Here is a 55,609-nt window from a genome sequence, read left to right as displayed (position 1 = left end):
GCTCGGCGGCGAAGTCGGCCAGGCGGAGGTTGGAGCTGAAGCCGTACTCGGCCCACACCATGACGTGGGTGACCTCGGGCGCCGGCGGCGCGAGCTCCAGGAGGGTGCGTGCCGGGACACCGCCCCACTCGGCACCGAGCATGCTGAACTTGGTCACGCAGTGCAGGTCGGCGACGACGGTGACGTACGGCAGGGCGGTGAACTCCTCGTGGGTCCAGCCGCGCTTCCCCCCGTCGGCGGTGGCACCGAAGACCCGGAACTCCCAGCGCTCGGGGCGGAACTTCGGCACCGGCCCGTAGTGCGTGACCGGCCAGCCACGCTGCACTCGCTGCCCCGGCGGAAGGTCGGACGCTGCTGCTTCTCCTGACGTGCGCTCCACCGGATGACCCATGTCTCCATCCTGACAGACGGGCACCGGTGCACAGGACCATCCGGGACCCGAAACGGTCATCAGCGATCAAGCTCCGCCGATTCGCACATCCAGCTCAACACCTACTAAGTCAGCACTTACTGGACGATCTTCCGGGCCGGTGCAATCATGCGGCGGCAACCTCCCCCGTCCCCCATGTGGAAGGAGCCGCTGCGATGCAGGGCGATCCCGAGGTCATCGAGTTCCTCAACGAGCAGCTCACCGGCGAGCTCACCGCGATCAACCAGTACTTCCTGCACGCGAAGATGCAGGAGAACTTCGGCTGGACGAAGCTCGCGAAGTACACCCGGCACGAGTCGTTCGACGAGATGAAGCACGCCGAGGTGCTCACCGACCGGATCCTGCTGCTGGAGGGGCTGCCCAACTACCAGCGGCTGTTCCACGTGCGGGTGGGCCAGACCGTCACGGAGATGTTCCAGGCGGACCGGGAGGTCGAGGTGGAGGCGATCGACCGCCTCCGGCGGGGCATCAGGGTGATGCGCGAGAAGGGCGACATCACGTCCGCGAACATCTTCGAGGCGATCCTCGAGGACGAGGAGCACCACATCGACTACCTCGACACCCAGCTGGAGCTGGTGGAGAAGCTCGGTGAGGCGCTGTACATCGCCCAGCTCATCGAGCAGCCGGAGGGCTGACCGCCCTAGGCCGCCTTGTCCAGCCGCGCCGCGGTGGCCGCCGGCCGCGCGACGACCCCGTCGCGCGGGGCCGCGCCCCGGCCCAGGAGCGCCTGGATGCGCCGTACGCAGGAACCGCAGTCCGTGCCCGCCTTGCAGGCGGAGGCGATCTGGCGGGGCGTGCAGGCGCCGCTCTCCGCGTGCTGCTTGACCTGCTGTTCGGTGATGCCGAAGCAGCTGCACACGAACACGCGGTCCACCTCCCGCCGGGACTGGTCGGTCGTACCCTCCCGAGGTCTCGGTGAGGCAAACCTAACCTTACCCGGCCCGTCAGGGCCGCAACAGTGCCGAAGGGCGCGGATCGGGTGTGATCCGCGCCCCACGCACGTGCTCGGGTGCTACGCGCTCACTGGTCCCGGTACATCTCCGCGACCAGGAACGCCAGGTCCAGCGACTGGCTGCGGTTGAGCCGCGGGTCGCAGGCCGTCTCGTAGCGCTGGTGCAGGTCGTCGACGAAGATCTCGTCGCCGCCGCCCACGCACTCGGTGACGTCGTCACCGGTCAGCTCGACGTGGATGCCGCCCGGGTGGGTGCCGAGCGCCTTGTGGACCTCGAAGAAGCCCTTGACCTCGTCCAGCACGTCGTCGAAGCGGCGGGTCTTGTGGCCCGAGGCCGCCTCGAAGGTGTTGCCGTGCATCGGGTCGGTCACCCAGGCCACGGTGGCACCGGACGCGGTGACCTTCTCGACCAGCTCGGGCAGCTTGTCGCGGACCTTGTCGGCGCCCATCCGGACGATGAACGTCAGCCGGCCGGGCTCGCGCTCGGGGTCCAGGCGCTCGATGTACTGCAGCGCCTCCTCGGCCGTGGTCGTCGGGCCGAGCTTGATGCCGATCGGGTTGCTGATCCGCGACGCGAACTCGATGTGCGCGTGGTCCAGCTGCCGGGTGCGCTCACCGATCCACACCATGTGCGCGGAGACGTCGTACAGCCGCCCGGTGCGCGAGTCGACGCGGGTCAGCGCCGACTCGTAGTCGAGCAGCAGCGCCTCGTGCGAGGAGAAGAACTCGACCGTCTTGAACTCCTCCGGGTCCACCCCGCAGGCGTGCATGAAGTGCAGCGCGTTGTCGATCTCGCGCGCCAGCTGCTCGTAGCGCTGACCGGACGGCGAGGACCGCACGAAGTCCTGGTTCCAGGCGTGCACCTGGCGCAGGTCCGCGTAGCCGCCGGTGGTGAAGGCGCGCACCAGGTTCAGCGTGGACGCCGACGCGTGGTACATGCGCTTGAGCCGCTCGGGGTCCGGGATGCGGGACTCGGGCGTGAAGTCGAAGCCGTTGACCGAGTCGCCCCGGTAGACCGGCAGGGTGACGCCGTCGCGGGTCTCGTTCGGCTTGGAGCGCGGCTTGGAGTACTGGCCGGCGATGCGGCCGACCTTCACCACGGGGACGGACGCGGCGTACGTCAGCACGGCGCCCATCTGGAGCAGCGTCTTCAGCTTGTTGCGGATCTGGTCCGCGGACACCCCGTCGAACGCCTCGGCGCAGTCGCCGCCCTGGAGGAGGAACGCCTCTCCCTTGGCGACGGCCGCCATCCGGGCGCGCAGCTGGTCGCACTCGCCCGCGAAGACGAGCGGCGGATACGACTCGAGGTCCGCGATCACTGCGCGCAGAGCCTCGGTGTCGGGGTACTCGGGCTGCTGCGCCGCGGGCAGGTTTCGCCAGGTGTTGCCAGCGCTCGCGCTGGTCTTAGCGTTCACGGTCACGCTCCCCACACTACGGGGTGCCGTGGGGGCCTCCGGCCGGTGCCCAGCAAATGAGACACGTCGGACGCTCCCCGGACATGCGGTAGGGTGCGTCGCATGTTCGCGCACTCGACCCGGAACTGGTGGTGGACCGCTCATCCGGCGGCCCACTGACTGCGCGTACGCACGACTTCGCGAAGGCCGCCCGAGGGGCGGCCTTCGGCGTTTCCCGGGGTCCGTTCCTCTCCCGCCTCCCACCGCACCCACGGAGAAGGAGTACGGACCATGCACCTGCCCGGCTTGCTCGACGACCTGCTCGACGACACCCGCCCGTTCGCCCTGCTGCGCCGCCGCACCCCGGGCCACGACGAGGCGGCGGTCGAGCTGCTCGTCGGCCCGGTCACCACGGTGGAGCGCCTCGCCGACCTCCCCGACGAGGGCCTGGCCCTCGTGCCGTTCCGGCAGATCCGCGAGCGCGGCTTCGACGTCCGCGACGACGGCACCCCGCTCGCGGTGCTGACGCCCGAGGAGACGCACACACTGCCCCTCGACGCGGTGCTCGCCCGTCTCCCGCAGCACGACGTGACCGTCCGCGCGGGCGGCTTCGACGTCGGTGACGAGGAGTACGGCGAGATCGTCGCGCGCGTGCTGCGCGAGGAGATCGGCCGCGGGGAGGGCGCCAACTTCGTGATCCGGCGGACCTACGAGGGTGACGTCCCCGGGTTCGGCCGGGCCGACGCGCTGGCGCTGTTCCGGCGGCTGCTGGAGGGCGAGCGGGGGGCGTACTGGACGTTCGTCGTGCACACCGGGGAGCGCACGCTGGTGGGGGCCAGCCCGGAGGTGCACGTGCGGATGTCCGGCGGGACCGTCGTGATGAACCCGATCAGCGGCACCTACCGGTACCCGGACGCCGGCCCGACGCCCGAGCACCTGCTGCGCTTCCTCGCCGACGGCAAGGAGATCGAGGAGCTGTCGATGGTCGTCGACGAGGAACTGAAGATGATGTGCACCGTCGGCGACCGGGGCGGGGTGGTGGTCGGGCCGCGGCTGAAGGAGATGGCCCACCTCGCGCACACCGAGTACGAGCTGCGCGGCAGGTCGTCGCTGGACGTGCGCGAGGTGCTGAAGGAGACGATGTTCGCGGCGACCGTCACCGGCTCGCCCGTGCAGAACGCCTGCCGGGTGATCGAGCGCCACGAGAGCGGCGGGCGCGGCTACTACGCCGGGGCGCTGGCCCTGCTCGGCCGGGACGCGGGCGGCGCCCAGACCCTGGACTCGCCCATCCTGATCCGCACGGCCGACATCTGCGCCGACGGCCGGCTGCGCGTGCCGGTGGGCGCGACCCTGGTCCGCGGCTCGGACCCGGCGGGCGAGGTCGCCGAGACCCACGCGAAGGCGGCGGGGGTGCTCGCGGCCCTGGGCGTGCGGCCGTCCCGGCCGCGGCCGGAGCACGCGCGCGGGCGGCTCGCCGACGACCCGCGCGTGCGGGCCGCGCTGGACGGGCGCCGCGCCTCGCTGGCGCCGTTCTGGCTGCGGATGCAGGAGCGGTCGGACGCGCTGGAGGGCCACGCGCTGGTCGTCGACGGCGAGGACACGTTCACCGCGATGCTCGCCCACGTGCTCGGCTCGGCCGGTCTCGAGGTGAGCGTGCGGCGCTACGACGCACCCGGGCTGCGGGAGGCCGTGCTCGCGCACGAGGGGCCGGTGGTGCTCGGCCCCGGTCCCGGCGACCCCGCCGACCTGGCCGACCCCAAGATGCGGTTCCTGCGGGAGCTGACGGCCGCGGTGGTCCGCGGGCACCGGCACGGGGTGCTGGGCGTGTGCCTGGGCCACGAGCTGCTCGCGGCCGAGCTGGGCCTGGACATCGTGCGCAAGGAGGTGCCGTACCAGGGGGCGCAGACCACGATCGACCTGTTCGGGCGGGCGGAGACGGTCGGCTTCTACAACAGCTTCGTGGCCCGCTGCGACGACGAGGCGGCCGCCGAACTGGCCGCGCACGGCGTCGAGGTCAGCCGCAGCCCGGCCGGCGAGGTGCACGCGCTGCGCGGGCCGGGGTTCTCCGGGGTGCAGTTCCACCCGGAGTCGGTGCTCTCGCTGAACGGCGCGGGCGTCGTGCGGGAGCTGCTGGGTCAGCTGCGGGGCACGAGGACGTTCTCGGAGCGGCGGCCCGCGAGGTAGTCGAGGACGTTGCGCACGGTGGTCCCGACGATCTGGCCGACGGCGTCCTCGGTGTAGTACGCCTGGTGCGAGGTGACCAGGACGTTGGGGAAGGTGACCAGGCGGGCCAGGGTGTCGTCCGCGATGGCCTCCAGGGACTTGTCGAGGAAGAACAGGCCCGCCTCGGCCTCGTACACGTCGAGGCCGACGCCCGTGAAGCGGCCCTCGCGCAGCTCGGCGACGAGGGCCGCGGTGTCGACCAGGCCGCCGCGGCTGGAGTTGACCAGGATGGCGTCGTCCTTCATGGCCTTCAGCGCGGCCGCGTCGAGCAGGTGCTGGGTCTCGGGCATCAGCGGGACGTGCAGGCTGACCAGGTCGGCCTCGGCGAGCAGCTCCTCCTTGGCGACGTACGCCATGCCCAGGTCCCGGCAGGCGGGGTCCTCGGCGACGTCCCAGCCGAGCAGCCGCATGCCGAAGCCGTGCGCGATGCGGGTGAACGCCTCGCCGATCTTGCCGGTGCCGAGCACGCCGACGGTGCGGCCGTGCAGGTCGCGGCCCATCAGCCCGTCGAGGCGGAAGTCGAAGTCGCGGGTGCGGGTGGAGGCGCGCACGACCCGGCGGTTGACCGCCATCGCGAGGGTCCAGGCGAACTCGGCCACCGAGTACGGCGAGTAGGAGGACACCCGGGCGACCGTCATGCCGAGCCGCTCGGCCACCGGCAGGTCGACGTTGTTGAAGCCGGTCGAGCGCTGGGCGATCATCCGCGTGCCGCCCGCGGCCAGGGTCCGCAGCACCCCGTCGCCCAGGCCGCAGTTGACGCTGGTGGAGACGATCCCGTGGCCCCGGGCGATGGGTGCGGTGTCCTCGGTGAGGAACACGTCCAGGCAGTGCACGTCGTGGTGCCCGGCGAAGGCCCGCTCGATCAGGGGCCGCTCGTCGGCCTGCACACCGAAGGCAAGGATCTCCACGCGCGCGCTCCCTCGTGATCGCTCGGGCCGGCGGTGCCGGACGGGCCGACGGTGCCGAATATACGGCGGGGCGCCCGGGCCCGCCGGTCGCACGGGGTGCGCCGCTCGACGGTCCGGCCCCGTCGGGTCAGCCGAAGAACACCCCGATCTCCTCGTACAGCGCCGGGTCCACCGTCCGCGGCCGGCCCGTCGCCTCGCGCAGCGGGACCCGCACGACGTCGGTGCCGCGCAGGGCGACCATCGTGCCGAAGTCCCGCTCGTGCACGGCGTCGATGGCGTGCAGCCCGAAGCGGGTGGCGAGCCAGCGGTCGGCGGGGCTGGGCGAGCCGCCGCGCTGGAGGTGGCCGAGCACGGTCGTGCGGGCCTCCTTGCCGGTGCGGTGCTCGATCTCGCGGGCCAGCCACTCCCCCACCCCGGACAGCCGCACCTGGCCCGGTGTGCCGGCCGGCGTCCGGCCGAGCGCCGCCTCGCCCTCCTTGGGCACGGCCCCGTCGGCGACCACCACGATCGGCGAGTACGTCGCCTGGAAGCGGGAGGTCACCCAGCCGCACACCCGGTCGACGTCGAAGGGCTGCTCGGGGACGAGGATCACGTTCGCGCCGCCGGCCAGCCCCGAGTGCACGGCGATCCAGCCGGCCTCGCCGCCCATGACCTCCACGACGAGGACCCGCTTGTGGGACTCGGCGGTGGTGTGCAGCCGGTCGATCGCCTCGACGGCGACGCCGACGGCGGTGTCGAAGCCGACGGTGCGGTCGGTGCCGGGCAGGTCGTTGTCGATGGTCTTGGGCACGCCGACGACGGGCACCCCGTGCCCGTCCGCGAGGCGGGCCGCCGTGCCCAGGGTGTCCCGGCCGCCGATCGCGATCAGGCCCTCCACGCCGAGCTCGGCGAGGGTGTCGTGGATGCGGCGGGCGCCGTCCTCCCGGGCCAGCGGGTCGGTGCGCGAGGAGCCGAGGATGGTGCCGCCCCGGGGGAGGGTGCCGCGCACCGCGCGGATGTCGAGGGGGACCGTCTCCCCCTCCAGCGGGCCGCGCCAGCCGTCACGGAAGCCGACGAACTCGTGCCCGTGGACCTGGACGCCCTTGCGGACCACGGCCCGCACCACGGCGTTCAGGCCCGGGCAGTCGCGCCCTCCGGTCAGTACTCCGACGCGCATGGGGGTGCCTCCGCCCGGCCGACGACGCTTCATGGTCCACGCTAGCGGGGCGAGGGGGCCGCCGACGGCCCCTTCCGGCAGCCCGGCGCGGCCGCGGGGCTGCCGGGCGCCGCGCGTTCACTCGTCGTCCAGGCCCCGTTCGATCGCGTACCGCACCAGCTCGACGCGGTTGTGCAACTGGAGCTTGCCCAGGGTGTTCTGGACGTGGTTCTGCACCGTGCGGTGGGAGATGACGAGCCGCTCGGCGATCTGCTTGTAGCTCAGGCCCTTGGCGACCAGGCGCAGCACCTCGGTCTCGCGGTCCGTCAGCCGGGGCGCCCCGGGCCGGTCGGGGTCCGCGGCGGGCGCCGGCTCGGCGGCCAGGCGGCGGTACTCGCCGAGCACCAGACCGGCGAGACCGGGGGTGAACACCGGGTCGCCGACGGCCGTGCGGCGCACCGCGTCCACGAGTTCCTCGGTGGACGCCGACTTCAGCAGGTAGCCGGTGGCGCCGGACTTGACGGCCTCCAGGACGTCGGCGTGCTCCCCGCTCGCGGACAGCACCAGCACCCGCAGCGCCGGGTCGGCGGCGACGACCTCCTTGCAGACCTGGACGCCCGGCTTGGCGGGCAGGTTGAGGTCGAGCACGAGGACGTCGGGGGCGGCGGCCCGGGCGCGGCGCACCGCCTGGTCGCCGTCGCCGGCGGTGGCGACCACGTCGAAGCCCGCCTCGCCGAGGTCCCGGGCGACCGCGTCGCGCCACATGGGGTGGTCGTCGACCACCATGACGCGGATCGGCGCCCCGTCCCCGTTCACGGACCCGGTGTCCGTCCCCGTCCCGGTCTCGCTCATCGCTGTCCCGCCTTCCCCCGCGGTGTCGTCGGCGCCGCGTCCTTGGGCACCGTCAGTTCCACTTCCGTGCCCTGCCCCGGTGTGGAGACCAGCTCGGCGCTGCCGCCGAGGTCGCGCAGCCGGCCCCGGATGGACAGGGCCACCCCGAGCCGTCCCTCGCCCTCGGCCTGCGCGAGGCGGCCCTCGGGGATGCCGGGGCCGTCGTCCCGCACGGTGACGATCACCGCGCCGGGTTCGTCCTCGACCAGGATCCAGGCCCGGGCGTCGTCGCCGGCGTGCTGCCGTACGTTGTCCAGCGCGGCCCCGACGGCGGCGGCCAGCTCACGGGCGGCGGCCGGGGGCAGCAGCACCGGCGCCCCCGGGCCGGCGAGGCTGACCCGTTCGGCGGCGTACGGCGCGAGCAGCGCGCGCAGGTCGGCGGGGCCGTCGGCGCCGGGACCGTCGGGCACCTCGACCTCGCGCACCAGGGCTCCCTCGGCGGCGTCGTGCGAGACCCGGGAGACGGGCACGAGCCCGCCGGAGACCAGGGTGCGCAGCGCGACCTCCTGCTCGCCGGCCATCCGGCCCAGCTCGGCGGCCTCCCCGCCGAGGGCGGAGCCGCGGCGCTTCACCATCGCCAGCACCTGCAGGACGCTGTCGTGGATGTCCCGGGCGAGGCGCTCGCGCTCGCGGGTGGCGGCCTCGATCTCCAGGGCGCGGGCGAGGGTGCGCTCGGAGGCGCGGGCGACCTCGACGACGTAGCCGATGGCGATGGAGGCGACCCAGACCAGGAGCACGTTGTGCACGGTGTCGCGGGCCGGGTGGCCGCGTTCGACCAGGTTGGCGGCCGCGACGGGCGTGGAGGCGAGCACGGCCCAGCGCCAGCCGCCCCGCAGCGCGAAGGCGAGGACCGAGCCGGCGGTCCATATCGACGGCAGGGTGGGGCCGCCGTCCAGGATGTGCTGGTCGGTGACGACCAGCGGGGTCAGCACGATGCCGGTCAGCGCGACGGCCAGGTCGGCGGCGAGGAAGGGCTTGGTGCAGGCGGCCGCGTTGTGGACGCGGGGCAGGGTGGCGAGGGTCCAGACGGCGAGGACGGCGTAGTAGGCGATCGCGACGCCGGGCCGGTCGTAGTCGTCGTAGGCGGAGGCGAACAGGCCGACCGCGTAGAGCAGGGTCAGTACGCGGTACGCGGTGAGCGCGCGCCACAGCGGCAGCTCGACCGACATCCGCAGGACGCGCTCACGTCCGGCCATCTCCCCCGACCCCCTGGTCCCCGGCCTCTTCGGGCCCCGGCTACTGTTCCTCGGCCTTTTCCTTCTTGGCCTGGTCCTTCTCGGCCTGCGCGAGGGCCGCCCGCGCGGCCTTCTCCGCTTCCTTCTCGGCCTTGGCGGCGTCGGCGATCTGCCGCTTGGCGGCGGTCGCGTAGATGTCGACGTACTCCTGGCCGGAGAGCTTCATGATCTCGTACATGACCTCGTCGGTCACCGCCCGCAGCACGAACCGGTCGTGCTCCATGCCCTGGTAGCGGCTGAAGTCCAGCGGCTTGCCGATGCGGATGCCGGGGCGCATGACCTTCGGCATGACCTGGCCGGGCGGCTGGATCTTCTCGGTGTCGATCATGGCGACCGGGATCACCGGCGCGCCGGTGGCGAGCGCCACGCGCGCGAGGCCGCCGGGCTTGCCGCGGTAGAGGCGGCCGTCGGGCGAGCGGGTGCCCTCCGGGTAGATGCCGAAGAGCTCACCGCGCTCCAGCACCTCCATGCCGCTGCGCACCGCCGCCTCACCCGCGCCGCGCGCGCCGGAGCGGTCGACGGGGAGCTGGCCGACGCCCTTGAAGAAGGCGGCGGTGAGCCGGCCCTTCACGCCGGGCGTGGTGAAGTACTCGGCCTTGGCGATGAACGTCACCTTGCGGTCGAGGACCGCGGGCAGGAAGAACGAGTCCGAGAAGGACAGGTGATTGCTCGCCAGGATCGCGGCACCCTCGGCGGGGACGTTCTCCAGGCCCTCCACCCAGGGCCTGAAGATCATCTTCAGTGGCCCCCCGATGGAAACCTTCATCGCGCCGTACAACAACCGAGTGCCTCCTGTGTGTGTCGAACAGACCTTAACCCCAAGTGGCGTCCCGGAGCCCGACGGGCCTGGTCGGTGTCAGTGCGGTCGCGTACGGTGAACCACACGTCCCTTCATGAAGAACAGGAGACCGAAGGTGCCGGTCCTTCCTGGAGCCGAGCCGTACCGCCACGAGGGCGGGGAGACCGGGGTCCTCCTGTGTCACGGCTTCACGGGCTCCCCGCAGTCGCTGCGCCCCTGGGCCCGGTACCTGGCCGAGCGGGACCTGACCGTCTCCCTGCCGCTGCTGCCCGGGCACGGCACGCGCTGGGAGGACATGGCGGTCACCGCCTGGCCCGACTGGTACGCCGAGGTGGACCGCGAGCTGCGCCTGCTGCGCGAGCGCTGCTCCCGGGTGTTCGTGGCGGGCCTGTCGATGGGCGGCGCGCTGGCCCTGCGGCTGGCCGCGCGGCACGGGGACGCGGTCAGCGGCGTGGTCGTCGTCAATCCGGCGATCAAGGTGCACGGCCTGTCGGCGTACGCCCTGCCGGTGGCCCGGCACCTGGTGCGCACCACCCGGGGCATCGCGAGCGACATCGCCCTGGAGTCCTCGGCGGAACTGGGGTACGACCGGGTGCCGTTGCACGCCGCGCACTCCCTGCGGTCCTTCTTCCGGCTGGTGGACGGCGAGCTTCCCCAGGTGACCCAGCCGCTGCTGCTGTTGCGCAGCCTCCGGGACCACGTGGTGCCGGCCGTGGACTCGGCGCGGGTCCTCGGCCGGGTGTCGTCGACGGACGTGACCGAGATCCTGCTGGAACAGAGCTACCACGTGGCGACGTTGGACCACGACGCGGACCGGATCTTCGCGGAGAGCCTCGCGTTCATCGACCGGATCGCTGACCGTGTCGGTGAGGAAGGGACGACCGCAGGTGGCTGAGCACGACTCCGACCGTGAGGACGGCACCGAGCCCGAGGAGCAGAGCGTGCCCTTCGACGAGGCGGCCGCCTGGGCGGCGATCGTCGCGGGGTACGGCGACGAGCCCCCGGACCCGCCGGGTGCCAAGCCCTTCAAGTCGGTGGAGGACCTGGCGCTGCTGGAGCCGGAGACCAACGACGACGAGCCCGCGCCCGAGCAGCCCGCCCGGCCGGCGTCGCTGGGCGGCTCGGTGGCCTTCGCGCCCGGCGTCGGCCCGCGTGACTACTCGACGCCCGAGCCGGCCGAGGACGACCTCGGGGAGGACGACGAGGGCCACTTCGTGCCGCCGGAGCCGCCGCCGCTGCCCGCGGCCGACACCACGGCCAAGTTCGCCTGGCTCGCGGTGGTCGGCGGGCCGCTGCTGCTCCTGCTGGCGGTGCTGCTGCGCTGGGACATGACGTGGTGGCTGGCCACCACCGGCATCGGCGGCTTCCTCGGCGGCTTCGCGACGCTGGTGGTCCGCATGAAGACGGACGACGAGGACGACGGCGACCCGGGCCGGGGCGCGGTCGTCTGAGACACCGGCCACACGCACGACACCGGCCACCCGCGGAGCGCTAGGCGGCGGCAGGCACCCTGAGGGCGGCCAGGACCGGGAGGTGGTCCGTGGCCGCCCTCAGGTCCGCCCGGGACAGGCCGGGCAGCGCGTCCTCGGTGGGCACGCCGCAGCCGAGCACCTCGATGCCCGCGGTCGCGAAGACCGCGTCGATGCGCTTGCGCGGCTCGGCCGGGGTGAAGGTGTCCCCCGCGCCCCAGGGGGCGGCGGCCCGGCAGTCCCGGAGGGCGGCGGCCAGGCGGCTGAAGGTGCGTCCGCCCGGCTCCTCGTTGAGGTCGCCGCCGGCGATCGCGTGCTCCACGCCCAGCGCGGCGAGGTGGTCCAGGAGCAGCCCGCCGTGCTCGTACCGTTCGTTCGCGGTGAGGCCGAGGTGACAGCTGATCACGCCGAGGCGGGCGCCGCCGAGCCGGACGACCGCCGTCGCCAGGCCGCGGCGGACGTGACCGGGGGTCAGCGGGAGCAGGACGTCCTCGGTGCGCTCGACCGTGGCCCGCAGCGAGCACAGCAGCGCCGGTCCGGCCGCGGTGCCGCCGCCGGAGAGGACCACCAGGCCGGAGGCGCTCGCCAGCCGGGCCAGCTTCTTGCGCCAGCGGAAGAACCGGGGGGCCTCCTGCAGGAGGACCAGGTCGGGGGCGCAGGCGGAGACGACCCGGGCGAGGGCGTCGGTGTCGTCCTGCATCGAACGGATGTTGTAGCTCAGGACGCGGACGACGGCGGAACCGTCGGGTTCGGTACGGGAGTTGGGGAGCGGCTCCATGTGGATCAATGTACGCCCCGCGCCGCCGGACGCCGGTCCCGCGCGGCCGCGTACACCGCACGGACCCGGGCGCGGGTCCGCGCGGCCGCCGTCGGGTCGTGGCCGGCCGCGCGGTGTCCCGCGGAGCGAGGGTCCGTCACATGATCGGGTCGGGCTCCCGGGCCAGGTCGGCCGCGCCGACCAGACCGGCCTTGTTGCCGAGCCGGGCGGCGAGGACGTCGGCGACCGGGCGCCAGTTGCCGCCCACCAGCCAGCGCTTGTACGACTTGCGGATCGGGTCGAGGACGAGCTCGCCCTCGTCCGAGAGTCCGCCGCCGACGATGAACGCGGACGGGTCGAACAGCGAGGCCAGGTCGGCGAGGCCCGCGCCGACCCAGCGGGCCAGCTCGCGGTAGGAGTCGACGGCGACCGGGCAGCCCTGGCGGGCGGCCACGGAGATGTGCTTGCCCTCGATGCCGGTGGGGGTGCCGTCGCCCAGCCGCAGCAGGATCTCGGCCCGCTCGGGGGTGGCGTTGGCGCGCTGCTTGGCGTAGCGGACCAGGGCACGGCCGGAGGCGTACTGCTCCCAGCAGCCCTGGGAACCGCAGCCGCACAGCAGGCCGTCGGGCACCATGCGGATGTGGCCGAACTCGGCGGCGACGCCGAAGTGGCCGCGGCGCAGCTTGTTGCCGATGATGATGCCGCCGCCGAGGCCCGTGCCGAGGGTGATGCAGATGACGTTGCGGTGGCCCTTGCCCGCGCCGAACCGGTACTCGCCCCAGGCGGCCGCGTTGGCGTCGTTCTCCACGACGACCGGCAGGCCGGTGCGCTCCTGGACCTCGTCCTTCAGCGGCTCGTTGCGCCAGTCGATGTTCGGGGCGAAGTACACGGTGGAGCGCTGCCGGTTGACGTACCCGGCGGCACCGATGCCCACGCCGACGATCTCGTGCCCCGCACGCGCGCCCTCCACCGCCGAGGCGATGGCGTCCACGATGGCCTCGGGCGTGGTGGGGGTCGGCACCTTGAAGGTCGAGAGGATGTTGCCTTCCTCGTCGACCACGCCGGCCGCGATCTTCGTGCCGCCGATGTCGACGCCGATGGTGAGTCCCATGAATCCCTCAGTTCCGGTCGTGCCCCGCTACGGCCAACCGTACCCGAGGGGACTCAGTCCAAGTCGATGCGCTGGCCGGGGCCGGCGCCCGAGGGGCCGTCGTCGCCGGGGCCGCGCAGGTCGTCGAGGTCGCCGAGGTCCCGCTCACCCGCGGTCCAGCGCTTCTCCTGGGCCTGCACGGCGGAGCGGTAGGCGGCGAGGAGTTCGCCGCCCGCGGCCGCGAGGTGGTCGAAGACGTCCGGATTGCGTTCGATGACCGGTTCGACGGCGGACTTGGCCTGCTGGACGACCTGGCGCACCACCTGCTGGGCGGCGGGCCCGGCGACCGCGCCGAACAGCGGGGACTGCAGGCCGGCGAGCTTGTCGGCGACGGTGTCGACCAGCTTGCGCAGTTCCTCGGCGGCGGAGCCGGGGGGCGGGCCGTGCTGCGTGCGGCGGCGGGCCTTCTCGGCGGCCAGGTCCTCGGCGCAGGCGGTGGCCCAGGCGTCGGCGTCGGTGGCGCGCCCGGTCCGCTCCGCCTGCTCGGTCCGCTCGGCCTGCTCGGTCCGCTCGACGGGCTCGTCCGCGGCGCCGTCGGGGGCGGGTCGGTCTTCGCTGCTCATGACGGACTCCTGACTACGGCTCGTCCCTCCGACGTTACCCGAACGGCGGTAGCGCCTTCACGGGGTCCGCGGCCACAGGGCGGGATCGGGGGCGAACCGGATGCGCAGGACGCCCTCGCGCAGGGCGGCGCCGGCGACGGTGCAGCGGCGCAGCGCCGAGGGCAGGGGGACGATCCGGCGGAAGGGCCCGGCCGTCACGAGGAGTTCGTCACCGCGCCGGACCAGGTCGAGGGCGTCGCGTATGGCGCCGGGCAGGGGGATGTCCCAGACGAGCACGCCGTCGTCGGCGAGCCGGTCGTGCACCGGCCACTCGACCGGGTGACGGCCGGGGTTGACGGCCGGGGCGGCGAGCGCGGCGAGGTCGTCCGGGCCCCGCGGGTCGCGGCCGAGGTGGGCGACGGTGTGCACGGCGGTGCCGGCCGCCTGCCACTCGGCGAGGGTCTTGCGCTGCTGGGCGGCCAGCTCCGCGAAGGGACCGGACGCCCCGTCCTCGGGCAGGACCCGGTTGGCGACCAGGGACTCGGTGCGCAGGCCGCGCAGGGCGAGGCCGAGGCCCGCCTCACGGACGGCGTCGGCGCCGGCCGGCCCGGGTTCGGCGACGAGCCGGACGACGGTGCCGGGGTCGTTCACGACGGCCTCGACGGCGGCCAGTTCCAGGTCCCAGCGGGCGGCGGTGTCGTAGAGCCACTCGGCGGGCATGGGCACGCCGGCCAGGCGGCCGAGGACCGGGCGCAGGGCGCGGGCGGCCTGCCGTTCGGGGGGCAGCAGACGGCGCAGGTAGCGGCGCAGCTCCTCGGGCAGCGCGAGCAGGGCGAGGGCCTGGTGGGTGGGGGGCAGGTCGACGACGAGCAGGTCGTGGCGCTCGGCGAGGGCCGCGTCGCGCAGGGCGCGCAGCAGGGACAGCTCCTCGGCGCCGGGCAGCGGGGTGACCTCCTCGGGGTCGAGCCGCTGCGCGCCGAGCAGGTCGAGGACGGTGGTGGCCCGCTCCTGGAACGCGGTGAGGTCGGCGCGGAACGCGGCGGCCGGGTCGGGCCGCCAGGCGGTGATCCCCGGTCCGGCCGTCACGGGCACCGGTCCGGTCGGCACACCGAGCGCGGCACCGAGGGTGTCGCCGCGGTCGGCGCCGAGCACGAGGGTGCGGATGCCCTCTCGGGCGGCGGCGCGTGCGGTGGCGGCGGCGACCGTCGTACGGCCGCTGCCGCCGGGGCCGGTGATCAAGAGGGTGCGCATGGGGGTGAACGGTAGTGGACGGGCGCGGCCGCCCCGGGGAGCCGCTACGTGCCCGACTCGACCCGCTTCTTCAGCCCCGCGAGGGCACGGTCGATGATGACCTTCTCGGCCTTGCGCTTGATCATGCCGAGCATGGGGATCTTGACGTCGACGGTCAGCGAGTAGGTGACCTCGGTCGCCCCGGCGCCGGCCGGCCGCAGCACGTAGGAGCCGTCCAGGGAGCGCAGCATCTGCGACTTCACCAGCGTCCAGGAGACCGCGTCCTGCCCGGTCCAGGTGTAGGCCAGGGTCTGGTCGTCCTTGATGGCCCCGGCGTCCATGACGAGCCGCACCTGCTCGGCGCGGCCGGCCGCGTCGGTCGCGAGGACCTCCGCCTCCTTCACCTCGCCGGTCCAGTCGGGGTAGCGCGCGAAGTCGGAGATGACCGCCATCACGTCGGCCGGTGCCGCCTCGATCGTGATGCTCGAGCTGGTGTGTTCCGCCATCGCCGTGGCTCCTCCGGATGCGGGCCGCTGGAAAACCGCTGAAGAGTGTCCCGTGCGCCAAGCGTGCGCACGCGTGTGCAGCGTGAAGGCTACCGCGCGTTTGACCTGCCGCCTTCACCGCCTGCGCGGCGGCGTCTCACCACTCCAGCACCCACGGCTCGCCGGTCCCGGCGAAGTGGCCGACGTTCACGCACTCGGTCGCCCCGATCCGCATGCGCCGGGCCAGCGGCTGGTGGACGTGGCCGAACAGGGCGTAGCGCGGGCGGGTGCGCCGGATCGCCTCCAGCAGGGCGCGGCTGCCCCGTTCGAAGCGGCGCGCGACGGTGTCGTAGACCAGCTCGGGCACCTCCGGCGGGATGTGGGTGCACAGCACGTCCACCTCGCCGACCGCCTCGATCTTCGCGGCGTACTCCTCGTCGCTGATCTCGTAGGGGGTGCGCATCGGGGTGCGCAGGCCGCCGCCGACGAAGCCGAAGACGCGGCCGCCGATCTCGACCCGCTCGCCGTCCAGCACGGTGGTGCCGGGTCCGGCGTACTCCCGCCACAGCGGGGGCATGTCGACGTTGCCGTAGGTGGCGTAGGTCGGGGTGGGGAAGGCCGCGAACAGTTCGGCGTACTGCTTGCGCACCGCCTGCTCGATGACCGCGGCCCGGTCGTCGCCGACGCCCGCCCAGAGCCGGGCCCCGAAGGCGCGGGCCTCCTCGAAGCGCCGGGCGGTGCGCAGTTCGACGATCCGGTCGGCGTTCTCCACGCCGAAGAGGTCGGGGAAGATGCCGCGGGAGTGGTCGGCGTAGTCGAGGAAGAGGACGAGGTCCCCGAGGCAGACGAGTGCGTCCGCGCCGTCGCCCGCCCGGGCGAGGTCGCTGGCGTTGCCGTGCACGTCGCTGACCACGTGGACGCGCGTGCGGGTGCGGGCCGGTGTGGATGCCATGGCGATCAAGCGTAGGGCGTGTGCGGCGCGGGTGGACAGAGTCGGCCGGACCTGCGGTTACTGGTGAGTCAGTTGGTGGGTGGACTACCGTACGCGGAGCAACCCCCATCCGTGTGACGCAGCGAACATCTCGCCGGGACCCCCTGTCGAAGAAGCCATACCGGCGGGTAACGTCCGGGCAGTCCAGTCGTGCTCAGCAATTCAACATCTGAATGCGCGAGCACCGCCCGAGCCGTGGACCGCACCGTCGCATCACACAACGTCGTGGCGCCGGCGCCCTATGAGGAGCAGCAGTCTTGCGCGAGTTCAGCCTTCCGGCTTTGTACGAGGTCCCTGCGGACGGCAATCTGACCGACATCGTCCGCAGAAACGCCGCGCAGCACCCTGACGTCGCCGTGATCGCCCGCAAGGTCGGCGGGGCCTGGCAGGACGTGACGGCGTCCGCGTTCCTCGCCGAGGTGCAGGACGCCGCCAAGGGCCTCATCGCCTCCGGCGTGCAGCCGGGCGACCGGGTGGCCCTGATGTCCCGCACCCGCTACGAGTGGACGCTGCTCGACTTCGCCATCTGGAGCGCGGGCGCGGTCACCGTGCCGGTGTACGAGACCAGCTCCCCGGAGCAGGTGCAGTGGATCCTGTCCGACTCGGGCGCCACCGCGTGCGTCGTGGAGACCACCGGCCACGCGGCCGCCGTGGAGTCGGTGCGCGACACCCTGCCCACCCTCAAGCACGTCTGGCAGATCGAGGCCGGCGGGATCGAGGAGCTGGGCCGGGCCGGCAAGGACATCAGCGACGCCACGGTCGAGGAGCGCGGTTCGGTCGCGCGCGCCGACGACCCGGCGACCATCGTCTACACCTCGGGCACCACCGGCCGCCCGAAGGGCTGTGTGCTCACCCACCGCGCCTTCTTCGCCGAGTGCGGCAACGTCGTGGAGCGGCTGCGCCCGCTGTTCCGCACCGGCGAGTGCTCGGTGCTGCTCTTCCTGCCGCTCGCGCACGTCTTCGGGCGCCTGGTGCAGGTCGCGCCGATGATGGCGCCGATCAAGCTGGGGTGCGTCCCCGACATCAAGAACCTCACCGACGAGCTGGCGGCGTTCCGGCCGACGCTGATCCTGGGCGTGCCGCGGGTCTTCGAGAAGGTCTACAACTCGGCGCGCGCCAAGGCGCAGGCCGACGGCAAGGGCGCGATCTTCGACAAGGCCGCTGACGCCGCGATCGCGTACAGCAAGGCGCTGGACACCCCCTCGGGTCCGTCGATGGGCCTGCGGATCAAGCACAAGGTCTTCGACAAGCTGGTCTACGGCAAGCTGCGCGCGGTGCTCGGCGGGCGGGGCGAGTACGCCATCTCGGGCGGGGCCCCGCTGGGCGAGCGCCTCGGCCACTTCTTCCGCGGCATCGGCTTCACGGTGCTGGAGGGCTACGGCCTGACCGAGTCCTGCGCGGCCACCGCGTTCAACCCCTGGGACCGCCAGAAGATCGGCACGGTCGGCCAGCCGCTGCCCGGCTCGGTCGTGCGGATCGCCGACGACGGGGAGGTGCTGCTGCACGGCGAGCACCTGTTCAAGGAGTACTGGAACAACCCGGCCGCCACGGCGGACGCGCTGGCCGACGGCTGGTTCCACACCGGGGACATCGGCACCCTGGACGAGGACGGCTACCTGCGGATCACGGGCCGCAAGAAGGAGATCATCGTCACGGCGGGCGGCAAGAACGTCGCCCCGGCCGTCATCGAGGACCGCATCCGCGCGCACGCGCTGGTCGCGGAGTGCATGGTGGTGGGCGACGGGCGGCCGTTCGTGGGCGCGCTGGTCACCATCGACGAGGAGTTCCTGGGCCGTTGGGCCGCCGAGCACGGCAAGCCGGCGGGCGCCACCGCGGCGTCGCTGAAGGACGACCCGGACCTGCAGGCCGCGGTCCAGGCGGCGGTCGACGACGGCAACGCGGCGGTGTCCAAGGCGGAGTCGGTGCGCAAGTTCCGCATCCTGTCCGCCCAGTTCACCGAGGACTCGGGCCACCTCACCCCGTCGCTGAAGCTCAAGCGGAACGTCGTCGCCAAGGACTACGCGCACGAGATCGAGGCGATCTACGCCAAGTAGCGGCGCGGCGGGGCCCCCTGGCGGCCGGGTGCGCCCGGAGGGGCTCCCCCGGCCGCGGGGCCGGGTGGCTCAGAGGAGTTCCCTCAGCCTCTCGGCCAGGAGGTCCCAGCGCCACTTCTCCTCCACCCAGCGGCGGCCCCGCTCGCCCATCCGGCGGCGCAGCTCCGCGTCGCCCAGCAGGGTGACGACGCGCTCGGCGGTCTCCTCGGCCGAGCCGCCCCGCACCCCCCAGCCCGTCTCGCCGTCGAGCACCGCGTCCGGGGCGCCCCCCGAGTCGCCGGCGACGACCGGCAGACCCGTCGCGGACGCCTCCAGGTAGACGATGCCGAGGCCCTCCACGTCGAGGCCGCCGCGCCGGGTCCGGCAGGGCATGGCGAAGACGTCACCGGCGCCGTAGTGGGCGGGCAGCTCCGCCCAGGGGACCGCCCCGGTGAAGCGGACGGAGGCGGCCACGCCCGTGTCGGCCGCGAGGCGCCGCAGGTCCTTCTCGTACGGGCCGCCGCCGACGACCAGCAGCACGGCGTCGGGCTCGGCGGCCAGGATGCGGGGCATCGCCCGGATCAGCGTGTCCTGGCCCTTGCGCCGCACCAGCCGGGACACGCACACCACCACCGGACGGTCGGTCAGGCCCAGGCGGGCGCGCACCTCGTCGCCGCCGGAGCCGGGGTGGAAGGTCTTCTCGTCGACGCCGGGCGGCAGCTGCACCATCCGCGCGGCCGCCGCGGGCGTGAGCGCGGCGGCGATCCGGGAGCGGGTGTACTCGCCGAGGTAGGTGATCGTGTCCGTGCCCTCGCCGATCCGGCGCAGCAGCTGCCGGGCGGCGGGCAGCTGGGCCCAGCCGGCCTCGTGGCCGTGCGTGGTGGCCACCAGCCGCTCGGCGCCCGCCCGGCGCAGGGCCGGGGCCATCAGGCCGAGCGGTGCCGCGGCCCCGAACCACACGGACGTGCAGCCGTGCTCGCGCAGCAGCCGGACGGCCGTCCTGGTCGCGCCGGGCGTGGGCAGGAGCATCGTCGTACGATCGCGTACGACGGTGAAGGGCTGTTCCGCGTCGAAGGCGGCCGTCGCCTCCGCGCCCTCCCGGCCGCGCTTCCAGGTGGAGGCGTACACGACGAGGCGCTCGGGGTCCAGGCGCAGCGCCATGTTGTGCAGGAAGGCCTGGATGCCGCCCGGCCGGGGCGGGAAGTCGTTGGTCACGATCAGCGTCTTGTGCATCGCCGCCGACTGTATCCAACGCCGTCCGCACCGCAGCGGGTCCCCGGACGGCGGTGAGCGGCACGCGGTCCGCCACGGCCGCGCTTCACGGCTCCCGCACGGTCCGCCGGGAGACCATGGGACCCTCACCACGTAAGCGGACGAACAGGGGCACAGGTGAACATCACGGACGCGCGGCGGGCCGGGCACCCGCCCGCCGCACCGGCCGGACCGCACGCGCCGGCCGGGCTGCTCGCCGTCTGGGGCGTGACCCGGCTGGTCCTGCTGCTGTGGGTGTCCGGGGTGTGGACCTTCCCCGGCCCGGACGTCACGGGCGACGTGTCCGTGATCTACCAGGGCTGGTACGACGTCCTGCGCACCGGTACCTTCCCGGGGACCGACGTCACCTGGCAGTACCCGCCGGGTGCGGCCCTCGCGATCCTCGCCCCGGGCCTGCTGCCCTTCCTGGGCTACGCGCCGGCGTTCTTCGTGCTGGCGTTCCTCGCCGACCTCGTGGTGCTGGTCCTGCTGCTGCGCGCGGGCACCGGACCGGACCGGGGCCGGCGCGGTGCCTGGCTGTGGGTGGCGGGCCTGCCGCTGCTCGGCCCGACCGTGTACGCGCGCTACGACGTGATGGTGACCGCCGTGGCGGTGGCCGCGCTGGTGGCCGGGGTACGGCACCCGCGCGTGGCCGGCGTCCTCATCGGGTTCGGGGCGCTGCTGAAGGTGTGGCCGGCGCTGCTGCTGGCCGGGGCGGTGCGACGGCGGACCTGGGGTGCCGCGGCGGTGAGCGCGGCGGTCCTCGCGGGGGCGTTCGCCCTGGCGGCGCCCGGCGCGTTCGCCTTCCTGACGTCCCAGCGCGACCGGGGCACCGAGGTGGAGTCGCTGGGCGGACTGGTCCTGCACGTGGCCCGGCACACCGGCTGGGACGGGCGGGTGCTGCTGCACTACGGCTCGATGGAGTTCCTCGGGCCGTACGTGCACGAGGTGAGCACCGCGGCCCAGGTGCTGACGGCGCTGGCCTTCGGCTGGCTGCTGCTGTGGCGGCTGCGGGCCCGCCGGTACGGGCCCGCCACGCTCGCCGACGCGGCCTTCACCGCGGTGCTGCTGTTCACGGTCACCAGCCGGGTGATCAGCCCCCAGTACCTGGTGTGGCTGGTCGGGCTCGCGGCGGTGTGCCTGTGCTTGCGGGCGAGCCGGATGCTCCCGCCGGCGCTGCTGGTGGCGGCCGCCTCCGCGGTGACGGTGCTGGAGTTCCCGGTGTGGTTCGCGCACGTCGTCGCGAGCGACCCGCTCGGCATGGCCCTGCTGTTCGTCCGCAACGGCCTGCTGGTGGCGGCCGCGGTCGTCGCCGCCGTCCGGCTGTGGCGTTCGACCGTGCCGGAGGGGGCGCCGGCGCCCCTGCCCGGTCAGGCCGCCCGGACCAGGGAGACGTCCGCGTCCTCCTGACGCCGCTCGCGCCGCAGCAGCCAGGCCACCGCCGCGCACTGGGCGGCCATGGCGAGCGCCAGCGCCAGGCAGATCCCCGGCAGCCCCAGGCCCGACAGGAGCGGGGCCAGCGCCAGTTGCAGGGCGGTGCCGAGCAGGGTGACGCGCAGCAGGGCCGGCGCTCCCCCGCTGCCCTCGAAGACCCCGCCGAGCGCGATGCACCCGGCCATCAGCAGCAGGTACGGCCCGACGCAGCGCAGGAACAGCACGCCCGCGCGGGCCACGGCCGGCTCCACGCCGAACGCCGCCATGATCCAGGGGGCGCCCGCGGCGAGCAGGACGGCCGCCACGAGGCCGACGGCCGCGGCGAGGAGCACGGCCTCCCGCCCGATCGCCCGCCGCTCTCCCCCGCGCCCGGCGCCCCGGGTGTGCGCGGTGTGGATGGCGGCGGCCTGCCGCACCGCGTAGAAGGCCATGGTGGCGACGTGGAGGACCTTGTAGGCGACGGCGTACGCGGCCACCGCCGTCACCCCGAGCCGCGCCACGACCGCGACGAGCACCAGCGTGCCGCCCTGGCGGACGGTGAAGTCGGCGGACATGGGCAGCCCGGTCCGCAGCGTGCGCCGCAGCGCGCCGCGGTGACCGGCCGGGGTCCGGGAGGCGGTCCGCAGCAGGGCGTTGCGGCGCAGGGCGAGCAGCCCCGCCGCCAGGGCCACGCAGCGGCACAGCACGGTGGAGACGGCCGCGCCCCGGACGCCGTAGCGGTGGATGAGGAAGGGGTCGAGGGCGAGGACCAGGCCGTTGGCGAGGAGGGCGAGCCGCATCGGGGTCCGGGTGTCGCCGGCGCCCTTGAGGAGGCCGTCGACGAGGTTCTGGGCGAAGAAGACGGCCGTACCGGGCAGGGAAATCGCGAAGTAGCCGACGGCGAGCGGCAGGGCGGGCCCGGCGTGCCCGCCCAGCACCAGCCGGGCCAGCGGCTCGCGCAGCAGGAAGCCGCCGGCCGCGACGACCGGGGTGACCACCGCGCACAGCGCCACGCCGCCCCGGACGGCCGCCCGGACCGCCGCCGGGTCCCGAGCGCCCCGGGCGTGCGCGACCAGCACGGTGGTCCCGGAGGCGAAGACCAGCGCCACGCCGAGCAGGACGTTCTCGGTGGTGGTGGCGACCGCGACGGCGGCGACCGCGGGCCCGCCGAGCCGGGAGACCCACACCGTGTTGACGATGCCGGAGGCCACGGAGGCCAGGAGCGAGAAGTAGACGGGGTGGGCGAGGGAGACGAGCTGTCTGCGGTGGCTGTTCACGGGTCCTCCGGACGCGGCTGCTCGCGGAACGCCGCTCGGGGAACGCCGCTCTCGAACCGCTCTCGATACGAGGTACCTCGATTAGAGGTACCTCGAAGAGAGGTACCATGGCCGTCGGGACATCGGCAAGGGAGCCGAACGACACGGAGGAGGCGGCGTGCTGGAGCTGTCGATCCTGGGCTTCCTCGCCGAGGGACCCCTGCACGGCTACGAGCTCAAGGAGCGCATCAAGGCGCTGACCGGCCACGTCCGCCCGGTCAGCGACGGGGCGCTCTACCCGGCGATCAGCCGCCTGGTCGCGGCCGGCCGGCTCGACCAGCGCACCGAGGAGGGCACCGGCGCCGCCCCGCGCCGGGTGCTGTCCCTCACGGACGCCGGACGCGCGGACCTGCTTCAGCGGCTGCGCGCGCCCAAGCCGGTGGAGATCTCCGACCAGGTCCGCTTCAACACCGTCCTCGCCTTCCTGCGCCACCTGCCCGACCCCCGCGAGCAGGCGGCCGTCCTGCGCCGCCGCCTGGACTTCCTGCGGACGCCCACGAGCTTCTTCTACGACGACGGCTCACCCGTGCGCGCCGAGGACACCGGGGACCTGTTCCGGCGGGGCGTGCTGCGCGTCGCCCGGGCCACCACGGCGGCGGAGGTGGCGTGGCTGACGGAAGCGGTCGCCGAGCTGGAGCGCTGAGCGCGCGCGGGCCCGGTCAGCCGGCCGGGGCGGCCAGCTGGTCGTGCACGTACTGGCGCCAGTCGGCGGTGAAGTCCGCGAGGCTCGTCCCCAGCACGTCGCGCAGGGCCCCCTCGACCGCGCCGGCCCGCTTCCCGTGCGCCCCGACGGCCCGGTAGAAGGCGTCGAGCCGCTCCTCGCCCCAGCGCCCGGCGATCATCCGGCACGCCAGCCAGCCGCCCTCGTAGGCCTCGGCCAGCCGCACGGCGTCCCCGGAGAAGCCGAAGTCGGCGTCGGCGGGCAGCGCCGCCGGGGCGTTCCCGCCGGCCACGGCGCCCACCAGCTCGGGCGCGACCTCGGCCGGGGTGCGACCGGTGCCGCGGTAGCCGACGTAGTCCGCGTACCCCTCGGACAGCCACAGCGGGGTCGCCCCGTTGGTGTGGGCGCGGGTGGCGACGTGGGTGGTCTCGTGGGTGAGGACGACCTGCCGGCCGGCCGCGCCGAGCATCCCGTAGGCGTCGGGGTTGACCACGATCCGGTCCGCGGGCGCCCGGGACGGTCCGCCGGTCTCGCCGGTGGTGACCGCGGCGATGCCCCGGTAGCTGGAGGCGGGCGAGCCGAGCACCGCGGCCATGCCGTCCAGGGACTTGGGCACCAGCACCACCACGTGCAGCGCCCATCCGGTGCCCCAGGCCGCCGAGACGGCGGGCACGGCCCGGTCGGCCAGGTCCGCGAAGGTGCGCAGCCGCTCCCCGGACTGCCCGACGCCCATCACCAGGCTGCGCTCCCCGCGCACGACGTCCACCGTCCCCTGGTCCCACAGCTGGGCGCCCGCCCCGGGCGCGGGCGCCTCCGCCGTCACCGCCCAGCCGCCGTCGGCGCCCCGGGCCAGGCGCACCGTGCGCCCCGCGGTGACGGGCGCCCGGTCGTAGCCCCGGACGCGGTAGCTCAGCCGGACGTCGGCGGTGCGGGCGGCGCCGTCGCCGTGCACGGCGCGCACCCGGTACGAGAAGTCCTCCAGCGGCACGGCGCGCACCCGCGCGTAGCCGTCGGCCGCGCCGGTGCCGGCGTAGGCGGTGGCGTCGTGGGCGAGGACGGCGGCCGCCCGCCGGTCCAGCAGCCGCTGCACGTCGGCCCGCGCGGTGTCGGTCGCCGGCCGGCCGCCACAGCCCACGAGGGCGACGAGCAGCAGGCACAGCACCACCACGTGGGACCCGCGCACCCGCCGTCGACCAGCCATCCCCCCGATCGTACGGCGCGGTGCCCGCGGCGGACCCCGGACGGGAACCGGTCACTCACGGCGGGGGAAGCGCTCAGGGGCGGGTCACGGACGAGATCGGCATCATGCCGACCGGGTCGTAGCGCACCGGGGCGCCGGGGTAGGGCGCGTGGATGACGCGCCCGTTGCCGACGTACATGCCGACGTGGCTGGCGTCGGAGCGGTAGGTGACGAGGTCACCGGGCCGGGCCTGGGACAGCGGCACGCGGCGCCCGGCGTGCGCCTGGGCCTGCGAGGTGCGCGGCAGGGCCACACCGGCCTGCGCGTACGACCACTGCATCAGGCCCGAGCAGTCGAACCCGGAGGGGCCGTTGGCGCCCCAGACGTAGGGCCGGCCGAGGGCGGAGCGGGCGGCGGCCACCGCGGCGGCCGCGCGGCCGGAGACGGGCACCTCGCCGCCCAGGAGGGCCATCCCGTCGCGCCCCGAGCGGGAGGCCCGGTCGTAGGCGGCGCGCTCGGCCGACGGCAGGCTGTCCAGGAGCCGGCGGGCCCGGGCGAGCTTGCGCTCCACGGTCCGCTTGTGGGTGGCGACCGCCCGGCGGCTGCGCTCCAGCTCGCCGAGCCGCCGGGTGGCCTCGGCGCGCTCCTGGGCGAGGTCGCGCATCGCGTCCTGCAACTCCCGGAGTTCGCCCGCTTGGCGGGCGGTGATCCGGTCCAGGGCGGCCGCCTTGTCGAGGTAGTCGTCCGGGTCGTCGGAGAACAGCAGGGCGAGGGACGGGTCGAGGCCGCCGGCCCGGTACTGGGCGCCGGCGAGCGAACCGAGCCGGTCGCGCATCGCGTTGATGCGCAGCTGCTGGCGGGCGATGCGGTCCTGCGCGTCGGTCACCTGCCGGCGCAGGGTGTCGGCGCGTTCGTCGGCCTTGTTGTAGGCCTCGGTGGCCTTCTCGGCCTCCGTGTAGAGGCGGTCGACCTCGGCTCGGGTGTCGTGCGGCGCGGCCGTGGCCGGTACGACTCCGAGGGCCGCGGCGGCGGCCGACATGGCGCAGAGCGCGGTCGCGGCTCCGCGGTCGAACCCGGACGGTGCTGGGCGACGGTGGGACCCCACGGGAAGCCGCGCTCCTTCCACTGGCGGACGGGGAAACGCGGCAGACAGTAGCCCCGCGACCAGGGGTGGACCAACGACCCGGCTCGGCGCAGAACGTGACGCCCCGCCACTGACGCAGGTCAGTGGCGGGGCGGGGGGTCACTTGGGGCGGACGTGATTCGCCCGTTCGGGCGGTGCCGTGTCCTGATCTTGGACGCGGCCGGCACCCTGGCCGGCGCAGGGGTCAGATCCGCACGCCGAACTGGAACGGCATGTTGTTGATCGACTCGTAGCGCACCACGGTGCCGGTGCGCGGGGCGTGCAGCACCTGGCCGTTGCCCGCGTAGAAGCCGACGTGGTGCAGGTCGCCGTAGAAGATGACCAGGTCGCCGACCTGGAGGTCGCTCTGGCTGTAGATGCGCGTGCCGGCGTTGGCCTGGGCCTGCGAGGTACGCGGGATGCCGACACCGGCCTGGGCGTAGGCCCAGGAGGTCAGGCCCGAGCAGTCGAAGGAGGACGGGCCGGTGGCGCCGTAGACGTACGGCGAGCCGATCTTGCTCTGGGCGGCCTGGAAGGCGGCCATGGCGCGGCTGGAGCCGGCGGTGGCGCCGCTGAGGTCGACGCGGGTGGTGGAGGAGCGGCTGGCGCGGGCGTCGGCGGCGGCCAGTTCGGCCTTCTCCGCGGCGGTCAGGCTGTTGAGGAGCTTCTGCGCCTCGGCGAGCTTGGCCTGGACTTCCTTCTTCTTCTTGCCCAGTTCGGTGCGGGTGGAGGCGAGGTCCGTGAGCTTGCCGGACGCCTCGGAGCGCTCCTGCGCGAGTTCGCGCTGCTTCTCCTGGATCTTCTTCAGCGCCTCGACCTGCTGGGCGCTGAGCTGGTCGGCGGTGGACGCCTTGTCCAGGTAGTCGTCCGGGTCGGACGACAGGAACAGCTGGAGCGAGGAGTCGATGCTGCCGGTGCGGTACTGGGCGGCCGCCGCCATGCCTATGGAGTCGCGCAGCTCGTTGAGCTCCTCCTGGCCGCGGGCGACGTTGTCCTGGATGGTGGAGATCTCCTTCTGGAGCTTCTCCTGCTTCTCCTTGGCGCCGTTGTACTTCTCGGTGGCCTGCTCGGCCTCCTCGTACAGCTTGTCGACCTTGGTCTTGACCTCGTCCTTGGAGGGCTTCTCGCTCGGCGCGGCGTTGGCGGCCTGGGAGCTCAGGACGACGGCGGCGGCAGCAGCGGTGGTCAGCACGGTCACGCGTGCGCGACTGGTCTGCTTGGGTCGACGATGGGACGCCACGGGAGGCGAACTCCTTGCTGTGAGGGATCACCTGTTCGGAGGTTCGAGCCCAGACCCTAGTGACCTCATCGTGATCAGTTCAAATCCTGGAGAGAAAAAAACCTCTCACGCAACACAGTATTTGCGAGCAACTCACGACCAGTGAGAGTCGGTTGACGCTACGTTGCGCAGTGCGGCCGTCAATTCGGGCATTGAACGCGGAACTTGCTCTTCAGGACAACCGCTTCAGGAGTACCGCAGAAGCGACCGGTCGGGCACCGACCCGGGCGACGCCGTCGGCGACCTCCCGGTCGGTGGACGCGACGATGACCGGCCGGCCCGGCGGCTCGGCCCGCACCAGCTGCCGGATCAGCTCGTCGGCGGTGACCCCGGGCTTGGAGAACAGCACCCGCACGCCCCGTGGCGGGGCCAGCAGCACGGGCGCGGCGAGTTCCGCGCCGTCGAAGACGCACGTCACCTCGGCGCCGGTCTGCGCGGCGAGCTGCGAGAGCTGCCCGAGCAGCCGCAGCCGCTGCTTCTCCAGCGGCATCTGCGGATAGCCGGTCTTGGTGACGTTGTAGCCGTCGACCACCAGGTGCGCCTGGGGCAGCGCGAGCAGCTGGTCGAGAATGGCCGGATCGTGCTCGGACAGCGCCCGTGCGGCGATGTCCTTGGGGCTCATCCGGCCCGGCTCGACCGCGTCCACGGTCTCCGCCGGGCGCACCGACACCGGCGGCAGGGCCAGTTCGCGGCGCAGCCCCTGGGCGGCGTCCAGCACGGTGTCCAGCAGCAGCCGCACCCGCATGTCCTCGACGCTGCGCCCCTCGCGGGCGGCCTTGCGGCCGGCCTCCAGGGCGGCCTCGGTCTCGGCGAGCCGTGCCTTCAGGCGCCGGGTCTCGCTCTCGGCGGCGGACACCTGCGCCTGCCCCTCGGAGCGCACCGCCTCCATCTCGGCCTGTGCCTTGCGCAGCGCGGCCTCGCCCCGCTTGACGTCGCTGAGGGCGGCCCGCAGCTTGCGGTGGAGCGCCTCGGCCTCCTTGCGGGCCGTCTCCAGCTCGGTGCGCAGCCGCTCGGTCTCCGTACGGGTCTGCTCGCGGGACCGGTCCAGCTGCTCGCGCAGCCGCTCCAGCTCGGCGCGGCTCTCCTCGTCGGCGCGCTCGGCGTCCGCGCGCAGGGCCTCCTCGCCGGCCGCGGTCACCAGCTTCACCCAGCCGGCGGGGCGCAGCACGTAGGCCGCGGCCGCCACGTCGAGCGGGTCCGCGGCCGGGGGCGGCGAGCCGGAGTCGAGGGCGCCGGACAGCTCCGGCTGCGCCTCCCTGAGCTTTTCCCCGATCCGCTGGCGGAACAGCGGGTCGGTCTCCAGCGCGGCCGCCATCGCGTTGCCGGCGAACTTGGCCCGCCGGTTGGGCGCGAACCGCGCGTACTGGCGCAACTGCGCGGGCAGTTCGCCGAGCGTCAGGCCGCCGAAGCCGTCCGAGACGATCTGGACGACCCGGCGGCGCACGCCGTCGGGCAGCGGACGGTCGAGCACCTCAGCGGCGCCGTCGCCCGGCCCCCCGCCTGCGGTCTCCACCATCCGTCACACCCCACTGCCTGTCCTCGGGATCCCGCTGCCGGGATCGCCTGTGCGGGGCCGCTCCCGGTCAGGAGTCGGCGCCCGGCCTGTCCACGAGTTCCACCTGGTCCACGGCGTTGCACCAGCGGCAGCGCACCGACTCGATGGTCTCACTGAGCACCTCGCGTTCCTCGACGCTCGGCTCACCGGCCAGGTCGAGGTGGACGTACTCCACGACCTTCGACGAACGGGTCACGTCGAAGCGCGTGAGGTTGCCGCAGAGGGTGCAGCGCCACCGCGTCGTGGTGGTCGGCAGGGGAACCGTCATCGTGACCGTCCGCTCCTTCTCGTGTGGTGCTCGGGGCGTTCATGGTGTTCTTCCGGCGCGTCGCCCGGGGTGGTGCTCGCGCGCCCCGGCCGTGTGGCTCGTAACCCTACGGCCTGGCGGGTACTCGCCGCCCGTCCGTCCACGGCGGCGAGGCGGTCCGTCCCGATCGGTCCGGTTACGTCATGCTCTGTAGTCATGGTCGGCGACTTCAGGGCCCTGGTGGGCGCGGCGGGCCGGGCGGTGCTCCGGCCGTCGGCGCCGGTGACGTACGGACTGATCGCGCTGTGCTGCGTGCTGTTCGTGCTGGGACCGGCCGGGGGCCTGAACCCGGCGTACGGCACCGGCGGGGAGCTGCTCGCCGCGCAGCGGGCCTACTTCCTGCGCTGGGGCGTGGTCCCGGCCGAGCTGTTCGCGGGGGCCCCGCGGGCGCTGCTGACCCCCGCCACGGCCCTCTTCGTGCACGGCAGCTGGGTGCACCTGCTGGGCAACATGCTCTTCCTCTACGTCTTCGGAGCGCTGACCGAGGACCGCATGGGCCGGGTGCAGTTCACCCTCTTCTACCTGGGCTGCGGCTGCCTCGCGCTGCTGGGCTACGCGGCCGCCAACGCCTCCTCCGCACAGCCGCTCGTGGGAGCGTCCGGGGCGATCTCGGCGGTGCTGGGGGCCTTCCTGTTCCTCTTCCCCCGGGCACGGGTGACCAGTCTCCTGCCGTTCCTGTTCTTCCTGCCCCTGCGGTTCCCGGCCTGGGTGGTCCTGCCCTTCTGGGCGGCGCTGCAGTGGCTGGCCGCGAGCCGCTCCCCGCAGGGGCCGGGGGTCGCGTACCTGGCGCACGTGGTGGGCTTCGGCCTGGGCTTCGCCTACGCGTGGGCCCGGTACGGCCCTGCGACTAAAGTGAAGGCCGCCCCGCCTCCGGCCCCCGAGGGAGAGAACCAGCCGTGATCACCGCGATCGTTCTGATCAAGACCAGCGTGGACCGGATCCCGGAGATCGCCGAGCAGATCGCCGCGCTGGAGAGCGTGAGCGAGGTCTTCTCCGTCACCGGGACCTACGACCTGATCGCCATGGTGCGGGTGCGCCGGCACGAGGACCTGGCCGAGGTGATCCCGGGCCGCATCAGCAAGATCCCCGGGGTGGAGGGCACGGACACGCACGTGGCGTTCCGCACCTACTCCCAGCACGACCTGGAGGCGGCCTTCGCGATCGGGCTGGACTCGTGACCGGGCGGGACTCCTGACGCCTCCGGTCAGCCCACGGCCGGCACGCAGCGGCCGTCCTCGGTCCGGTAGCGCCACTTCGCGCCGTCGCTGACCAGCTCGCGCACCGCGCCGACGAAGCGCTCCACGTGCTCGTCGGGCGTGCCGGCGCCGAAGCTGACGCGGATCGCGTTCAGCGACTTCTCGCCCGGGGCCGCCTCGGGGGCGCCGCACTCGCCCTGGGTCTGGGGGTCGGTGCCCAGCAGGGTGCGCACCAGGGGGTGGGCGCAGAACAGGCCGTCGCGGACGCCGATGCCGTACTCGGCGGAGAGGGCGGCGGCGAAGTGCGAGCTGTTCCAGCCCTCGACCACGAACGAGATCACCCCGACCCGGGGGGCGTCGTCGCCGAACAGGGACAGCACGCGGACCTCGGGGATCCGGGCGAGCCCGGCGCGCACCGTCTCGACCAGGTGCTGCTCGCGGGCAACCAGGGTGTCCCAGCCGGCCTCGGTGAGCGCCTTGCAGGCCGAGGCGATGGCGTAGGCGCCGATCACGTTCGGCGAGCCGGCCTCGTGCCGGGCCGCGCTCTCGTGCCACTCCACGTCCACTCCCCCGTCCTCGCGCCGGGTGACCTTGCGGCTGGCGCCGCCGCCCGCGAGGTAGGGCTCGGCCGCGCGCAGCCAGTCGGCGCGGCCGGCCAGCACACCGGAGCCGAAGGGGGCGTACAGCTTGTGGCCGGAGAAGGCCACCCAGTCGACGTCGAGGTCACGCAGGCTCACCGGGTGGTGCGGGGCGAGCTGGGCGGCGTCCAGCACGATCCGGGCGCCGTGGGCGTGGGCGGCGGCGGCCAGCTCACGCACCGGCCACAGCTCGCCGGTGACGTTGGAGGCGCCGGTGACGCAGACCAGGGCCGGGCCGTGCGGGTCGCGGTCGGCGAGGGCGCGCTCCAGGGTCTCGACGGCCTGCCGGTGGGTGCGCGGGGCGTCCAGGTAGGTGACCCGGTGGTCCTGCCAGGGCAGCAGGGAGGCGTGGTGCTCGGTCTCGAAGACGAAGACCTGGCAGTCGGCGGGCAGGGCGCGGGCGAGCAGGTTGAGCGAGTCGGTGGTGGAGCGGGTGAAGACCAGCTGGTCCTCGGGGCGGCAGTCGAGGAACGCGGCGACCGTGCGGCGGGCGTTCTCGAACAGGTCCGTGGACAGCTGGGAGAGGTAGCCGGCGCCGCGGTGGACGCTGCCGTAGTACGGCGCGTAGGCGGCGACGTCGTCCCAGACCCGCTGGAGGGCGGGGGCGCTCGCCGCGTAGTCGAGGGCGGCGTAGGTGACCTCGCCGCCCGTGACGAGCGGGACGGCGACGTCCCGGCCCAGGACGGGCAGCGGGGCACAGACGGAGCGGTCGGCGGCAGCGGTGGTGGTGGTGACGGACATGGCGTACTCCCGGGACAGGCAGGCGTGACCCGTCACCGCACGAGCCGCCGGGACGCGCGTACGCGAACGGGGCTCCAGCGCGGGACGAGGAGAGGAAGAAGCAGAAGGGTGCCGATGGGAAGGCGTGCGGAGACGGGGCTCTGCGGCCCTAGCGCATTCGCTTGCTCACGGAAGACTCCTCGACGACCAGGACCCCTGGAATCGCGAGGGGTCCGCGCTTGCCGCAGACCTCGCTGCCTGCGACCTGGTCTTCACCCGGGGCACCCCGCCACGGACGGAGGGTTGCCGGACAGTCGGCCGGGGCCTCATGACTGTCACTCATGACCTGGTAAGGAAAGTACGCGACGTGATCGCGGTCCCGCAACTCCTGTCCGGATCGCGGGACCGCGCACGTGAACCGCCGTGCGCCGCCGGAAAGGGGCGTCAGGCGTTGCTGACCTGCACCCACCGCTCCAGCGTGCGTCGAGCCGCTCCCGAGTCGACGGACTCGGCCGCCCTCGCCATCGCGGCGCGGATCTGGTCGGTCAGCGGGGCGTCCGTGGGGTCCAGGGCGACCAGCGCGGCCGCCGAGTTCAGCAGCACGGCGTCGCGCACCGGGCCGTGCTCGCCGTCCAGGAGGCGGCGGGCGACCCCGGCGTTGTAGGCCGCGTCCGCGCCGCGCAGCGCCTCCACGGGGACCAGGTCGAGGCCGACGTCCCGCGGGTCGAAGGGCTCCTCGGTGACCTTGCCGTCGCGCACGGTCCACACCCGGGAGGTGGCGGTGGTGGTCAGCTCGTCGAGGCCGTCGTCGCCCCGGAAGACCAGCGAGGAGTTGCCGCGCTCGGCGAACACCCCCGCCATGATGGGGGCCATCCGCCGGTCCGCCACCCCGATGGCCTGGGCGCGCACCTTCGCCGGGTTGGCCAGCGGACCGAGGAAGTTGAACACGGTCCGCACGCCGAGCTGGCCGCGCGCGGCGGCCACGTGGCGCAGCGCGGGGTGGAACTTCACCGCGAAGCAGAAGGTGATCCCGGCCTCCTCGGCGACCTCCACCACCCGCTTCGGGCTGAGCTCCAGGTTGACGCCGAGCTTCTCCAGCACGTCGGAGGCGCCCGAGGCGGACGACGCCGCGCGGTTGCCGTGCTTGACGACCTTCGCGCCGGTGCCGGCCACGACGATCGAGGACATGGTGGAGATGTTCACCGTCTTGGCGCCGTCGCCGCCGGTGCCGACGATGTCGACGGTCGCCCCCGGCACCTCGATGACGTTGGCGTGCTCGTACAGGGCCCGCACGCAGCCGGAGATCTCCTCGACCGTCTCGCCCTTGGCGCGCAGCGCCACCGCGAACCCGGCGATCTGCGCGTCGGTCGCCTCGCCGCTCATGATCCGGTCCATCGCCCACGCGGTCTCGTCCGCGGACAGGTCCCGGCCGTCCAGCAGGCCGTTCAGCACGGCGGGCCAGGAGCGGCCCGCCGCGGTGTCGCCTCCAGCGGGGGTCACAGCGCTCATCAGCCGCTCCTGGGTGTCTGTGGGACGAGGTACAGGGTGTGGTGCCAGCCTATCCAGCCCCGGACGGCGCGAAGGGCCCCGTCCGAACACCGGACGGGGCCCTTCGACCGTGGCGTGGCGACGCCGCAGCGATCAGTGGTGGCCGTGGCCGCTCGTGATCTCCTTGTACTCCTCGACGGAGGGCTTCGTGATCTGCGACTCCTCGCCGAAGTAGGCCTCGCTCAGCTTGGCGCGCACCTTCTGCGTGGCCCTCACCTTGCGCTCGACACCGTTCTCGTCGACCGCGGGGCCGAGCTCGAGCGGCTTGTACTGGTCGTGCGCGGTGAGCGTGTGCAGCTGCTCCTGGCTGAGCGGCTCGTGCACCTCGATGAACTCACCGTGCGGCAGGCGCTTGATGGTGCCGGTCTCGCGACCGTGCAGCACCTTGTCCTTGTCCCGGCGCTGCAGGCCGAGGCAGATCCGCTTGGTGACGATGAACGCGATGACCGGGCCGACGAAGTACGAGATCCGGACGAACCAGGTGACCGCGTTGATCGACAGGTGGAAGTGCGTGGCGAAGATGTCGTTGCCGCCACCGATCAGCATCACGAAGTACACGGTCAGCCAGGCGACACCGAACGCCGTGCGGGTCGGGGCGTTGCGCGGGCGGTCCAGGATGTGGTGCTCGCGCTTGTCGCCGGTGACCCAGGCCTCGATGAACGGGTAGGCGGCGATCGCGACCAGGATCACGCCGAACAGCACCAGCGGGATGAACACGCCCAGGACGAGCGTGTGGCCCCACAGGTTGATCTCCCAGCCCGGCATCGCGCGGATCAGACCCTCGGCCATGCCCATGTACCAGTCGGGCTGGGCGCCGGTGGACACCTGGTCCGGCCGGTAGGGGCCGATGGCCCAGATCGGGTTGATCTGCGCGATCGCCGCGACGAACGCGATGACGCCGAAGACCAGGAAGAAGAAGCCGCCCGCCTTCGCCATGTACACCGGCAGCAGCGGCATGCCGACCACGTTGTTGTTGGTCTTGCCGGGGCCCGCGAACTGCGTGTGCTTGTGGTAGAAGACCAGGATCAGGTGGCCGACCACCAGACCGAGCATGATGCCCGGCAGCAGCAGGATGTGGATCGAGTAGAAGCGGGCCACGAAGTCGCCGCCCGGGAACTCGCCGCCGAAGAGGAAGAACGAGATGTACGTGCCGACGATCGGCACGGACAGGATCGCGCCCTCCATGAAGCGGACACCGGTGCCGGAGAGCAGGTCGTCCGGGAGCGAGTAGCCGGTGAAACCGGTGAACATGCCCAGGACGAACAGCAGGAAGCCGAACAGCCAGTTGACCTCACGCGGCTTGCGGAACGCGCCGGTGAAGAACACGCGCATCATGTGCACGAACATGCCGGCGATGAAGACGACGGCCGCCCAGTGGTGGATCTGCCGGATGAGCAGACCGCCGCGGACGTCGAAGGAGATGTGCAACGTGGAGTTGAACGCCTCCGACATCAGCTGCCCCTGGAGCGGGACGTAGCTGCCGTGGTACTCCACCTCGTTCATCGACGGGTGGAAGAACAGCGTCAGGTAGACACCCGTCAGGATGATGATGATGAAGCTGTAGAGGCAGACCTCACCCAGCATGAACGACCAGTGGTCGGGGAAGATCTTGCGCATGTTGGACTTGGCCAGGGTGTAGATCCCCAGGCGTCCGTCCGCCCAGTCGGCGACGCGCTCGCCGCCGGGTGCCTTCCCGCGCGAGCGGGAGGTGTTGCTCGCTGTAGTACTCATCCGCGCTCCCAGAAAGCAGGACCGACGGGCTCCTCGAAGTCGCCGAGCGCCTCGAGGTAGCCCTCGTCGTTCACGCCGATCCGCAGCTGCGGCAGGGCGTGGCCGGCGGGTCCGAAGATCACTCGGGCACCGTCGGAGAGGTCGAAGGTGGACTGGTGGCAGGGGCACAGCACGTGGTGCGTCTGCTGCTCGTACAGCGAGATGGGGCACCCCACGTGGGTGCAGATCTTGGAGTACGCCACGATGCCCTCGTGCGACCACTCGAGCTCGCGCTTGTCCTTGATGTTGTCCGGCTGGAGCCGGACGATCATCAGGGCCGCCTTGGCGATCTCCTTCTGGAAGTCCTCGTCGTGCTCCTCCAGGCCCTCGGGCTTGGCGAACGTCAGCGAGCCGACGGCCACGTCCTCGGGACGCAGCGGCTCGTTGGTGTTCATGTTGACGAGGAGCTTGCCCTTGGACCACAGGGTGTGGCGCAGCGAGGTCCCCGGCAGGGGGCCGAGGTCGCGCAGCAGCATGAGGCCGGAGAGCGGGACCAGGGTCAGCGCGCCCAGCATCGTGTTGCGGATCAGCTTGCGGCGGCCGATCGCGGACTCCTTGGCGCCCTGGCGGAAGTCCTCGTGGACCTTCGCGCGCAGCTCCGGGGACGCCTCGATCGGGTGGCGCTCGTCGGCGATCTCCACGTCGGACATCAGGGTGCGGGCCCAGTGGACCGCGCCCGCGCCGATGCAGAACAGCGCCAGGCCGAGGGTCACGCCCAGCGCGAAGTTCAGCGCGCTGACGTGGCCGATCGGGAAGACGTAGATCGACCGGTCGTGCGGGACCGTGACGTACGAGACGATGAAGCCGACGGTGGCCAGCATCGACACCGTGAACAGCAGGGCGACCGCACGCTCGGACCGCCGGGCGGCCTGCTCGTCGATGTCCTGGATCCGGTGCTCGTGGGGCGGCAGCCCGGGGTCGGCGAACGGGTTCTTCTCGTCCGCCACGTCCACCGCGCCGTGCGCGTGGCCCTGCTGTGCGGGCAGGTTCTCTTCTGGAATGTCTTGGCTACTCATGACTTCTTGGCCTTTGCGGTCCGAGCGGCGACCCAGACGGCGACCGCGATCAGCGTGCCGAGCCCGAAGATCCAGCCGAACAGGCCCTCGCTGACCGGCCCGAGGCCGCCCAGCTCCAGACCGCCCGGGTTCTCGGTCTCGTCGCCGTTGACCGCGTTCAGGTAAGCGATGATGTCCTTCTTGTTCTGCTCCGACAAGGTGGTGTCGGGGAACGAAGGCATGTTCTGCGGGCCCGTCTGCATGGCCTCGTAGATGTGCTTCGGCTCCACGTCCGTCAGCGACGGGGCGAACTTGCCCTTGGTGAGCGCACCGCCCTTGCCGGTGAAGTTGTGGCACTGCGCGCAGTTGGTCCGGAAGAGCTCACCGCCCTTGGCGATGTCGGCACCCTCCGGGCCGTACTGCTCCTTCGTCGGGACGGCCGGGCCGGCACCGAGGGAGGCGATGTACGCGGCGAGCTGGTCGATCTGCGCCTGCGTGTAGATGTTCTTCTTCTTCGGCACCTGGGCGCCCTGGGAGGTCGCCGCGGGCATCCGGCCCGTGCTGACCTGGAAGTCGACGGCCGCGGCGCCCACGCCCACCAGGCTGGGGCCGTCGGAGCCGCCCTGACCGCCGGTTCCGTGGCAGCTGGCGCAGCCCACGGTGTAGAGCTTCTTGCCCTCGTCGATGGCGAGGGACTGGGCGGTGTCGTCGGCCTGCGCCTTCTCAGCGGGCGCGAACGCGGCGTACAGCCCCCCAGTGCATGCCAGCGCGAGGAGTAGGACGACGAGCGCCGCCAGCGGATGGCGTCGTCGTGCGGAGAGCTTTTTCACGGATTACCCCGGTGTCAGGATCTTCTGCGTCGGTGCTTCTGGAATGGTGCGGGTGCGGGCCCGGCTACTTGATCATGTAGATCGTGGCGAAGAGGCCGATCCAGACGACGTCGACGAAGTGCCAGTAGTAGGACACGACGATCGCGGCGGTCGCCTGTTCGTGGGTGAACCTCCTGGCCGCGTAGGTGCGGCCCAGGACCAGCAGGAAGGCGATGAGACCGCCTGTCACGTGCAGGCCGTGGAAGCCGGTGGTCAGGTAGAACACCGAGCCGTACGGGTCGGAGGAGAGCGAGAGCCCGTCCTTCTTCACCAGCTCCGTGTACTCGAAGATCTGACCACCGATGAAGATCGCACCCATGATGAAGGTGAGGATGAACCAGCCCCGGAGCTTCTTCACGTCGCCCCGCTCGGCCGCGAACACGCCGAGCTGGCAGGTCAGTGAGGAGAGCACCAGGACCGTGGTGTTCGTCGCCGAGAACGGGAAGTTCAGGCTCGAGGCCATTTCCTTCCAGTGCTCCGGCCCCGTCACCGATCGCAGGGTGAAGTACATCGCGAAGAGGGCCGCGAAGAACATCAGCTCGGAACTCAGCCAGATGATGGTTCCGACGCTGGTGAGGTTCGGCCGGTTGACCGACGGGTGCGCGTGCCCGGTATCTACTGTCGTTGCTGTCGCCACGACCGACATTATGTCGGTCGCTTATCCCGCCCTCACTCCGGGGGGTGCCGTTCGGAGTGTCTTCGCCCGCCGGACCGGTGTTGACGTGGTGTTCAAGGGAGTAGCATCCGCGGCAACGAGCTCGCCCCAAGGACGCCGACGTCACGGAGGAAGCATGCAGCCGACCGCCACGGTGCTGGTCTACAGCGACGACTCCACCACTCGCGAACAGGTACGGCTGGCCACGGGACGGCGGCCGGCACCGGACGTGCCCGTCGTGGAGATCCTGGAGTGCGCGACGCCGGCCGCGGTCATCAAGGAGCTGGACCGGGGCGGGATCGACGTGTGCGTCCTGGACGGCGAGGCGGTCCCGATGGGCGGCATGGGCATGTGCCGCCAGATCAAGGACGAGATCTTCAACTGCCCGCCGGTGCTGCTGCTCATCGGGCGGCCGCAGGACGCCTGGCTGGCGACCTGGAGCCGGGCGGACGCGGCGGTGACGCACCCCGTGGACCCGGTGGAGTTCGCCTCGGCCCTGGCCTCCCTGCTGCGCCGGAAGAACCTCCAGAACGTCTGACGGACGGGCCCCCGCCGCGGCCGCACCCGACGGGGGCGCCGTCAGGGCGGCTGCGGGCCCCGTGGAGGCTCCCGGGGAGTGTCCCGCGGCCCGGGCGCCCCGGGGCGGTCCGCCGCCGCCTGGGGGCCTCCTCACACGCTCTGGGGCCGCAGGCGGGCCTCCTCGTCCGGGGCGGCCTGGGTGCCCTTCTTCGTCAACGCGCTGCCCTCCCGCCACTTCTCCCAGGTGAGGTTCCAGTCGCCGAAGCCGTTGCCGAACGGCTCCATCGTCTTGCCCGCGGAGTTGACGACCTGGACGACGTCGCCCTCGCGGACGTGGTCGAAGAACCACTCGGCGTTGGCCGTGCTCATCCCGGTGCAGCCGTGGCTGACGTTGGCGGAGCCCTGGGAGCCCACGGACCAGGGGGCGGCGTGCACGTACTCGCCGCTCCAGGTGACGCGGGTGGCGTAGTAGACCGGCAGGTCGTAGGAGTCGGAGGAGCCCTCGGCGATGCCGATGCTGGTGCCGCGCATGCGTACGAAGTACTCCTTGCCGAGCACCACCTTGACACCGTTGCGGGTGTCGAAGCCGGGCTTGCCGGTGGTGACGGGGATCTGGTTGATCTCCTCGTCGTTCTTGTAGATCTTCATCGAGTGCGCGGCGGCGTCCGTGAGGGCTATGACGCGGTCCCCGATGGTCAGCTTCAGCTCCTTGGACGCGCCGCCCCACAGCCGGTCGCCGACCTTGATGCCGTCCAGGTTGCTGTGCACGCGCACGGTGGCGTGGGCGGGCCAGTAGTCCTTGGGCCGGAAGTGGAGTTCCTTGTCGTCGACCCAGTGCCAGGCGCCGGCGGCGTAGGGCGTGGAGTCGACCTTCAGGGCCCGTTCGACGACGGCCCGCTGGGCGGGGTCCCTGACCGGCTGGCTCAGCTCGGCCGTGATGGGCTGCCCGACGCCGTAGGTGCCGGCCTTGGGGCCGAACGTGGCCGTCAGCCGCTTCTGGGCGGTGGGCTTGCCGGTGTCGAAGGTGAGGACCCGGCGGCCGGGCGCCCCGTCCTCGTCCTCGGTGCTCACCCGCAGCGTGTAGCGGGCGTTCGCGGCCAGCGGCTCGGTGCTGCGCCAGCGGCTGCCGTCGGCGGAGAGGCGGCCGGCCACGTAGCGGCCGGAGGCGTCGACGGCCGTGACGTCGGTGATCCGGTCGTCGTCGTCGGCGGTGACCTCCAGGGGCTTGTCGGGGTCGGCCTTCTTGCCGTCGCCCGTGGGGCCGTTGAAGGAGATCTGGTCGGTCGCGTCGTAGGGGCGTTCCGCGAGGGGGTTGTCGTCCGAGCCGCAGGCGCCGGCGCCCGCGCCCAGGGCGATCACCAGCAGGGTGCAGCCGACGACGGTGCGGGGACTGGGTGAGTGGCTCATGGCTTCAACGTAGGAACGAACGTCCACCGCGGCGCGGCGGGTCACTCCTGCGGGTGACGTCGATTGCTGCGAACGGACACGTCCGTTGCGGCAAAAGAGCGAGCCCGGACGCTCCCTGCGGAGTGTCCGGGCCCGATCGCGCTCGGCGCGTGCTACTGGGTGCGGTTCTCGCCGCGGTAGTACTCGAAGACCCAGCCCCAGATGCCGATGAGGATCAGCGGGGCGGAGAAGTAGAGCAGCCACCAGCCGATGGCGACGCCCGCGAAGGCGAGCGCGCCGCCGAAGCCCAGGGCGAGCGGCTGCCAGCTGTGCGGGCTGAAGAAGCCCAGCTCGCCGGCGTCGTCCGCGACGTCGGCCTCCTTGTTGTCCTGCGCACCGGTGTCGACCCGCCGGGCGGTGAAGCCCAGGTAGAAGCCGATCATGATGGACAGGCCGAAGGCCAGGAAGAGGGCGGTGGTGCCGGCCGGCTCCTTCGACCACACGCCATAGACGCACGCCATGACGAGGATGAAGACGCTCAGCCAGATGAACATCTTGCCCTGGATCTTCACTTGCCGGCCTCCTTGCTGCCCGCGATCGCCTCGGCGCCGTGGCCGACGTTCTCCAGCTGCTCCAGCGCGGCGATCTCCGGGTGGTGCAGGTCGAACGCCGGGGATTCACTGCGGATGCGCGGCAGGGTGAGGAAGTTGTGCCGCGGCGGCGGGCAGGAGGTCGCCCACTCCAGCGAGCGGCCGTAGCCCCAGGGGTCGTCGACGCCGACCGGCTTGCCGTACTTGGCCGTCTTCCACACGTTGTAGAGGAACGGGAGCATCGACAGGCCGAGGACGAACGAGCTGATCGTCGAGACCGTGTTCAGGGCGGTGAAGCCGTCGGCCGCCAGGTAGTCGGCGTACCGGCGGGGCATGCCCTCGGCGCCCAGCCAGTGCTGGACCAGGAAGGTGCCGTGGAAGCCGACGAACAGCGTCCAGAAGGTGATCTTGCCGAGGCGCTCGTCGAGCATCTTGCCGGTGAACTTCGGCCACCAGAAGTGGAAGCCGGAGAACATCGCGAAGACGACCGTGCCGAAGACGACGTAGTGGAAGTGCGCCACCACGAAGTAGGAGTCGGACACGTGGAAGTCCATCGGCGGCGAGGCCAGGATGACACCGGTCAGACCACCGAAGGTGAAGGTGATCAGGAAGCCGGTCGCCCAGAGCATCGGCGTCTCGAAGGACAGCGAGCCCTTCCACATCGTGCCGATCCAGTTGAAGAACTTCACACCGGTCGGGACCGCGATGAGGAACGTCATGAAGGAGAAGAACGGCAGCAGCACACCGCCGGTGACGTACATGTGGTGCGCCCACACCGTCACGGACAGGCCGGCGATCGAGATCGTCGCGGCGATCAGGCCCATGTAGCCGAACATCGGCTTGCGGGAGAAGACCGGGATGACCTCGGAGATGATGCCGAAGAAGGGCAAGGCGATGATGTACACCTCTGGATGGCCGAAGAACCAGAAGAGGTGTTGCCAGAGCAACGCGCCGCCGTTGGCCGCGTCGAAGACGTGGGCCCCGAACTTGCGGTCCGCCTCCAGGGCGAACAGCGCGGCCGCCAGGACCGGGAAGGCCAGCAGGACCAGGACACCGGTCAGCAGGACGTTCCAGGTGAAGATCGGCATGCGGAACATCGTCATGCCGGGCGCGCGCATGCAGATGATCGTGGTGATGAAGTTGACCGAGCCGAGGATCGTGCCGAAGCCGGAGAAGGCCAGACCCATGATCCACATGTCGGCGCCGATGCCCGGCGAGCGGACGGCGTCCGACAGCGGGGCGTAGGCGAACCAGCCGAAGTCGGCCGCACCCTGCGGGGTGAGGAAGCCGGCCACCGCGATCAGCGAGCCGAACAGGTAGAGCCAGTAGGCGAACATGTTCAGCCGCGGGAACGCCACGTCGGGCGCGCCGATCTGCAGCGGCATGATCCAGTTGGTGAAGCCGGCGAACAGCGGCGTCGCGAACATCAGCAGCATGATCGTGCCGTGCATCGTGAACGCCTGGTTGAACTGCTCGTTCGACATGATCTGCAGGCCCGGGCGGGCCAGCTCGGCGCGCATGAAGAGCGCCATCACGCCACCGATGAGGAAGAACGCGAACGACGTGACGAGGTACAGCGTACCGATCGTCTTGTGGTCGGTCGTGGTCAGCCACTTGACGACGACTTCGCCGCGGCGCTGGCGCCTGACCGGCAGCTCGTCCTCGTAGTGGGACCCTGCTGCGGCGGCACCCTGGGGTTCGTTGAGGATGCTCACAGGATGTTCGACTCCCGTTCCTTCTCGTGGCTCGTCTGCTCGATGCCCGCGGGAACGTATCCGGTCTGGCCCTTCTTGGCGAGGTCCTTCAGGTGCTGCTCGTAGCGCTCCGGGGAGACGACCTTCACGTTGAACAGCATCCGCGAGTGGTCGACACCGCACAGCTCGGCGCACTTGCCCAGGAAGGTGCCCTGCTTGTTCGGGGTCACCTGGAAGGCGTTGGTGTGGCCGGGGATGACGTCCTGCTTCATCAGGAACGGCACGACCCAGAAGGAGTGGATGACGTCACGCGAGGTGAGGACGAAGCGGACCGTCTTGCCCTCGGGGAGCCAGAGGGTCGGACCGGGGTTGTTCGTCTGGGGGTTCCGCTCACCGGGGGTGCCGCAGGTGTAGACGCCGCCCGCGTTGTCCGGGAAGTCCTTCTTGTACCGGTCCGGAATGGCGGACAGGTTGTCGTCGGTCTTCGCGTCACCGGTCGAACCGTCGACGTTCTCGATGTAGTTGAAGCACCAGCTCCACTGGAAGCCGACCACGTTGACCGTGACGTCCGGCTTCTTGTCGAGGCTGAGGAGCTTCGACTCGTCACGGGCCGTGAAGTAGAACAGCACCGAGACGATGATGATCGGGACCACCGTGTACAGGGCCTCGATGGGCATGTTGTACCGGGTCTGCGGAGGGACCTCGACCTTGGTCCGGCTGCGCCGGTGGAAGATCGCACTCCAGATGATCAAGCCCCACACCAGCACGCCGACGGCGAGCGCGGCAGCCCAGGAGCCCTGCCACAGGGAGAGGATCCGCGGAGCCTCTTCCGTGGTCGGGGTGGGCATGCCAAGGCGGGGGAAGTCCTTGTATGTGCAACCGGTCGCGGTCGCCAGGACCAGGCCCGCGGTCAGTGCCTGCAGCAGCTTCCGCCGCATCGGGCGCCGCGGCGAGCGGTCGGAGCCGTTGGGACTCACGTAGCGCCTTCCCGAGAGTCTCGCCCGCGCTTAACGGCTGCGGCCTTCTCGCTGGTCGGTCGCCGCCCTGCGTCGGGCAGGGGTTTGGATGTTTATGCGGACCAAACCCTAGCCGACGCCTTCCGGGGGTTCGCGGGGAGGGGTGCCTAGTCGCTCCGCCGGTTAGCTGGATTGGCGGCGGCGGGTCCCGGCGGGGCGTGTTGCGCGGTTCCCCGAGCCCCCGGACGCCGGTTCCCGGGCCGTCCGTCTAGCGTGGCCGCATGGCCTACTTCGACGCCGCTTCGGCCGCTCCCCTCCACCCCGTCGCCCGTCAGGCGCTGTTGGCCTCCTTGGACGAGGGATGGGCCGATCCGGCGCGGCTGTACCGGGAGGGGCGCAGGGCCCGGATGCTGCTGGACGCCGCGCGGGAGGCGGCCGCCGAGGCCGTCGGCTGCCGGGCCGACGAGGTGGTGTTCACCCCGTCCGGAACGCACGCCGTGCACACCGGGATCGCGGGCGCGGCGGCCGGACGGCGGCGCACCGGACGCCACCTGATCGTGTCGTCCGTCGAACACTCCTGCGTCCTCCATTCGGCGGAGGCGTACGAGGCGGACGGCGGGACGGTGACCCGGGTGCCGGTGAACCGGGCCGGGTCCGTGGACCCTTCGGAGTACGCGGGGGCGCTGCGGCCGGACACCGCGCTGGCGTGCCTGCAGTCGGCCAACCACGAGGTGGGCACCGAACAGCCCGTGGCGGCCGTGGCCGAGGCCTGCCGGGCGGCCGGGGTGCCGCTGCTGGTGGACGCGGCGCAGTCGCTGGGGTGGGGGCCGGTGGCGGGCGACTGGTCGCTGCTGGCGGCGAGCGCGCACAAGTGGGGCGGCCCGCCCGGGGTCGGGCTGCTCGTGGTGCGCAAGGGCGTGCGGTTCGCCCCGCAAGGGCCCGCGGACGAGCGCGAGTCGGGCCGGGCGCCCGGCTTCGGGAACCTGCCGGCGATCGTGGCGGCCGTGGCGTCCCTGCGCGCCGTGCGGGACGAGGCGGCGGCCGAGGCGGTACGGCTGCGGGACCTGACGGAGCGGATCCGGGCGCGGGTGGCGCGGACCGTGCCGGACGTCGAGGTGGTCGGCGACCCCGAGCGGCGGCTGCCCGGGATCGTGACCTTCTCCTGCCTCTACGTCGACGGGGAGGCGCTGCTGCACGCCCTGGACCGGGAGGGCTTCTCCGTGTCGTCGGGCTCCTCCTGCACCAGCAGCACGCTGACGCCCAGCCATGTGCTGCGCGCCATGGGGGTGCTGAGCGAGGGCAACGTGCGGGTGTCCCTGCCGCCGGGGACGCCCGAGGAGGACGTGGAGCGCTTCCTGGACGTCCTGCCGGGCCTGGTGGCCGGTGCCCGGGACGCGCTGGGCGCCCCGGCAGCGGCGCCGGCGGCCGTCCCGGCGCGGGAGGAACTGGTCGTCGACGCGCTCGGCAAGCGGTGCCCGATCCCGGTCATCGAACTGGCCAAGGTGTTCGGGGAGGTCCCGGTGGGCGGCACGGTCCGGGTCCTCTCCGACGACGAGGCGGCCCGCCTGGACATCCCGGCGTGGTGCGCCATGCGGGGCCAGGAGTACGTCGGGGAGGAACCGGCCGAGCGGGGCGCGGCGTACGTGGTGCGCCGGGTGAGCTGACCGGCCGGCTCAGCGGCGGGGTGGGGGGCTAGCGCAGGTGGGTCTCCACCTCGGCGGCCGCCTCGTCGCCGTAGGCCTTGGTGAAGCGCTCCATGAAGTGGCCGCGCAGCAGGCGGTACTCCTGGGTGCCCACGGTCTCGATGACGAGCGTGGCGAGCATGCAGCCCACCTGGGCCGCGCGCTCGTGGGAGACGCCCCAGGACAGCCCGGACAGGAAGCCGGCGCGGAACGCGTCGCCCACGCCTGTGGGGTCGGCCTTGCGCTCCTCCTCGGGGCAGCCGACCTCGACCGGGTCCTCGCCGGCGCGCTCGATGCGCACGCCGCGCGAGCCCAGCGTGGTGACCCGGTGGCCGACGCGGGAGAGGATCTCGGCGTCGCTCCAGCCGGTCTTGGACTCGATGAGGCCCTTCTCGTACTCGTTGGAGAACAGGTACGTCGCGCCGTCCAGCAGTATCCGGATCTCCTCGCCCTCCATCCGGGCGATCTGCTGGGAGAAGTCGGCGGCGAAGGGGATGCCCCGGGTGCGGCACTCCTCCGTGTGGCGGAGCATCGCCTCGGGGTCGTCGGCGCCGATCAGCACCAGGTCGAGCCCGCCGACGCGGTCCGCGACGGTCTTCAGCTCGATGAGGCGGGCCTCGCTCATGGCGCCCGTGTAGAAGGAGCCGATCTGGTTGTGGTCGGCGTCGGTCGTGCACACGAAGCGGGCCGTGTGCAGCGTGTCGGAGATGCGGACCGACTCGGTGTCCACGCCGTGCCGGTCGAGCCAGGCGCGGTAGTCGTCGAAGTCGAAGCCCGCCGCGCCGACCAGGACCGGCCCGGTGCCGAGCTGTCCCATGCCGAACGCGATGTTCGCGCCGACGCCGCCGCGCCGTACGTCCAGGTTGTCGACCAGGAAGGAGAGCGAGACCGTGTGCAGCTGGTCCGCGACGAGCTGGTCGGCGAAGCGGCCGGGGAACGTCATGAGGTGGTCGGTGGCGATGGAGCCGGTGACTGCGATGCGCACGGCGTGGACTCTCCTGGGGGGAGGTGGGTTGACAGTTCACGCTACCCGGTCGGCGGGGGCCGTAGAAGCGCACGAAACTACCCGATAGTAGATCTTTCTTCACCGGCTGCGGCGTGCCTACGGTGCCGTTATGACGAACCTCAAGGTGTCCGCGCCCGCTCCGGCCGACCTCGAAGGCGACCTGGCGTCGCTGCGGGGGGACTGCGCCCGCATGGCCCCGCACTGGGCGGCGCCGGACCGGTCCGCGCCCCGTCCCGTGCCGCCGTCGCACCTCCACGGGGTGACCGTCCCGGCGACCTCGGCCCGGCTGCTGGAGGGCATGTCCGACTACGGCGACTGAGGGGAGGGCGCTCGGCGGGGAACCGTGCGCTCCCCCGCTGCGTCCCATCGCTGTCCCCGCTCACGGGGGACGGCAGGACTGCAGCGCAGCCGAAGGAGCGATGGCGTGAACACCGAGCGACCCGACCACGACGACGCCGAGCCCACCGGGACCGCCGGGACCACGGAGAGCAAGGGGACCGCCGGGGGCGGCCCCGGGGCCCGCGGGTCCCACCCCTTCCTCCGCCGCACCCCGGTGGTGGTCGCCTCCGTCGCCGCCGCCGTGCTGCTGGCCGGCGGGGGCGGCGCGTACCTGGTGGCCGACACCACCAAGGGGGACGGCGGCGGGGCCGGGTCGCCGTCCGGCGGGGGCACCCCGCCTCCCCTGGCGCTCGACGGGTACGTCGCCGCCTCGCCCGCGCCCTCCGGGTCCGACGGCTCCTCGACCGGCAACGGCATCGCGCCCGGTGAGCCGAACCCGTACGGCGTGGTCTACCGCGCCGACGGCCCGCTGCCCGACGGCCCCTCCACCGCGGCCGTGTACTGGCCCAAGGGCGCGGTCGGCCAGGACGAGGCCGCCCGGCTCGCGAAGGCCCTCGGGGTGGACGGCACGCCCGTGGCGGACGGTGACGTCTGGCGGGTCGGCGCCGCCCAGGACGGCTCGGGGCCGGTGCTCCGGGTGAACCGGCAGGCGCCGGGCCTGTGGACGTTCAACCGGTACGCGCCGGGCACCGACGACTGCACGCGGGCCCAGGCGGTCTGCGGCAAGGCCCCGATCGCCCCGTCCGGGACCCCGGTGAGCGAGGCCGTGGCGAAGAAGGCGGCGGCGCCGGTACTCAAGGCCGTCGGCCAGGACACCGCCAAGGTGGACGCCGGGCAGGTCCTGGGCGCGCAGCGGGTGGTGAACGCCGATCCGGTGGTGGGCGGTCTGCCGACCCACGGCTGGACGACCGGGATCGTCGTCGGCGCGCAGGGCGAGGTCGTGCAGGGCAACGGGCAGGTGTCGGCGCCGGTGAAGGGCGCGACGTACCCGGTACTGAGCGCCGAGGACACGCTGGAGCTGATGAACACGGCCCCGGGGGCGGACGCGGCCCCGGGGGCGACGGGCCACCACCGGATGGGCATCGGCGGCTGCGCGAGCCCGGTGCCGCTGAAGGACCGGCTGGAGAGCCCGTGCGGGGCGTCGACGGCGGCTCCGCAGAAGGAGACGCTGACCGTCGAGGAGGCGGTGTTCGGGCTGGCCCCGCAGAGCTCGGGCGGTCGGCAGGTGCTGGTGCCGTCATGGCTGTTCGAGGTGCGGCCGAAGGCGGCCGGGGATCCGTACACGGTGACGCACCCGGCCGTGGACCCGCGGTACCTGACGGCGCCGACCCCGTCGGCGTCGGTCACGCCGCCGCCCGGTGAGCCGACCGAGCCGCCGAGCCCGCGGCCGTCCGCGCCCGGCGGCGCCGCGAGCCCGACGGGGGCACCGCACGAGGTGCACGTCGACGGGTACACGGCGGAGGGCGATGAGCTGACCGTGGCGTTCACGGGCGGGGTGTGCTCTGACTACACGGTGTCGGCGGCCGAGGGCGCCGGGAAGGTGACGGTGACCGTGACCGAGCAGCGGCACCCGGAGAAGGTCTGCATCATGCTCGCCAAGCTGTACCACCGGACGGTGCACCTGGAGCAGCCGCTGGGCGCCCGGGCGGTCGTCGGCGCGGACGGCCGGGCGGTGCCGCTGGAGAAGACCGGCGCGCGGCTGCCCCACTGAGCGGCGCGGGCCTGCCCCACTGAGCGGCGCGGGCGGGACACACACGAAGGCGGCGGCCCCGGGAAGGGGCCGCCGCCTTCGTGTGCGGTGCGGGTGCCGTGCTCGGTCGCACGGCGTTCCGCCTAGCTGAACGAGTCGCCGCAGGCGCAGGAGCCGGTCGCGTTCGGGTTGTCGATCGTGAAGCCCTGCTTCTCGATCGTGTCCACGAAGTCGATCGTGGCGCCGCCCAGGTAGGGGGCGCTCATGCGGTCGGTGACGACCTTCACGCCGCCGAAGTCCTTCTCCACGTCGCCGTCGAGCGAGCGCTCGTCGAAGAAGAGCTGGTAGCGCAGGCCGGAGCAGCCGCCGGGCTGGACGGCGACGCGCAGCGCGAGGTCGTCGCGGCCTTCCTGGTCGAGCAGCGCCTTGACCTTGGCCGCGGCGGCGTCGGTCAGGATGATGCCGTCGGTGACGGTGGTGGTCTCGTCCGATACGGACATCTACATCTCTCCCGGGTTGTACGGAGACTGCTTGCCGACGAGTTCAACCGGCAAGGCCGCGGATTCATTCCGGGCCGGGCGCGCGAGGACTTTCGGCTCCTCCTTCATGCTCGCACACGGCGCAGCGGGCGGAAAACGCCTCATCGGGATTCACGTCACACCGACGCTATGACCATCGTCAAAGTGACGTGAAGCGGGTTATGATAGATAGCGTCAGAACGACGAAAAGTAGAAAGGGTGCGTGTCGTGACCACCGCCCAGACCACGGAGCTCGACGTACAGCCGACTCCGCTCGCCCTGCTGCTCCTCGGCCGCGAGGCCGACCCGAAGAGCGAGCGCGGCGTCGAGTGTCCCGGTGACCTGCCCTCGCCGTCCGACCCCGACCTGGTGGAGCGGGCCCGCGCCGCCAAGGCGAAGCTCGGCGACAAGGTCTTCGTGCTCGGCCACCACTACCAGCGCGACGAGGTCATCCAGTTCGCCGACGTCACGGGCGACTCCTTCAAACTGGCCCGCGACGCGGCCGCGCGCCCGGAGGCCGAGTACATCGTCTTCTGCGGTGTGCACTTCATGGCCGAGTCCGCGGACATCCTGACCGGCGACGACCAGAAGGTCGTGCTCCCGGACCTCGCCGCCGGCTGTTCCATGGCCGACATGGCGACGGCCGAGCAGGTCGCGGAGTGCTGGGACGTGCTGACCGAGGCGGGCGTCGCCGAGCAGGTCGTCCCGGTGTCGTACATGAACTCCTCCGCGGACATCAAGGCGTTCACCGGCAAGCACGGCGGCACCATCTGCACCTCCTCCAACGCGCAGCGGGCGCTGGAGTGGGCGTTCCAGCAGGGCGAGAAGGTGCTGTTCCTGCCGGACCAGCACCTCGGCCGCAACACCGCCGTCCGGGACATGGGGATGTCGCTGGAGGACTGCGTCGTCTACAACCCGCACAAGCCGAACGGCGGTCTGAGCGCGGAGGAGCTGCGCGCGGCGAAGATGATCCTGTGGCGCGGCCACTGCTCGGTGCACGGCCGCTTCTCGCTGGACTCGGTGAACGACGTGCGCGAGCGCATCCCGGGCGTCAACGTCCTGGTGCACCCCGAGTGCCGGCACGAGGTCGTCGCCGCCGCCGACCACGTCGGCTCGACCGAGTACATCATCAAGGCCCTGGAGGCCGCCCCGGCCGGCTCCAAGTGGGCCATCGGAACGGAGCTGAACCTGGTCCGGCGCCTGGCGAACCGTTTCGCTCCGGAGGGCAAGGAGATCGTCTTCCTCGACCGCACGGTGTGCTTCTGCTCGACCATGAACCGCATCGACCTGCCCCACCTGGTGTGGACCCTGGAGTCCCTGGCCGAGGGCAAGCTGGTCAACCGCATCCAGGTCGACCGGGAGACGGAGGCGTTCGCCAAGCTCGCCCTGGAGCGGATGCTGGCCCTGCCGTAGCCCGGCCCCCGCGGTGCGCCACCGCGGGACCGGACCCACCCGTACGGCCCGTCCGAGCACCTAGGTCGTGTCCGCAAAGTCCCGTCGTCCGCCCAGAGGGCGGGCCTGCGGCGTCCGGTGCGTGCTCTCGGTGTGCCGGGCGGACACCCGCGTACTGGCCGTACTCGGGTGTTCGCCCGGTGCGGCGAGAGTGCGTGCCGGGCGTCGCGGGGCAGGGGGTCCCCCCTCTGGGGGAGGGACTTCGCGGACACGGCCTAGTGCCCGGGCGGGCCGTCGGCGTGTCCGGAGCGGGTCAGGTCGGGGTGCGGTCCGGGTGGGCCGGGTCGAGCGCGAAGACCGTGCCGTCCGCGGTGGTGACCGTGAGGGCTCCGCCAGCACGGTGGATCTGTGACCCGAAGCCGTTGTCGGTGCCCCCGGCGCGCGGGTACGACTCCCACAGCACGGTGCCGCTGCGGCTGTCCAGGGCGGCCACCCGGCCGCTGACGCTGGCCACGAACAGGGTCCGGCCCGTGCCGTCGGCCACCGGGGTGCCCCCCTGTTCCAGCGTGGTCCGGCTCTGCCACAGGCGCTTGCCCGTGGTCGGCGCGTGCGCGGTGACCAGGCCGTTGGAGAGGGTGAAGCAGAGCAGGCCCCCGGCCAGGGTCACCGGGCCGCGCGGGGTGCCGGCGAGCGGGACCGTCCGGCGCCCACCGGTGCTGCCGTCGACCAGGACGGCGCGCCCGTACGCCGTCCCGTCCAGGTCGGACGCCCCCGACCCGCTCTCCTCGGCGAAGACGTGCCGGCCGTCCAGGACGCCCAGGTAGGTGCTGCGCGGTTCCAGCGTGGCCAGGGTGCGGACCGTGCCGTCGGCCGGGTCGACGCGGAGCAGCCGGGTGTCCGCGCCGGCGCCGTAGGAGGTGCACACCGCGTACAGGCCCCCGGCGGAGGCCGGGAACTCGCAGGAGTGCCCGGCGGGCAGGCCGGCCGACCACAGCCGGGCGCCGTCCCGCGGGGACCGCGCGGTGACCGTGCGGCCGCCGGTGTCCGGCACCAGCGCCAGCCCCGCCGCGAGGGCCGGGGCCGTCTGCGAGCCCCGGACGAGGTCCTTGGACCACCGCCGCGCGCCGGTGCGCGTGTCGAGGGCCACCACGGACGACGTCCGGTCGCCCTCGAGCTCAGCCAGCACGCTCTGCCGGACCAGCAGCACCTGCCCGGCCACGCCGAGGACCCGGTACTCGTACCGCGCCCCCGCCCCGCCGGACGCCCCGGCGGCGGACCGCCAGAGCAGCTTGCCGGTCAGGGTGTCGAACCGGACCGGCTGCACGCCGTCACCGGCGCAGTACAGCGCCCCGGTGGCCGGCGCGCAGAAGAGCCCGCCGGTGCTGCCCCGGCTGGACGTCCGCACCCCGCTCGCGGCGTCGGCGAACACCGTGGTCCGCCACGGCCGCCAGCCCGCGGGCAGGGCCTCCCAGCGGGAGCCGGCCGTCGGACTGCGGCCGGCGTCCGGCCCGGCCGTGCCGCCGTGGCCCGGCCCGGACAGCAGGTACGCCGTCAGGGCGACGGCCAGGACGGCGGCCCCGGCGGACAGCGCCACCAGCCGGGCGCGGCGGCGGGTGCGCCGGGGCCGGGGCGGCTCGGGCGACGGCGGCTCGGCGTGCGCGTCCCCCGCCGCTGGGCCGTCGGCCCGGGGGCCACCGGTCGCCGGGCCCGCCGGGTGCGGGCCGCCGGTCCGGGAGCCGGTCGGCTCCGGCGCGGTGGGCTCGGGGTCCGGGCGGCGCAGCGCGACCGTGGGGTCGTCGTCGGGCGCGGACCTCGGCAGGGCCTCGGCGAGCCGCCCCGCGAGGTCGTCCAGGGCGGGCCGGTCGCCCGCGTCCTTGGCCAGGCAGTCGGCCAGGACGGCGCGCAGCGGCTCGGGCAGCCCGGTCAGGTCGGGCTCCGCGGTGAGCACCTGGTACGCCGTCAGGTACGGGCTGTCGGCGTCGAACGGGCCCCGGCCGGTGGCGGCGTACACCAGCAGCGAGCCCAGGGAGAACACGTCGGAGGCCGGACCGGCCGAGCGGGCGTCGGTGAGCTGCTCCGGCGACATGAACGGCGGGGTGCCGATCATGTGGCCCGTCTCGGTGAGGGTCTGGTTGCCCGCGGCCCGGGAGATGCCGAAGTCGATGACCCGGGGGCCGTCCTCGGCGATGAGCACGTTGGCGGGCTTGAGGTCGCGGTGGACGACCCCGGCGCGGTGGATGTCCCGCAGGGCCTCCAGCAGCCCCAGGGCGAGCCGGCGCAGCGCGGTGCCGCGCAGCGGGCCGTGGGCGCGGATGTGGTCGGCGAGCGAGGGGCCGGGCACGTACTGGGTGGCCATCCAGGGCCGGGCGGCCTCCGGGTCGGCGTCCACGACGGGGGCGGTGAAGGCGCCGCTGACCTTGCGGACGGCCTCGATCTCCTGCCGGAACCGGGTGCGGAACACCCCGTCCTCGGCGTACTGGGAGTGCACCACCTTGACGGCGACCTCGCGGCCCGACCGGGCCCGGCCGCGGTAGACGACCCCCATGCCGCCGGAGCCGAGCCGTCCGACGATCCGGTACCCGCCGACCGACTTCGGGTCGTCCTTGTGTGCTGGCACCGCTCCGTTCCCCCTTGTCCGCAGAGCAGTTCGAGTCCACAGGATAGGGACAGGTGCCGGACGGGGAGGGGGCAGGTGACGCGGCGGGCCGGGCGGGCGCCCGTCGCGGCGGGCGCGGGCGGCAGCTCGGCCGTGGCCCCGGGCGGCTCAGTCCGTGTGCGGGCGGACCAGTCCCGACTCGTAGGCGATGACCACCAGTTGCGCCCGGTCGCGGGCGCCGAGCTTGGCCATGGCGCGGTTGACGTGGGTCTTGACGGTCAGCGGGCTGACCTCCAGGCGTTCGGCGATCTCGTCGTTGGAGTGGCCGCCTGCCACCTGGACCAGGACCTCGCGCTCACGCACGGTCAGCGCCCCGAGGCGGGCCGAGCGCAGCGGGTCGTGGCCGTCGGCGCCGTCGCCCTGGGCCAGGAAGCGGGCGATGAGGCCCTTGGTGGCGGCCGGGGAGAGCAGCGCGTCGCCGCCGGCGGCGACCCGGATCGCGGTCAGCAGCTCCTCCGGTTCGCTGCCCTTGCCGAGGAAGCCGGAGGCGCCGGCGCGCAGCGACTGCACCACGTAGTCGTCGACCTCGAAGGTGGTCAGGATGACCACCTTGACGGCGGCCAGCGACGGGTCGGCGCTGATCAGACGGGTCGCGGCCAGGCCGTCCGTGCCGGGCATGCGGATGTCCATCAGCACGACGTCCGCCCGCTCCTCCCGGGCCAGCCGGACCGCCTCCGCGCCGTCGGAGGCCTCGCCGACGACCTCCATGTCCGGCTCGGAGTCGACCAGCACCCGGAAGGCGCTGCGCAGCAGGGCCTGGTCGTCGGCCAGCAGGACGCGGATCGTCATACGGTCTCCCCCGGTTGTCCCGTGGCGGCGCTGCGGGTCTTGACCGGCAGGATCGCATGGACGCGGAAGCCGCCGCCGTACCGGGGACCGGTGGTGAGGGTGCCGCGCAGGGCGGTGACGCGCTCCCGCATGCCGAGCAGGCCGTGGCCGCCGCCCGCCACGGGGTCCGGCGGGTCGTCGGCGCGGCCGTCGTCCAGGACCGTGATCTCCACGTTGGGGCCCACCCGGACCACGCTGACCTCGGCCCTGGCCTCCGGTCCCGCGTGCTTCTGCACGTTGGTGAGGGCCTCCTGGATGATCCGGTACGCCGCGAGGCCGACGGCCGCGGGCAGCGTGGTGCCCTGGTCGGCGCGGGCCACCTCCACCCGCAGGCCGGCGCTGCGGAAGGTGCCGGCCAGTTCGTCGAGGCGGTCCAGGCCGGGCGCGGGTTCGGTGGGTGCCTCGGGGTCGCCGGACTGGCGGAGCAGGCCGACGGTGGCGCGCAGTTCGTTCAGTGCGGAGCGGCTGGCCTCGCGGACGTGGGCGAGGGCCTCCTTGGCCTGGTCGGGGCGCTTGTCCATGACGTGCGCGGCCACGCCCGCCTGCACGTTGACCAGGGCGATGTGGTGGGCGACGACGTCGTGCAGGTCGCGGGCGATGCGCAGCCGCTCCTCGGCGACCCGGCGGCGGGCCTCCTCCTCGCGGGTGCGTTCGGCGCGCTCGGCGCGTTCCCGCATGGCCTGGACGACGGCCCGGCGGCTGCGGACCGCGTCCCCGGCGGTCGCGCCGATCCCGGTCCAGGCGAGGATCGCGATGTTCTCCTGCGCGTACCAGGGCAGCGGCCCGGAGAGCATCGCGGCGCCGGTCAGCACGGTCATGGTGAGCAGACCCGCCCGCCAGGTGGTGGCGCGGTCGGTGGTGGAGGCGACGGTGTAGAGGGCGACCACCGCGGACATCGCGACCGGGGCGCGGGGGTCGCCGGTGACGCACTCGACGACGGAGACGGTGCCGGTGACGGCGAGGACCGTCAGGGGGGCGCTGCGGCGGAAGACGAGGGCCACCGCGCCGACGGTGATCAGCAGCAGGCTGAGCGGGGCGGGGCTGCGCACGCCCCACACGGCGCCGTTGTCGCCGCGCGGGTCGACGAAGGAGCCGGCCACCATGCACACCAGGACGCCCGCCGCGACGGACGCGTCCAGGGCGAGGGGGTGGGCCCTGACGGTGCACCGGGCGCGGTCCAGAGTGCTCACGGAGGAACAGTACGTCCCGGCGCCCGCTCCCCGGGGCCCCCTCAGCCCGGGATCAGCCCGTCGTCGCTGAGCATCTCCCGGACCTCCTCCAGGCCGGCGTCCGGGGACGGCAGGATCAGCCCGGAGGGTTCCAGGGAGTCGTCCGGCAGGGGTGTGCCGAGCCGGCGGACCGCGTCCAGCAGCGCGGTGAGGGTGCGGCGGAAGCCGGCCTCGTCACCGCGCTCCAGCTCGGCCAGGAGCTCGTCGTCCAGCTCGTTCAGCTCGGTGAGGCGGGAGTCGTCCAGCTCCACCTGCCCCTCCCCCATGATCCGTACGATCATGTCGCCCTCCTCGGCGTGGGCCTGCTGCCCGGCCCTGTCCTCGGCCAGTGCCGGGCTGCTGGGTGGCTGCTACTGCTTGTCGAAGCGCGGGGTGTCCTGGGGCTGCTGCTGGGGCTGCTGCTGCCCCTGGCCGCCCTCGATGGCCTGGCGGTCGGCGGAGGTGCCCCCGGCCAGCTCGGCCTTCATGCGCTGGAGCTCCAGCTCCACGTCCGTACCGCCGGAGAGGCGGTCCAGCTCGGCCTGGATGTCGTCCTTGTGCATGCCGGACGGGTCGTCCAGGGCGCCGGAGGCCAGCAGCTCGTCGATCGCGCCGGCGCGGGCCTGGAGCTGGGCCGTCTTGTCCTCGGCCCGCTGGATCGCCAGCCCCACGTCGCCCATCTCCTCGGAGATGCCGGAGAACGCCTCGCCGATGCGGGTCTGCGCCTGGGCCGCGGTGTAGGTGGCCTTGATGGTCTCCTTCTTGGTGCGGAAGGCGTCCACCTTGGCCTGCAGCCGCTGGGCCGCCAGGGTGAGCTTCTCCTCCTCGCCCTGGAGCGTGGCGTGCTGCGTCTCGAGGTCGGTGACCTGCTGCTGGAGCGCCGCCTTGCGGGACAGGGCCTCCCGGGCCAGGTCCTCGCGGCCGAGCGCCAGCGCCTTGCGGCCCTGGTCCTCCAGCTTGGACGACTGCTGCTGGAGCTGGTTCAGCTGGAGTTCCAGGCGCTTGCGGCTGGTGGCCACGTCGGCGACGCCGCGGCGGACCTTCTGGAGCAGTTCCAGCTGCTTCTGGTACGAGTAATCGAGGGTCTCGCGCGGGTCCTCGGCCCGGTCAAGGGCCTTGTTCGCCTTCGCGCGGAAGATCATCCCCATACGCTTCATGACACCGCTCATGGGCTTCGCGCGCCCCCTTCTGACGGACTCCGGCTCCAGCTCTGCGACAGAACCCACAGTACGGGCCCTGCTTCCATTGACGCACTGTTCGGGGACGATGCGCTCATCCCCGAGGACGACTGCGGTGGGCTCCTGCTCCGGCGTGAGGAGTAGGTGATCCCCGAGTGGTCCCCGCGTGACGGGTCCCCTTCATCCGCTCCATCCGCTCTGTCCCTTTACGACGACCGGCGTTGCCGGATCGTTCCCCGCGGGGCTGGGGTCCATGCCCGGGAGCCCTTACCCTTGGGTTTTGTGTTCCGTAGCCGTGCCAAGGAAGAGAAGGCCCCGCTCGCCGCGAAGGCGACGGTGACCGACTCCAAGCAGACCCGTGACCCGCAGGCCCCCAAGGGCCGGCCCACACCCAAGCGCAACGAGGCCCAGTCCCAGCGCCGCAGCGTCGCCAACACGTCGCTGACGCGCAAGGACGCCGCCAAGCGTCAGCGCGAGGAGCGCCGCGCCCAGTTGGAGCGGCAGCGTCAGGCACTGGCGGGCGGTGACGAGCGGTACCTGCCGGCCCGCGACAAGGGCCCGGTCCGCAAGTTCGCGCGCGACTGGATCGACTCGCGGTTCAACATGGCCGAGTTCTTCCTGCCGATGGCCGTGGTCATCCTGGTCCTCAGCATCGTCCCCGTGGGCTCGCTGCAGAACATCGCGCTGCTGCTGTGGCTCGTGGTGATCGTCCTCATCGTGCTGGACTCGATCCTCAGCGGTTTCCGGCTGCGCAAGGCACTCAGGGAGCGCTTCCCGACCGACAACCGCAAGGGCGTCATCGCCTACGCGCTGATGCGCTCGCTCCAGATGCGCCGGCTCCGGCTGCCCAAGCCGCAGGTCAAGCGC

The 55,609-nt window shown here is 72.9% G+C and carries 54 protein-coding genes and 1 riboswitch (2 of these 55 cut by a window edge); of the genes, 16 read left to right on the top strand and 38 right to left on the bottom strand.

The features are described 5' to 3' along the window. On the bottom strand, window positions 1-391 hold the 5' portion of the coding sequence (locus tag AQJ30_RS10695) for a sulfite oxidase-like oxidoreductase (RefSeq protein WP_067231769.1). It extends 242 nt beyond the left edge of the window; 391 of the gene's 633 nt are visible here — the first part of the coding sequence; it begins with the start codon at window positions 389-391; its stop codon lies beyond the left edge, outside the window. A 194-nt stretch (window positions 392-585) separates the two neighbouring features. Between AQJ30_RS10695 and bfr the strand changes: the two genes are divergently transcribed. After that, complete coding sequence (gene bfr / locus AQJ30_RS10690) at window positions 586-1,065, top strand: bacterioferritin (RefSeq protein ID WP_067231765.1); 480 nt, start codon at window positions 586-588, stop codon at window positions 1,063-1,065. Window positions 1,066-1,070: 5 nt separating this feature from the next. Here bfr and AQJ30_RS10685 read toward each other — a convergent pair whose 3' ends face one another. Then, window positions 1,071-1,304, bottom strand: coding sequence for a (2Fe-2S)-binding protein (locus tag AQJ30_RS10685; RefSeq protein WP_067231762.1), 234 nt, complete (start codon window positions 1,302-1,304; stop codon window positions 1,071-1,073). Window positions 1,305-1,450: 146 nt separating this feature from the next. Then, a complete protein-coding gene (locus tag AQJ30_RS10680) occupies window positions 1,451-2,803 on the bottom strand; it encodes a class II 3-deoxy-7-phosphoheptulonate synthase (protein WP_067231760.1) in 1,353 nt (450 codons plus the stop codon). A 96-nt stretch (window positions 2,804-2,899) separates the two neighbouring features. Between AQJ30_RS10680 and AQJ30_RS40095 the strand changes: the two genes are divergently transcribed. Both AQJ30_RS40095 and AQJ30_RS10675 read left to right on the top strand, forming a co-directional pair. Next, entirely contained in the window at window positions 2,900-2,956 is a 57-nt protein-coding gene (locus tag AQJ30_RS40095; RefSeq protein ID WP_073735655.1) for a trp operon leader peptide, read from the top strand. A gap of 111 nt (window positions 2,957-3,067) precedes the next feature. Next, window positions 3,068-4,960, top strand: coding sequence for an anthranilate synthase family protein (locus AQJ30_RS10675; RefSeq protein WP_067231757.1), 1,893 nt, complete (start codon window positions 3,068-3,070; stop codon window positions 4,958-4,960). Here AQJ30_RS10675 and AQJ30_RS10670 read toward each other — a convergent pair. The 5 genes from AQJ30_RS10670 to AQJ30_RS10650 form a co-directional block, all read right to left on the bottom strand. After that, the gene (locus AQJ30_RS10670) at window positions 4,912-5,907 is read right to left on the bottom strand and encodes a 2-hydroxyacid dehydrogenase (protein ID WP_067231754.1); all 996 of its coding nucleotides are present in this window, start codon (window positions 5,905-5,907) and stop codon (window positions 4,912-4,914) included. The genes AQJ30_RS10675 and AQJ30_RS10670 overlap by 49 nt on opposite strands. A 127-nt stretch (window positions 5,908-6,034) precedes the next feature. Further along, complete coding sequence (locus tag AQJ30_RS10665) at window positions 6,035-7,063, bottom strand: 6-phosphofructokinase (protein ID WP_067231751.1); 1,029 nt, start codon at window positions 7,061-7,063, stop codon at window positions 6,035-6,037. A gap of 117 nt (window positions 7,064-7,180) precedes the next feature. Further along, on the bottom strand, window positions 7,181-7,894 hold the full coding sequence (locus AQJ30_RS10660) for a response regulator (protein ID WP_067231749.1): 714 nt from the start codon (window positions 7,892-7,894) through the stop codon (window positions 7,181-7,183). Further along, entirely contained in the window at window positions 7,891-9,129 is a 1,239-nt protein-coding gene (macS, locus tag AQJ30_RS10655; protein WP_067231747.1) for a MacS family sensor histidine kinase, read from the bottom strand. The genes AQJ30_RS10660 and macS overlap by 4 nt, the downstream gene beginning before the upstream one ends. A 40-nt stretch (window positions 9,130-9,169) precedes the next feature. Then, entirely contained in the window at window positions 9,170-9,934 is a 765-nt protein-coding gene (locus tag AQJ30_RS10650) for a lysophospholipid acyltransferase family protein (protein ID WP_067231744.1), read from the bottom strand. Between the two features lie 148 nt (window positions 9,935-10,082). On the opposite strand from AQJ30_RS10650, the gene AQJ30_RS10645 reads away from it, so the two are divergent. Further along, window positions 10,083-10,862, top strand: a complete 780-nt coding sequence (locus tag AQJ30_RS10645) for an alpha/beta hydrolase (RefSeq protein ID WP_067231741.1) — start codon at window positions 10,083-10,085, stop codon at window positions 10,860-10,862. Then, window positions 10,855-11,418, top strand: coding sequence for a hypothetical protein (locus AQJ30_RS10640; RefSeq protein WP_067231739.1), 564 nt, complete (start codon window positions 10,855-10,857; stop codon window positions 11,416-11,418). Before AQJ30_RS10645 ends, AQJ30_RS10640 begins: the two co-directional genes overlap by 8 nt. A 40-nt stretch (window positions 11,419-11,458) precedes the next feature. Here AQJ30_RS10640 and AQJ30_RS10635 read toward each other — a convergent pair whose 3' ends face one another. The 6 genes from AQJ30_RS10635 to AQJ30_RS10610 form a co-directional block, all read right to left on the bottom strand. Continuing rightward, on the bottom strand, window positions 11,459-12,214 hold the full coding sequence (locus AQJ30_RS10635; RefSeq protein ID WP_067231737.1) for an endonuclease/exonuclease/phosphatase family protein: 756 nt from the start codon (window positions 12,212-12,214) through the stop codon (window positions 11,459-11,461). 136 nt (window positions 12,215-12,350) lie between these two features. Continuing rightward, the gene (locus AQJ30_RS10630; RefSeq protein WP_067231735.1) at window positions 12,351-13,304 is read right to left on the bottom strand and encodes an ROK family glucokinase; all 954 of its coding nucleotides are present in this window, start codon (window positions 13,302-13,304) and stop codon (window positions 12,351-12,353) included. Between the two features lie 53 nt (window positions 13,305-13,357). Next, window positions 13,358-13,906 (bottom strand): DUF5304 domain-containing protein, encoded by a 549-nt coding sequence (locus AQJ30_RS10625; RefSeq protein WP_067231732.1) that lies wholly within the window; start codon window positions 13,904-13,906, stop codon window positions 13,358-13,360. A 57-nt stretch (window positions 13,907-13,963) separates the two neighbouring features. Then, window positions 13,964-15,136 carry an ArsA family ATPase gene (locus AQJ30_RS10620; protein ID WP_067231730.1) on the bottom strand — a complete coding sequence of 391 codons (1,173 nt, stop codon included), beginning with the start codon at window positions 15,134-15,136 and terminating at the stop codon, window positions 13,964-13,966. A gap of 44 nt (window positions 15,137-15,180) precedes the next feature. Beyond that, complete coding sequence (locus AQJ30_RS10615) at window positions 15,181-15,621, bottom strand: SRPBCC family protein (protein WP_067231727.1); 441 nt, start codon at window positions 15,619-15,621, stop codon at window positions 15,181-15,183. Window positions 15,622-15,757: 136 nt separating this feature from the next. Next, window positions 15,758-16,552 carry a metallophosphoesterase family protein gene (locus AQJ30_RS10610; RefSeq protein WP_067231724.1) on the bottom strand — a complete coding sequence of 265 codons (795 nt, stop codon included), beginning with the start codon at window positions 16,550-16,552 and terminating at the stop codon, window positions 15,758-15,760. Window positions 16,553-16,848: 296 nt separating this feature from the next. Between AQJ30_RS10610 and AQJ30_RS10605 the strand changes: the two genes are divergently transcribed. Beyond that, entirely contained in the window at window positions 16,849-18,645 is a 1,797-nt protein-coding gene (locus AQJ30_RS10605; protein WP_067231722.1) for an AMP-dependent synthetase/ligase, read from the top strand. A 69-nt stretch (window positions 18,646-18,714) separates the two neighbouring features. Here the strand turns inward: AQJ30_RS10605 and AQJ30_RS10600 are convergent, their stop codons facing one another. Beyond that, on the bottom strand, window positions 18,715-19,857 hold the full coding sequence (locus AQJ30_RS10600) for a glycosyltransferase family 4 protein (protein WP_067231719.1): 1,143 nt from the start codon (window positions 19,855-19,857) through the stop codon (window positions 18,715-18,717). 162 nt (window positions 19,858-20,019) lie between these two features. On the opposite strand from AQJ30_RS10600, the gene AQJ30_RS10595 reads away from it, so the two are divergent. Further along, window positions 20,020-21,285 (top strand): glycosyltransferase family 87 protein, encoded by a 1,266-nt coding sequence (locus AQJ30_RS10595; protein ID WP_067232638.1) that lies wholly within the window; start codon window positions 20,020-20,022, stop codon window positions 21,283-21,285. Here AQJ30_RS10595 and AQJ30_RS10590 read toward each other — a convergent pair. After that, complete coding sequence (locus tag AQJ30_RS10590; protein ID WP_067231717.1) at window positions 21,246-22,565, bottom strand: MATE family efflux transporter; 1,320 nt, start codon at window positions 22,563-22,565, stop codon at window positions 21,246-21,248. The genes AQJ30_RS10595 and AQJ30_RS10590 overlap by 40 nt on opposite strands. Window positions 22,566-22,722: 157 nt before the next feature. Here AQJ30_RS10590 and AQJ30_RS10585 point away from each other — a divergent pair, with 157 nt between their 5' ends. Beyond that, on the top strand, window positions 22,723-23,247 hold the full coding sequence (locus tag AQJ30_RS10585) for a PadR family transcriptional regulator (RefSeq protein WP_067231714.1): 525 nt from the start codon (window positions 22,723-22,725) through the stop codon (window positions 23,245-23,247). 16 nt (window positions 23,248-23,263) lie between these two features. Here the strand turns inward: AQJ30_RS10585 and AQJ30_RS10580 are convergent, their stop codons facing one another. The 5 genes from AQJ30_RS10580 to AQJ30_RS10560 all read right to left on the bottom strand — a co-directional run bounded on the left by AQJ30_RS10580 (window position 23,264) and on the right by AQJ30_RS10560 (window position 28,670). Then, a complete protein-coding gene (locus tag AQJ30_RS10580; protein ID WP_067231712.1) occupies window positions 23,264-24,466 on the bottom strand; it encodes a hypothetical protein in 1,203 nt (400 codons plus the stop codon). Between the two features lie 73 nt (window positions 24,467-24,539). Further along, window positions 24,540-25,550 carry a C40 family peptidase gene (locus tag AQJ30_RS10575; protein WP_067231710.1) on the bottom strand — a complete coding sequence of 337 codons (1,011 nt, stop codon included), beginning with the start codon at window positions 25,548-25,550 and terminating at the stop codon, window positions 24,540-24,542. A gap of 223 nt (window positions 25,551-25,773) precedes the next feature. Continuing rightward, window positions 25,774-26,808 carry a C40 family peptidase gene (locus AQJ30_RS10570; RefSeq protein ID WP_067231708.1) on the bottom strand — a complete coding sequence of 345 codons (1,035 nt, stop codon included), beginning with the start codon at window positions 26,806-26,808 and terminating at the stop codon, window positions 25,774-25,776. A 211-nt stretch (window positions 26,809-27,019) separates the two neighbouring features. Then, window positions 27,020-28,363: an NYN domain-containing protein gene (locus tag AQJ30_RS10565; RefSeq protein ID WP_067231705.1), complete on the bottom strand. Its 1,344-nt coding sequence runs from the start codon at window positions 28,361-28,363 to the stop codon at window positions 27,020-27,022. A 67-nt stretch (window positions 28,364-28,430) separates the two neighbouring features. Continuing rightward, window positions 28,431-28,670, bottom strand: coding sequence for a hypothetical protein (locus AQJ30_RS10560; protein ID WP_067231702.1), 240 nt, complete (start codon window positions 28,668-28,670; stop codon window positions 28,431-28,433). A gap of 195 nt (window positions 28,671-28,865) precedes the next feature. Here AQJ30_RS10560 and AQJ30_RS10555 point away from each other — a divergent pair, with 195 nt between their 5' ends. Together AQJ30_RS10555 and AQJ30_RS10550 are read left to right on the top strand one after the other, a co-directional pair. Then, complete coding sequence (locus AQJ30_RS10555; RefSeq protein WP_067231700.1) at window positions 28,866-29,609, top strand: rhomboid family intramembrane serine protease; 744 nt, start codon at window positions 28,866-28,868, stop codon at window positions 29,607-29,609. After that, complete coding sequence (locus AQJ30_RS10550) at window positions 29,606-29,887, top strand: Lrp/AsnC family transcriptional regulator (RefSeq protein WP_067231697.1); 282 nt, start codon at window positions 29,606-29,608, stop codon at window positions 29,885-29,887. Before AQJ30_RS10555 ends, AQJ30_RS10550 begins: the two co-directional genes overlap by 4 nt. A 26-nt stretch (window positions 29,888-29,913) precedes the next feature. Here the strand turns inward: AQJ30_RS10550 and AQJ30_RS10545 are convergent, their stop codons facing one another. From AQJ30_RS10545 to ctaE, 6 genes are all read right to left on the bottom strand, one after another. Continuing rightward, window positions 29,914-31,284 carry an aminotransferase class V-fold PLP-dependent enzyme gene (locus AQJ30_RS10545; protein ID WP_067231694.1) on the bottom strand — a complete coding sequence of 457 codons (1,371 nt, stop codon included), beginning with the start codon at window positions 31,282-31,284 and terminating at the stop codon, window positions 29,914-29,916. Window positions 31,285-31,493: 209 nt separating this feature from the next. Further along, window positions 31,494-31,610, bottom strand: a riboswitch (SAM riboswitch). 97 nt (window positions 31,611-31,707) lie between these two features. Beyond that, a complete protein-coding gene (trpD, locus tag AQJ30_RS10540) occupies window positions 31,708-32,772 on the bottom strand; it encodes an anthranilate phosphoribosyltransferase (RefSeq protein ID WP_067231692.1) in 1,065 nt (354 codons plus the stop codon). 132 nt (window positions 32,773-32,904) lie between these two features. Beyond that, entirely contained in the window at window positions 32,905-34,542 is a 1,638-nt protein-coding gene (gene qcrB / locus AQJ30_RS10535) for a cytochrome bc1 complex cytochrome b subunit (RefSeq protein WP_067231690.1), read from the bottom strand. Continuing rightward, a complete protein-coding gene (gene qcrA, locus AQJ30_RS10530) occupies window positions 34,539-35,597 on the bottom strand; it encodes a cytochrome bc1 complex Rieske iron-sulfur subunit (protein ID WP_067231687.1) in 1,059 nt (352 codons plus the stop codon). The genes qcrB and qcrA overlap by 4 nt, the downstream gene beginning before the upstream one ends. Next, window positions 35,594-36,406, bottom strand: coding sequence for a cytochrome bc1 complex diheme cytochrome c subunit (gene qcrC / locus AQJ30_RS10525; protein WP_067231684.1), 813 nt, complete (start codon window positions 36,404-36,406; stop codon window positions 35,594-35,596). The genes qcrA and qcrC overlap by 4 nt, the downstream gene beginning before the upstream one ends. A gap of 64 nt (window positions 36,407-36,470) precedes the next feature. Then, window positions 36,471-37,091 carry an aa3-type cytochrome oxidase subunit III gene (gene ctaE, locus AQJ30_RS10520; protein ID WP_067231682.1) on the bottom strand — a complete coding sequence of 207 codons (621 nt, stop codon included), beginning with the start codon at window positions 37,089-37,091 and terminating at the stop codon, window positions 36,471-36,473. A 145-nt stretch (window positions 37,092-37,236) separates the two neighbouring features. On the opposite strand from ctaE, the gene AQJ30_RS10515 reads away from it, so the two are divergent. Beyond that, complete coding sequence (locus AQJ30_RS10515; protein WP_067231680.1) at window positions 37,237-37,638, top strand: response regulator; 402 nt, start codon at window positions 37,237-37,239, stop codon at window positions 37,636-37,638. Between the two features lie 131 nt (window positions 37,639-37,769). On the opposite strand, the gene AQJ30_RS10510 is transcribed toward AQJ30_RS10515, so the two are convergent. The 4 genes from AQJ30_RS10510 to ctaC all read right to left on the bottom strand — a co-directional run bounded on the left by AQJ30_RS10510 (window position 37,770) and on the right by ctaC (window position 42,266). Continuing rightward, window positions 37,770-39,026: a L,D-transpeptidase gene (locus AQJ30_RS10510; protein WP_067231678.1), complete on the bottom strand. Its 1,257-nt coding sequence runs from the start codon at window positions 39,024-39,026 to the stop codon at window positions 37,770-37,772. 152 nt (window positions 39,027-39,178) lie between these two features. Beyond that, complete coding sequence (locus AQJ30_RS10505) at window positions 39,179-39,577, bottom strand: cytochrome c oxidase subunit 4 (RefSeq protein ID WP_067231676.1); 399 nt, start codon at window positions 39,575-39,577, stop codon at window positions 39,179-39,181. Further along, window positions 39,574-41,310 (bottom strand): aa3-type cytochrome oxidase subunit I, encoded by a 1,737-nt coding sequence (gene ctaD, locus AQJ30_RS10500; RefSeq protein ID WP_067231674.1) that lies wholly within the window; start codon window positions 41,308-41,310, stop codon window positions 39,574-39,576. The genes AQJ30_RS10505 and ctaD overlap by 4 nt, the downstream gene beginning before the upstream one ends. Continuing rightward, on the bottom strand, window positions 41,307-42,266 hold the full coding sequence (ctaC, locus tag AQJ30_RS10495; protein WP_067231671.1) for an aa3-type cytochrome oxidase subunit II: 960 nt from the start codon (window positions 42,264-42,266) through the stop codon (window positions 41,307-41,309). Before ctaC ends, ctaD begins: the two co-directional genes overlap by 4 nt. Window positions 42,267-42,526: 260 nt before the next feature. Between ctaC and AQJ30_RS10490 the strand changes: the two genes are divergently transcribed. Continuing rightward, complete coding sequence (locus tag AQJ30_RS10490; protein ID WP_067231669.1) at window positions 42,527-43,909, top strand: cysteine desulfurase/sulfurtransferase TusA family protein; 1,383 nt, start codon at window positions 42,527-42,529, stop codon at window positions 43,907-43,909. 28 nt (window positions 43,910-43,937) lie between these two features. Here AQJ30_RS10490 and AQJ30_RS10485 read toward each other — a convergent pair whose 3' ends face one another. Further along, window positions 43,938-44,912 (bottom strand): carbohydrate kinase family protein, encoded by a 975-nt coding sequence (locus AQJ30_RS10485; RefSeq protein WP_067231668.1) that lies wholly within the window; start codon window positions 44,910-44,912, stop codon window positions 43,938-43,940. A gap of 130 nt (window positions 44,913-45,042) precedes the next feature. Between AQJ30_RS10485 and AQJ30_RS10480 the strand changes: the two genes are divergently transcribed. Further along, complete coding sequence (locus tag AQJ30_RS10480; RefSeq protein WP_067231666.1) at window positions 45,043-45,252, top strand: hypothetical protein; 210 nt, start codon at window positions 45,043-45,045, stop codon at window positions 45,250-45,252. A gap of 105 nt (window positions 45,253-45,357) precedes the next feature. Continuing rightward, on the top strand, window positions 45,358-46,983 hold the full coding sequence (locus AQJ30_RS10475; RefSeq protein ID WP_067231664.1) for a hypothetical protein: 1,626 nt from the start codon (window positions 45,358-45,360) through the stop codon (window positions 46,981-46,983). A gap of 122 nt (window positions 46,984-47,105) precedes the next feature. On the opposite strand, the gene AQJ30_RS10470 is transcribed toward AQJ30_RS10475, so the two are convergent. Beyond that, window positions 47,106-47,462, bottom strand: a complete 357-nt coding sequence (locus tag AQJ30_RS10470) for an iron-sulfur cluster assembly accessory protein (protein WP_028422454.1) — start codon at window positions 47,460-47,462, stop codon at window positions 47,106-47,108. Window positions 47,463-47,708: 246 nt separating this feature from the next. Between AQJ30_RS10470 and nadA the strand changes: the two genes are divergently transcribed. Next, complete coding sequence (nadA, locus tag AQJ30_RS10465; RefSeq protein ID WP_067232635.1) at window positions 47,709-48,893, top strand: quinolinate synthase NadA; 1,185 nt, start codon at window positions 47,709-47,711, stop codon at window positions 48,891-48,893. Between the two features lie 292 nt (window positions 48,894-49,185). Here nadA and AQJ30_RS10460 read toward each other — a convergent pair whose 3' ends face one another. The 5 genes from AQJ30_RS10460 to AQJ30_RS10440 all read right to left on the bottom strand — a co-directional run bounded on the left by AQJ30_RS10460 (window position 49,186) and on the right by AQJ30_RS10440 (window position 54,712). Beyond that, a complete protein-coding gene (locus AQJ30_RS10460) occupies window positions 49,186-51,489 on the bottom strand; it encodes a protein kinase domain-containing protein (protein WP_067231663.1) in 2,304 nt (767 codons plus the stop codon). A 147-nt stretch (window positions 51,490-51,636) separates the two neighbouring features. Continuing rightward, window positions 51,637-52,317 carry a response regulator transcription factor gene (locus AQJ30_RS10455; protein ID WP_067231661.1) on the bottom strand — a complete coding sequence of 227 codons (681 nt, stop codon included), beginning with the start codon at window positions 52,315-52,317 and terminating at the stop codon, window positions 51,637-51,639. Beyond that, a complete protein-coding gene (locus AQJ30_RS10450) occupies window positions 52,314-53,546 on the bottom strand; it encodes a sensor histidine kinase (RefSeq protein ID WP_067231659.1) in 1,233 nt (410 codons plus the stop codon). The genes AQJ30_RS10455 and AQJ30_RS10450 overlap by 4 nt, the downstream gene beginning before the upstream one ends. Window positions 53,547-53,587: 41 nt before the next feature. Continuing rightward, window positions 53,588-53,866 carry a PspA-associated protein PspAA gene (gene pspAA, locus AQJ30_RS10445; RefSeq protein WP_067231656.1) on the bottom strand — a complete coding sequence of 93 codons (279 nt, stop codon included), beginning with the start codon at window positions 53,864-53,866 and terminating at the stop codon, window positions 53,588-53,590. Window positions 53,867-53,935: 69 nt separating this feature from the next. Then, on the bottom strand, window positions 53,936-54,712 hold the full coding sequence (locus AQJ30_RS10440; RefSeq protein ID WP_079083962.1) for a PspA/IM30 family protein: 777 nt from the start codon (window positions 54,710-54,712) through the stop codon (window positions 53,936-53,938). 312 nt (window positions 54,713-55,024) lie between these two features. Here AQJ30_RS10440 and AQJ30_RS10435 point away from each other — a divergent pair, with 312 nt between their 5' ends. Further along, on the top strand, window positions 55,025-55,609 hold the 5' portion of the coding sequence (locus AQJ30_RS10435; protein ID WP_067231652.1) for a DUF3043 domain-containing protein. 15 nt of this gene lie beyond the right edge of the window; 585 of the gene's 600 nt are visible here — the first part of the coding sequence; the start codon lies at window positions 55,025-55,027; the stop codon falls past the right edge of the window.

Source organism: Streptomyces longwoodensis (assembly GCF_001514125.1).
Classification (GTDB): domain Bacteria; phylum Actinomycetota; class Actinomycetes; order Streptomycetales; family Streptomycetaceae; genus Streptomyces; species Streptomyces longwoodensis.
This window is presented reverse-complemented; position numbering and strand designations above follow the sequence as displayed.

Coding starts and splice junctions, on each gene's coding strand:
- pspAA (WP_067231656.1), bottom strand. CDS start 53,866: ATGATCGTACGGATCATGGGGGAGGGGCAGGTGGAGCTGGACGACTCC.
- AQJ30_RS10660 (WP_067231749.1), bottom strand. CDS start 7,894: ATGAGCGAGACCGGGACGGGGACGGACACCGGGTCCGTGAACGGGGAC.
- AQJ30_RS10635 (WP_067231737.1), bottom strand. CDS start 12,214: ATGGAGCCGCTCCCCAACTCCCGTACCGAACCCGACGGTTCCGCCGTC.
- AQJ30_RS10560 (WP_067231702.1), bottom strand. CDS start 28,670: ATGACGGTTCCCCTGCCGACCACCACGACGCGGTGGCGCTGCACCCTC.
- AQJ30_RS10555 (WP_067231700.1), top strand. CDS start 28,866: ATGGTCGGCGACTTCAGGGCCCTGGTGGGCGCGGCGGGCCGGGCGGTG.
- AQJ30_RS10490 (WP_067231669.1), top strand. CDS start 42,527: ATGGCCTACTTCGACGCCGCTTCGGCCGCTCCCCTCCACCCCGTCGCC.
- AQJ30_RS10675 (WP_067231757.1), top strand. CDS start 3,068: ATGCACCTGCCCGGCTTGCTCGACGACCTGCTCGACGACACCCGCCCG.
- AQJ30_RS10615 (WP_067231727.1), bottom strand. CDS start 15,621: ATGGCGGAACACACCAGCTCGAGCATCACGATCGAGGCGGCACCGGCC.
- AQJ30_RS10545 (WP_067231694.1), bottom strand. CDS start 31,284: ATGTCCGTCACCACCACCACCGCTGCCGCCGACCGCTCCGTCTGTGCC.
- AQJ30_RS10510 (WP_067231678.1), bottom strand. CDS start 39,026: ATGAGCCACTCACCCAGTCCCCGCACCGTCGTCGGCTGCACCCTGCTG.
- qcrA (WP_067231687.1), bottom strand. CDS start 35,597: ATGAGTAGCCAAGACATTCCAGAAGAGAACCTGCCCGCACAGCAGGGC.
- AQJ30_RS10665 (WP_067231751.1), bottom strand. CDS start 7,063: ATGCGCGTCGGAGTACTGACCGGAGGGCGCGACTGCCCGGGCCTGAAC.
- AQJ30_RS10650 (WP_067231744.1), bottom strand. CDS start 9,934: ATGAAGGTTTCCATCGGGGGGCCACTGAAGATGATCTTCAGGCCCTGG.
- AQJ30_RS10630 (WP_067231735.1), bottom strand. CDS start 13,304: ATGGGACTCACCATCGGCGTCGACATCGGCGGCACGAAGATCGCGGCC.
- bfr (WP_067231765.1), top strand. CDS start 586: ATGCAGGGCGATCCCGAGGTCATCGAGTTCCTCAACGAGCAGCTCACC.
- AQJ30_RS10580 (WP_067231712.1), bottom strand. CDS start 24,466: ATGGCTGGTCGACGGCGGGTGCGCGGGTCCCACGTGGTGGTGCTGTGC.
- trpD (WP_067231692.1), bottom strand. CDS start 32,772: ATGAGCGCTGTGACCCCCGCTGGAGGCGACACCGCGGCGGGCCGCTCC.
- AQJ30_RS10440 (WP_079083962.1), bottom strand. CDS start 54,712: ATGGGGATGATCTTCCGCGCGAAGGCGAACAAGGCCCTTGACCGGGCC.
- AQJ30_RS10625 (WP_067231732.1), bottom strand. CDS start 13,906: ATGAGCAGCGAAGACCGACCCGCCCCCGACGGCGCCGCGGACGAGCCC.
- AQJ30_RS10470 (WP_028422454.1), bottom strand. CDS start 47,462: ATGTCCGTATCGGACGAGACCACCACCGTCACCGACGGCATCATCCTG.
- AQJ30_RS10600 (WP_067231719.1), bottom strand. CDS start 19,857: ATGCACAAGACGCTGATCGTGACCAACGACTTCCCGCCCCGGCCGGGC.
- qcrB (WP_067231690.1), bottom strand. CDS start 34,542: ATGAGTACTACAGCGAGCAACACCTCCCGCTCGCGCGGGAAGGCACCC.
- AQJ30_RS10480 (WP_067231666.1), top strand. CDS start 45,043: ATGACGAACCTCAAGGTGTCCGCGCCCGCTCCGGCCGACCTCGAAGGC.
- AQJ30_RS10515 (WP_067231680.1), top strand. CDS start 37,237: ATGCAGCCGACCGCCACGGTGCTGGTCTACAGCGACGACTCCACCACT.
- AQJ30_RS10455 (WP_067231661.1), bottom strand. CDS start 52,317: ATGACGATCCGCGTCCTGCTGGCCGACGACCAGGCCCTGCTGCGCAGC.
- AQJ30_RS10620 (WP_067231730.1), bottom strand. CDS start 15,136: ATGCGCACCCTCTTGATCACCGGCCCCGGCGGCAGCGGCCGTACGACG.
- AQJ30_RS10565 (WP_067231705.1), bottom strand. CDS start 28,363: ATGGTGGAGACCGCAGGCGGGGGGCCGGGCGACGGCGCCGCTGAGGTG.
- macS (WP_067231747.1), bottom strand. CDS start 9,129: ATGGCCGGACGTGAGCGCGTCCTGCGGATGTCGGTCGAGCTGCCGCTG.
- AQJ30_RS10610 (WP_067231724.1), bottom strand. CDS start 16,552: ATGGCATCCACACCGGCCCGCACCCGCACGCGCGTCCACGTGGTCAGC.
- ctaE (WP_067231682.1), bottom strand. CDS start 37,091: ATGTCGGTCGTGGCGACAGCAACGACAGTAGATACCGGGCACGCGCAC.